The sequence below is a fragment of the Cohnella luojiensis genome (assembly GCF_004564235.1).
GTDB lineage: Bacteria > Bacillota > Bacilli > Paenibacillales > Paenibacillaceae > Cohnella > Cohnella luojiensis.
The window spans coordinates 1-57,671 of the sequence record NZ_SOMN01000023.1; the positions used below are offsets into that span (position 1 = coordinate 1).

At 51.2% G+C, this 57,671-nt stretch carries 47 protein-coding genes, 1 tRNA gene, 1 other RNA gene and 1 pseudogene (1 of these 50 running past the window's edge); 9 read left to right on the forward strand and 41 right to left on the reverse strand.

From position 1 onward, the window contains the following. Positions 1-232 precede the first annotated feature (232 nt). The 11 genes from E2980_RS15360 to E2980_RS15410 all read right to left on the reverse strand — a co-directional run bounded on the left by E2980_RS15360 (position 233) and on the right by E2980_RS15410 (position 15,942). A complete protein-coding gene (locus E2980_RS15360; protein WP_135153068.1) occupies positions 233-4,330 on the reverse strand; it encodes a glycoside hydrolase domain-containing protein in 4,098 nt (1,365 codons plus the stop codon). A gap of 30 nt (positions 4,331-4,360) precedes the next feature. Next, positions 4,361-5,620 carry a Gfo/Idh/MocA family protein gene (locus E2980_RS15365; RefSeq protein WP_135153069.1) on the reverse strand — a complete coding sequence of 420 codons (1,260 nt, stop codon included), beginning with the start codon at positions 5,618-5,620 and terminating at the stop codon, positions 4,361-4,363. A gap of 32 nt (positions 5,621-5,652) precedes the next feature. Beyond that, on the reverse strand, positions 5,653-6,795 hold the full coding sequence (locus E2980_RS15370; RefSeq protein ID WP_135153070.1) for a Gfo/Idh/MocA family protein: 1,143 nt from the start codon (positions 6,793-6,795) through the stop codon (positions 5,653-5,655). A gap of 22 nt (positions 6,796-6,817) precedes the next feature. Further along, entirely contained in the window at positions 6,818-7,702 is an 885-nt protein-coding gene (locus E2980_RS15375) for a carbohydrate ABC transporter permease (protein ID WP_135153071.1), read from the reverse strand. Positions 7,703-7,718: 16 nt separating this feature from the next. Then, entirely contained in the window at positions 7,719-8,618 is a 900-nt protein-coding gene (locus E2980_RS15380; protein WP_135153130.1) for an ABC transporter permease, read from the reverse strand. Positions 8,619-8,710: 92 nt separating this feature from the next. After that, positions 8,711-10,432 (reverse strand): extracellular solute-binding protein, encoded by a 1,722-nt coding sequence (locus E2980_RS15385; protein ID WP_135153072.1) that lies wholly within the window; start codon positions 10,430-10,432, stop codon positions 8,711-8,713. 112 nt (positions 10,433-10,544) lie between these two features. Then, positions 10,545-12,221 carry a response regulator transcription factor gene (locus tag E2980_RS15390; RefSeq protein ID WP_135153073.1) on the reverse strand — a complete coding sequence of 559 codons (1,677 nt, stop codon included), beginning with the start codon at positions 12,219-12,221 and terminating at the stop codon, positions 10,545-10,547. Positions 12,222-12,224: 3 nt separating this feature from the next. Next, the gene (locus E2980_RS15395) at positions 12,225-13,979 is read right to left on the reverse strand and encodes a sensor histidine kinase (protein ID WP_135153074.1); all 1,755 of its coding nucleotides are present in this window, start codon (positions 13,977-13,979) and stop codon (positions 12,225-12,227) included. Between the two features lie 92 nt (positions 13,980-14,071). Continuing rightward, positions 14,072-14,566, reverse strand: a complete 495-nt coding sequence (locus tag E2980_RS15400) for a MarR family winged helix-turn-helix transcriptional regulator (RefSeq protein ID WP_135153075.1) — start codon at positions 14,564-14,566, stop codon at positions 14,072-14,074. A gap of 12 nt (positions 14,567-14,578) precedes the next feature. Next, entirely contained in the window at positions 14,579-15,352 is a 774-nt protein-coding gene (locus E2980_RS15405) for a pirin family protein (RefSeq protein WP_135153076.1), read from the reverse strand. 269 nt (positions 15,353-15,621) lie between these two features. Beyond that, the gene (locus E2980_RS15410) at positions 15,622-15,942 is read right to left on the reverse strand and encodes a winged helix-turn-helix transcriptional regulator (RefSeq protein WP_135153077.1); all 321 of its coding nucleotides are present in this window, start codon (positions 15,940-15,942) and stop codon (positions 15,622-15,624) included. Positions 15,943-16,193: 251 nt separating this feature from the next. Between E2980_RS15410 and zwf the strand changes: the two genes are divergently transcribed. The 3 genes from zwf to E2980_RS15425 are packed head-to-tail and all read left to right on the forward strand — an operon-like array spanning position 16,194 to position 19,583. Further along, complete coding sequence (zwf, locus tag E2980_RS15415; protein ID WP_135153078.1) at positions 16,194-17,684, forward strand: glucose-6-phosphate dehydrogenase; 1,491 nt, start codon at positions 16,194-16,196, stop codon at positions 17,682-17,684. Between the two features lie 25 nt (positions 17,685-17,709). Next, complete coding sequence (gnd, locus tag E2980_RS15420) at positions 17,710-18,627, forward strand: phosphogluconate dehydrogenase (NAD(+)-dependent, decarboxylating) (protein WP_135153079.1); 918 nt, start codon at positions 17,710-17,712, stop codon at positions 18,625-18,627. A gap of 20 nt (positions 18,628-18,647) precedes the next feature. Next, positions 18,648-19,583 (forward strand): NAD(P)/FAD-dependent oxidoreductase, encoded by a 936-nt coding sequence (locus E2980_RS15425; protein ID WP_135153080.1) that lies wholly within the window; start codon positions 18,648-18,650, stop codon positions 19,581-19,583. An 8-nt stretch (positions 19,584-19,591) separates the two neighbouring features. On the opposite strand, the gene E2980_RS15430 is transcribed toward E2980_RS15425, so the two are convergent. After that, entirely contained in the window at positions 19,592-20,266 is a 675-nt protein-coding gene (locus tag E2980_RS15430; protein WP_135153081.1) for a cyclase family protein, read from the reverse strand. Positions 20,267-21,045: 779 nt separating this feature from the next. On the opposite strand from E2980_RS15430, the gene E2980_RS15440 reads away from it, so the two are divergent. Together E2980_RS15440 and E2980_RS24475 are read left to right on the forward strand one after the other, a co-directional pair. After that, entirely contained in the window at positions 21,046-21,552 is a 507-nt protein-coding gene (locus E2980_RS15440; protein WP_135153083.1) for a hypothetical protein, read from the forward strand. Between the two features lie 136 nt (positions 21,553-21,688). Continuing rightward, positions 21,689-23,053, forward strand: a complete 1,365-nt coding sequence (locus tag E2980_RS24475; protein ID WP_135153131.1) for an SEC-C metal-binding domain-containing protein — start codon at positions 21,689-21,691, stop codon at positions 23,051-23,053. A gap of 332 nt (positions 23,054-23,385) precedes the next feature. Here E2980_RS24475 and E2980_RS15450 read toward each other — a convergent pair whose 3' ends face one another. The 19 genes and pseudogenes from E2980_RS15450 to E2980_RS15540 all read right to left on the reverse strand — a co-directional run bounded on the left by E2980_RS15450 (position 23,386) and on the right by E2980_RS15540 (position 44,666). Further along, complete coding sequence (locus tag E2980_RS15450; protein WP_135153084.1) at positions 23,386-23,787, reverse strand: hypothetical protein; 402 nt, start codon at positions 23,785-23,787, stop codon at positions 23,386-23,388. Between the two features lie 27 nt (positions 23,788-23,814). Continuing rightward, positions 23,815-24,255 carry a UPF0158 family protein gene (locus E2980_RS15455; RefSeq protein WP_135153085.1) on the reverse strand — a complete coding sequence of 147 codons (441 nt, stop codon included), beginning with the start codon at positions 24,253-24,255 and terminating at the stop codon, positions 23,815-23,817. A 295-nt stretch (positions 24,256-24,550) separates the two neighbouring features. Continuing rightward, complete coding sequence (locus E2980_RS24280; RefSeq protein WP_167747144.1) at positions 24,551-24,691, reverse strand: hypothetical protein; 141 nt, start codon at positions 24,689-24,691, stop codon at positions 24,551-24,553. A 171-nt stretch (positions 24,692-24,862) separates the two neighbouring features. Continuing rightward, a pseudogene (locus E2980_RS15460) lies at positions 24,863-25,867 on the reverse strand (Abi family protein). Between the two features lie 366 nt (positions 25,868-26,233). Further along, positions 26,234-26,596, reverse strand: a transfer-messenger RNA (tmRNA) gene (gene ssrA / locus E2980_RS15470). 173 nt (positions 26,597-26,769) lie between these two features. Then, positions 26,770-27,258 (reverse strand): SsrA-binding protein SmpB, encoded by a 489-nt coding sequence (gene smpB, locus E2980_RS15475; protein WP_135153088.1) that lies wholly within the window; start codon positions 27,256-27,258, stop codon positions 26,770-26,772. Positions 27,259-27,549: 291 nt separating this feature from the next. Next, complete coding sequence (gene pyrB, locus E2980_RS15480; RefSeq protein ID WP_135153089.1) at positions 27,550-28,482, reverse strand: aspartate carbamoyltransferase; 933 nt, start codon at positions 28,480-28,482, stop codon at positions 27,550-27,552. Between the two features lie 151 nt (positions 28,483-28,633). Continuing rightward, positions 28,634-31,525: a ribonuclease R gene (gene rnr / locus E2980_RS15485; protein ID WP_135153132.1), complete on the reverse strand. Its 2,892-nt coding sequence runs from the start codon at positions 31,523-31,525 to the stop codon at positions 28,634-28,636. 173 nt (positions 31,526-31,698) lie between these two features. Continuing rightward, the gene (locus tag E2980_RS15490) at positions 31,699-33,399 is read right to left on the reverse strand and encodes a glycerol-3-phosphate dehydrogenase/oxidase (RefSeq protein WP_276322283.1); all 1,701 of its coding nucleotides are present in this window, start codon (positions 33,397-33,399) and stop codon (positions 31,699-31,701) included. 159 nt (positions 33,400-33,558) lie between these two features. Continuing rightward, complete coding sequence (glpK, locus tag E2980_RS15495) at positions 33,559-35,052, reverse strand: glycerol kinase GlpK (protein WP_135153090.1); 1,494 nt, start codon at positions 35,050-35,052, stop codon at positions 33,559-33,561. Continuing rightward, complete coding sequence (locus E2980_RS15500; RefSeq protein WP_135153091.1) at positions 35,053-35,622, reverse strand: glycerol-3-phosphate responsive antiterminator; 570 nt, start codon at positions 35,620-35,622, stop codon at positions 35,053-35,055. It lies immediately after the preceding gene. 7 nt (positions 35,623-35,629) lie between these two features. After that, a complete protein-coding gene (locus E2980_RS15505) occupies positions 35,630-36,673 on the reverse strand; it encodes a LacI family DNA-binding transcriptional regulator (protein WP_135153092.1) in 1,044 nt (347 codons plus the stop codon). Between the two features lie 24 nt (positions 36,674-36,697). Continuing rightward, a complete protein-coding gene (locus tag E2980_RS15510; RefSeq protein ID WP_135153093.1) occupies positions 36,698-38,686 on the reverse strand; it encodes a beta-galactosidase in 1,989 nt (662 codons plus the stop codon). 23 nt (positions 38,687-38,709) lie between these two features. Further along, positions 38,710-39,534 (reverse strand): carbohydrate ABC transporter permease, encoded by an 825-nt coding sequence (locus tag E2980_RS15515; protein ID WP_135153094.1) that lies wholly within the window; start codon positions 39,532-39,534, stop codon positions 38,710-38,712. A 1-nt stretch (position 39,535) separates the two neighbouring features. After that, complete coding sequence (locus tag E2980_RS15520) at positions 39,536-40,384, reverse strand: carbohydrate ABC transporter permease (protein WP_135153095.1); 849 nt, start codon at positions 40,382-40,384, stop codon at positions 39,536-39,538. A gap of 81 nt (positions 40,385-40,465) precedes the next feature. After that, entirely contained in the window at positions 40,466-41,788 is a 1,323-nt protein-coding gene (locus E2980_RS15525) for an ABC transporter substrate-binding protein (protein WP_135153096.1), read from the reverse strand. Positions 41,789-42,166: 378 nt separating this feature from the next. Continuing rightward, positions 42,167-42,403 (reverse strand): preprotein translocase subunit SecG, encoded by a 237-nt coding sequence (gene secG / locus E2980_RS15530; protein WP_115994885.1) that lies wholly within the window; start codon positions 42,401-42,403, stop codon positions 42,167-42,169. Between the two features lie 143 nt (positions 42,404-42,546). Further along, positions 42,547-43,731 carry a GNAT family N-acetyltransferase gene (locus E2980_RS15535; protein WP_135153134.1) on the reverse strand — a complete coding sequence of 395 codons (1,185 nt, stop codon included), beginning with the start codon at positions 43,729-43,731 and terminating at the stop codon, positions 42,547-42,549. Between the two features lie 170 nt (positions 43,732-43,901). Beyond that, positions 43,902-44,666, reverse strand: coding sequence for a sugar phosphate isomerase/epimerase family protein (locus E2980_RS15540; protein WP_135153097.1), 765 nt, complete (start codon positions 44,664-44,666; stop codon positions 43,902-43,904). Between the two features lie 226 nt (positions 44,667-44,892). Between E2980_RS15540 and E2980_RS15545 the strand changes: the two genes are divergently transcribed. Next, complete coding sequence (locus E2980_RS15545; RefSeq protein WP_135153098.1) at positions 44,893-45,474, forward strand: dihydrofolate reductase family protein; 582 nt, start codon at positions 44,893-44,895, stop codon at positions 45,472-45,474. A gap of 81 nt (positions 45,475-45,555) precedes the next feature. On the opposite strand, the gene eno is transcribed toward E2980_RS15545, so the two are convergent. From eno to E2980_RS15575, 6 genes are all read right to left on the reverse strand, one after another. Next, positions 45,556-46,848 (reverse strand): phosphopyruvate hydratase, encoded by a 1,293-nt coding sequence (eno, locus tag E2980_RS15550; RefSeq protein WP_135153099.1) that lies wholly within the window; start codon positions 46,846-46,848, stop codon positions 45,556-45,558. Positions 46,849-46,883: 35 nt separating this feature from the next. Next, positions 46,884-48,419 (reverse strand): 2,3-bisphosphoglycerate-independent phosphoglycerate mutase, encoded by a 1,536-nt coding sequence (gene gpmI / locus E2980_RS15555; protein WP_135153100.1) that lies wholly within the window; start codon positions 48,417-48,419, stop codon positions 46,884-46,886. A 1-nt stretch (position 48,420) separates the two neighbouring features. Then, on the reverse strand, positions 48,421-49,176 hold the full coding sequence (gene tpiA, locus E2980_RS15560) for a triose-phosphate isomerase (protein ID WP_135153101.1): 756 nt from the start codon (positions 49,174-49,176) through the stop codon (positions 48,421-48,423). Between the two features lie 12 nt (positions 49,177-49,188). After that, positions 49,189-50,370 carry a phosphoglycerate kinase gene (locus E2980_RS15565; protein ID WP_135153102.1) on the reverse strand — a complete coding sequence of 394 codons (1,182 nt, stop codon included), beginning with the start codon at positions 50,368-50,370 and terminating at the stop codon, positions 49,189-49,191. 161 nt (positions 50,371-50,531) lie between these two features. Continuing rightward, positions 50,532-51,542 carry a type I glyceraldehyde-3-phosphate dehydrogenase gene (gene gap, locus E2980_RS15570; RefSeq protein WP_135153103.1) on the reverse strand — a complete coding sequence of 337 codons (1,011 nt, stop codon included), beginning with the start codon at positions 51,540-51,542 and terminating at the stop codon, positions 50,532-50,534. 119 nt (positions 51,543-51,661) lie between these two features. After that, a complete protein-coding gene (locus E2980_RS15575; protein ID WP_135153104.1) occupies positions 51,662-52,684 on the reverse strand; it encodes a sugar-binding transcriptional regulator in 1,023 nt (340 codons plus the stop codon). Positions 52,685-52,912: 228 nt separating this feature from the next. Between E2980_RS15575 and E2980_RS15580 the strand changes: the two genes are divergently transcribed. The 3 genes from E2980_RS15580 (at position 52,913) to sda (ending at position 54,910) form a co-directional block, all read left to right on the forward strand. After that, a tRNA-Arg gene (locus tag E2980_RS15580) sits at positions 52,913-52,987 on the forward strand. A gap of 827 nt (positions 52,988-53,814) precedes the next feature. After that, positions 53,815-54,399, forward strand: coding sequence for an ATP-dependent Clp endopeptidase proteolytic subunit ClpP (gene clpP, locus E2980_RS15585; protein ID WP_135153105.1), 585 nt, complete (start codon positions 53,815-53,817; stop codon positions 54,397-54,399). A 250-nt stretch (positions 54,400-54,649) separates the two neighbouring features. Beyond that, positions 54,650-54,910: a sporulation histidine kinase inhibitor Sda gene (gene sda, locus E2980_RS15590; protein ID WP_135153106.1), complete on the forward strand. Its 261-nt coding sequence runs from the start codon at positions 54,650-54,652 to the stop codon at positions 54,908-54,910. Positions 54,911-55,074: 164 nt separating this feature from the next. On the opposite strand, the gene E2980_RS15595 is transcribed toward sda, so the two are convergent. The 4 genes from E2980_RS15595 to E2980_RS15610 form a co-directional block, all read right to left on the reverse strand. Continuing rightward, a complete protein-coding gene (locus E2980_RS15595) occupies positions 55,075-55,845 on the reverse strand; it encodes an SIMPL domain-containing protein (RefSeq protein ID WP_135153107.1) in 771 nt (256 codons plus the stop codon). Positions 55,846-55,960: 115 nt separating this feature from the next. Further along, positions 55,961-56,230 carry an HPr family phosphocarrier protein gene (locus E2980_RS15600; RefSeq protein ID WP_027086334.1) on the reverse strand — a complete coding sequence of 90 codons (270 nt, stop codon included), beginning with the start codon at positions 56,228-56,230 and terminating at the stop codon, positions 55,961-55,963. Between the two features lie 102 nt (positions 56,231-56,332). Next, a complete protein-coding gene (whiA, locus tag E2980_RS15605) occupies positions 56,333-57,268 on the reverse strand; it encodes a DNA-binding protein WhiA (protein WP_135153108.1) in 936 nt (311 codons plus the stop codon). Between the two features lie 6 nt (positions 57,269-57,274). Next, positions 57,275-57,671, reverse strand: the final stretch of a protein-coding gene (locus E2980_RS15610; protein WP_135153109.1) for a gluconeogenesis factor YvcK family protein. 590 nt of this gene lie beyond the right edge of the window; only the last 397 of its 987 coding nucleotides appear in the window; its start codon lies beyond the right edge, outside the window; its stop codon occupies positions 57,275-57,277.

The window sequence follows — 57,671 nt, forward strand, 5'->3', positions numbered from 1 at the left end:
TTAAATGGTAATCGCCTACGATTAAGTGGTTACATTCTTTTTTCTTATCTGCCAAGAAGATGAATGTAAAAATTATACACATTTGGATATTGTGATGCTGATGTCAGGTTTTATGCATGTCTAGTGGACCTACGCAAACTACGGCGCCTTAAACCCTCTCCCCGCATGCAATTAGATCGACCTAAGCAACATGCACGGAAAAGGGGAGGATGAATTCTCCTCCCCCTTACGCTTACTTGTCTTTCTTCGCCGGTACGATGATAGTAATGGCTTGCGTTAATGCCTTCGTACCGTCCGACGTTCTCGTCACTTCTAGTACAAGCTTAACTGCCGTTGCTTCTTTTGGCGGTTTCACTTTGCCGTCTAGCCCGATGACCTTCGGATCGTCCGAGCTTGCGATCCTAACCGTGAATCCTGCCGGTATGACAGGCAGCTTCAGATCTTTTTCATCGGCTGCGGGCGACTCAATGGCGGTCAGATTCTCCGCAACATCGGCTGCCGTATCTTCCGCCAATTCGATGACGATCTGCCCAGCGGCACCGATGTCGGCAATCTCGATATCATTAATTTCATAATAATAAGGAGAGCTGTAGAATCTGCCGCTGTAAATCACGATCTGCATTTCGGTAATACCTTCTTGCCCCAGGATCGGAAGTCTTTCATTGAGATAGCCGCCCGCGTTTGCGGAGTTCAGGCCTTCGTATAGGGGCCAGAACACGGTATCTCCATTTTCCACCCAAGTCATGTTGTCGCTTAGAATTTGAATCCATTCGTCCCCTTTTTTGACCTTTAACGCCAGGTAGGCGGGCTTATGGTCAATCGCTCCATCCGGTACGATCAACCCGAAGGTATTAAAGGTTTGAGGCGTATCCCATTTCAAATCGATGGTGTGAGGGAATTGAAATTCCGCGTGCGAGTTGTATACGCCATTCTTAAATACGGTGGAGTAATCCTCGTCGATAAGATATTTGACATCCGTCACGCCTGCCATAGGTTTATCCAAGGTAATAGAGGAAGCTTTGGCGGCAAGATTATCGACCCTCTTAACGGCAATCGAGTACTCCTTGAACGCCCCTTGATCTCCAATGGCTTTCACCGTCAACGTGCTTAAGCCTTCAGGAATCGAAGCGATAACCGTCTTCCCGAGCGGTACCGGTACGCCATTCACCTCAACTGTGCCATAATCGTTCGCGAGCGAAGGCGTAATCGCGATTTTGTCCGTTTCCAAACCTAAACGAATGGAATATTCCTTGACGTCGGGATCGAACGAGATGTCGATGGGATTGCCGCTGTTCTTATCTTCGATGTCTAACCCCGACAACGCAACATCCCTCGTAACATGAACGGCAATCTCCCCATGCTCGGGTAGTTGATAGAGCTCAAGCTCATATACGGCGTACATATTCCACGAGGTATAGTAAGCATCGTTGATCTGCACTCTCAACTTCTGCGCGCCGCTTACTTCAGGGATGTTAGCATAGGTGTATTCCATCACGCCGTCGTCTTTGTTGCTCTTCCAAGTAATTGGCACCCTCTGAGCTATCGTCTCCCAGTTCACTCCGTCGCTGGAAGCCTGAACATCGATATCGGTGATGCCCTGAATGAGACCGGAAGAGGTCGCCATGACGATCGTGTTAAAGGTTTGCGGACTATCCCACGACATGACGATCTCATGCGGGAACGGATGATCGTTATTGTAGCCTTGCAAACTGGCGAACATCGTACCGTAGTTGCCGTCAACCATTTTCATGGGACCGTACGTAATGCCTTGGTCTCCCGAACGGGCAGCGGATGCCGTAACCCCGGCAGCGGTCCTGGCAACATTGGTACCCGCTTCATTCACGTTACCCTTTAGGAAATTCAAGGTGTACAATTTCGTAGTCACGCCGTCGCCAGCGGTTGTCCGTATGCTTATCTTGCTTTTTCCCGTTGGAATGTCGGCAGTGGCCACCATGCCGCTGTCCATAGGGTTGCCGTTAATGGTAATGGTGCCTTCCGCGTCCATAAGAGCAGGAGTAACGGAGATGGTGTTCACGTCTTCGGGAATCATGACCTGATAATCCGTGATTCCGCCGCTGAATTGAAACGAAGGAGCATTGGCGATTTCCAGACTGGCCAGAGATGCATTGTAAATTTGCTGTCCTTCGTACATATGCACCCTGAAACCGTCCAAGCTCAGCTCTTTGTTTTCCAAGTTCACGATCTTGATGGTGTGTTGTTCGCCTTCCGTCAGATTCCATTTGGCGTATATCGTAAAATAATCGTGCTGAACCTTCTCGTACAAATCTACGATCACCGGTTCCGAACCGTCAACGGAAATAGAGACTTTACCCGAGGCTTGGTTCTTCTCTATGATGACGTCGATACCGGAGCCAACGAAGGTATATTCCGCGTAAGCATTGGCGCTCGATGTCGCCTTGGTTGTGCCAAGATAAGCGAACTGCCGGCTCCTTGCAAACCAGTTGCCCGAATAGCGGATATCGCTTTCCGTATTGTCAACCAGATGCGTTAAGGGCATTTCCTGTCCTATATAAGGATTGGTTGTCTGGGGAATATCGCCCGCATTCACGCCGGCGGCCGACTTGACCGCATAATCGTGAAGCGCTTTGATATAGACCGGATCCAAAGTATATTTTCTCGGATCCTCCCGGTTAACGACGCTATCGGCAAGCTGTTGGGCCAACTCGGGATTCGATTGCTTAATGAGGTTAAGCAGCTCGTAATCCTCGATTCCGTCCCTCATGGCTTCATGCCGCAGACTGCTCTTCACCGTTTTATTGGCTTTGTCCGGATACACGATATACGAATCGCCATTCCATGGTCCCGTGTACCAGGCGTTCCATGCCCAGTGCAAATGGCCCGTGACGCCCTCCTGATTTAAATTCCAGTACAGCAGCCTTCCGGTCAGGGTTGGTTGCGTCCAAAAGCGGTTCAGCCACGGGGGTTGATTCACTTCCATCGTATATACCCACATATCCTTGCCGGCGGCCTGCTGAGCTTTATACTGATCCTGCATGGCATGGAAAGTCGGAGTATACGGAACCATGACGTCCAGATAGGGCAACGTTTCTTCTACCATAAGCTTGCCGTCGGGATCCGCATCCATAGTCTTGAATTCCGAACCCGTTTCCGCATTGATTTGTTTTATTTTTCTGGCCGCATACGTCCACCAGTTTTTGTGGTTAACATTATTCGGTTCATCCAGGATATGCTGGTACCAGGTGAATCCGTTGTCGCTCGTCCAACCCTTTTCCTCCAAATGAGCATTCAGAGCGGTCAGGTAATTTTCCAGAAACGCGTCGGTTTGCGGCAAGTAATCGGGCAATGCCGTGCTCCACTCGGCGGTCGGTTTTTCGTTTTCCGGCATTTTGTTTAAAGCATGGATCAAGTGCTGGTTGGCAAAATGGGTGACTCCGTTATCGATATAGGTTTGCACGTATCTGTCGAATAAAGACCAGTCGATCTCCTCCGGAATTCCGGTCACGAAATCCGAAAGCAGCGTCCCTGTCGCGTTCAGGAACAAGTCCGTCCGGACCCAGACCATGTTCGTGCGGTACTCCGTCATGACTCTAGCGAATTCGGCCATCAAATCGAACCATTCCTCGCTATAAGTCTCCACGCCGTAATAATACTGGCCTACGTCGAATGCCGGATTGGGGGGCGAACCTTCCCAGGTAAGACCGTCCCACGTAAAGCCGTTGGTCATGTTCCAATGGTAGTTGACGAAATCGGTCTGCGAGACTTCGGGGATCGTCGCGTCGTATACTTCCACCCGGATGGGAACGGTAAGGTCCCCGAGGCTGGTCTTTACGATAATCGTTCCCTCGTAAGTGCCGGGTACCGCATCGGAAGGTACATAGTTGACAATATAAATAGGCTGCGTTGAATTTGCCGCTACCTCTATGGACTTTTCATTGGACAGAGGATCGGGCACTTCGGACAGCGGATAGAGCTCGAGACCCTCTCTTTCGGGCCAGAATGGGTTCGCTTTGGCCGTATCCTTCTCCTCGTATTCCATAAAATGATAGCTCAGATTACTGCCGGCGATGATATCGCTGCCCGAAGAGACAAGAGCGGAGAATTCGACTCCGGCGATTCCGAATCCCGTATCGTTTCTTAAGGCGATTTGAGCGCTTTCATATTCGTTTTTGGCTGAGACCAGGTTGATGCTGCTTATAGGGTTTTGAGGAAAGGTGCTCGTCCGGTACACGGTTTTTAATGGGGGTTCCACCCACGCATCGATCGTATCGTTGTCTTCCGCGGAGGCGAAAGGCATAGAAGACAGAAGAAAAATGATTGCAAAACCAATGGTCATTAGCTTTTTACTCATTATTATCCCTCACTTTCTTCCTTCGGATTGTTACTTCAAGGACGATGCGTATTCTTTCATATCAATGACGCTTCTCTCTACTCTAGCCTTCTCTGCCGCAAACGCCATCAAGTGGCTTTGCACCGAAGCAGAAGCCGAGGTGAGCCCGTTCCGCTTACCGCCTTCGCGCGCCAGATTGACGAAGTCTCGGATCAAACCGCCGTCACCCCCTCCGTGGCCTTGATGTCCGCCGGCGACTTCCAAGGAGATGATCTCCGGCTTGTCGCTGCCGAAGCGGATAATCTCGATCTCGTTCTTCTCCATCGCCCCGCGAATTTCTCCCGTTGTGCCCATCAGCTTCAGCGTACGGGTGCAATCTTGCGTAAAGGCAGTCATCGTAAAGACGGCGGTAACCTCATTGGCGAATTCCATGTTCACGACCTGGTGGTCGACCACATCGTTGTCGCAATGATAGACGCAGCGTCCATAAGGACCTTCCTGCAGCGCCTTCAAGCGGGCATCGTAGCTTGGGTCGTCGCTGATCGCCCACGCCATCCAGCTATCCTGCTCGGTGAGGTAAACGTTCGGCGCATAATACAAGCATGTATCGGCAACCGGACAGCCATCGGTACAACGCTTCGGCGCTCCTTGCGGCGCATTTTCCGCTTTAAAGTAAGACAAGGCGCCGAACGACGACAACCGGACGCAGTCCGTTCCCGCAAGCCAAAGCAGAATGTCCATGTCATGGCACGACTTCGCCAGGATCATCGGGCTCGATTCGGCGGAGTTGCGCCAATTGCCGCGGACGAAACTATGCGCCTGATGCCAGTACGCGACGTTCTCGTTATGCTGGATCGACATCAGACGTCCGATCGCGCCTTCATCCAAAAGCCGCTTGAGCGTTCCGAAAAAATTCGTATAACGGAGCACATGGCAAATCGAGAAAATAAGGCCTCGGGATTTCGCTTTCTCCCCCATCTCGATGCACTCCCGCGGATCCGGCGACATCGGCTTTTCGAGCAGAACGTGATACCCCGCATCCAACGCTTGCATGGTCGGCTCATAGTGCATTTTGTCCTGCGTGCAGACGAACACGGCATCCGCGAGCTTCGGCTGAGCCAGTAATTCGCGCCAATCGGCAAAGCACAACTCTTCCGCAATGCCATGACGATCCTGGAATTTCTTCCTTCGGTCGGGATTCGGGTCCGCTACGGCTACCAGCTGCATCTCTTCCGGATGATCCAATGCGTAATCCGTATAAATCTGTCCCCGCAATCCCGCGCCGATCAACGCTACTTTCAGTTTGCTCATGGTTATCAACTCCAGGTATCTGTAATTGAAATCTAATCGAGGGAAAGAAAAGCGTTCGTCTCCGCGGATTGCTTCGCTTTCAGGCACATCAATGCGCTTAGCAGCCCGGCATCCAAAGGCGCGACCGAAGCTTCGCGGCCCTGCATCACGCGAATAAAATTCTTCGCGAGCACTTCGTCTCCGCCCCCGTGACCTCCTTCATCCGTATTCAAGTCATATTTCTCTACCCGCGCGGCGTGGTGCATGAAGACTTTCAGCTTATTCGTATACCAATCGAATTCGAGCGTACCTTTGTACCCGAGCAGTCTGGCCCCGCGTGCGGCAGCGCCTCTGCGGGCGAAGAAATTTTGCGAATAAGAGACGTGCATGCCGGTCTCGTATTGGATCAAGGCGCTCCCCGAATCTTCGTTGTCGCCGTCCACCGCAAAGCAGCACATGCTGTTATCGGAAACGGATTCTCCGCGAGCTCGCTTCATCTCATGACCTTCCGGGCAAGTCTGGTTTTCTTCGCACTGTTTGCACGACAACCCTGCCTGACGGTCTCCCTTGAAGATTTGCTTCGATTTCATGGCGCAGATTCGGACAGGACGGATGCCGAGAAGATGATTGATATAATCGAAATCGTGCGTTGCTTTTTGCAGAAACAGGCCGCCGGTCTCTTCCGCGTCCCGATACCAGCTTTGGAAATATCCGATGCCGTAGGGAACGTTGTTCACCGCTTGCACGTGTTCGATCGTGCCGAGCTTGCCCGAATCAACAATCTCTTTCGCGAGCGTCACCAACGAGGAGACGCGCAGGGGAAACGAAACGACGACATCGCTTCCGGAGGCGGCTCCCGCCTCGTTCAAGAGGTGCCAATCGTCCATCGTCGTAGCCACCGGCTTTTCCAGAAACAAAGGAATATTACGCTTCAGCGCTTTTAGAGCCATGGTCGTATGAAGCGAGCAGCGGGTCCCGATGACGACGCCGTCCAGCCGTTCGTTGTCCAGCATTTCATCCGCATCCGAATAGAAAATCGCGCTTTCCGTATCGATGCTTCGGGCGTTCGCTTTGCTTTTGGCTCGCTCCGCGTCCCGATCGGCGATCGCCCGGATGTTGACGCCTTGCTCAGCTTGCAGCAGCAAGCTCGCAATCCAGCTGGACCTCTCGCCGAGTCCGATGATGCCAATATTCATCGTATGTCCCCCTCTATCGTCCCTACTCCTTTACGCTGCCGACGGTGATTCCTTTGACGAAATATTTTTGCAGGAACGGATAAACGACCATAATCGGTAGAGCGCCCAAGAAAATTTGCGCGGTTCGCAGCGTCCTCTCGCTTAAGTTCTGCAATGCCGACATGTTCTCGATGGTAATCGACTTCACGTTAATGGCGGTTACCAACGTGGAAAGGTAGGTTTGCAACGGATACTTCTCTGGCGAGTTCATGTACAAAATACCGTCAAACCATGAATTCCAATGCCCGACCACCGTGAAAAGCCCAATCGTTGCAATGGATGGCAGCGATATCGGAAGATAGATTCGCCACAGCACCGACAGGTGACTTGCGCCGTCAATCGTGGCCGCCTCTTCCATCTCTCTTGGAATTCCTCTGAAGAAGTTAAGCATCATCACGGCGTTCCATACATTAAGAGCGCCGGGTAACACAAGCGCCCAGATCGAATTCATGAGCCCGGTCTCTTTGACGACAATGTACGATGGAATCAGTCCCCCGCCGAAAAACATCGTCAGCGCGAAAAACCACACGTAAACGGTTCTGAACCTGAATTGCTCATTCGTCTTGGACAAGGGATACGCGGTCAGGAACACGAGCAGCATGTTGATCGCCGTTCCGAGCACGACCCTTTCTAGCGAGATAACGAACGACCGGATGAATTCAGCCTTTTTGCTCAGAAAATGATACGCATCCAGCGTAAATCCGACCGGCCATAGACTGACTTCTCCGGCCGATGCGGCCACATTCGAGCTGAGCGATACGGATAACAGATGGATGAAAGGCAATATGCCCAGGAGCGTGATCAACGTCAATACGATAACGTTAGTTACGTTGAACAGCTTCCTGCTTAACGACTGTTTGTAAAACAATGGAGTTCACCAGCCTTTAAAATATTCTATAGTTGCTTAACCTGTAGGCAAGGTAGTAGGATAGGGTCACCAGTACGACCGAGATAACGGATTTAAACAACCCGATGGCAGCCGCCGGAGAATACTGTTGGTCGAACAGTCCAAGCCTGTATACGAAGGTGTCGATGACGTCCCCGCTCTCGTAAACGATCGGATTATACAATATCAATATTTGATCGAATCCGGCATTCAGGATACCGCCCAGACTCAGCGTGCACATCAAAATAATGATAGGCGCCATCCCCGGCAAAGTGATGTGGATCATCTGCTTCCATTTGCCCGCTCCGTCGACTTCCGCGGCCTCATAGAGATGGGCATTGATCCCGACGATCGCGGCCAAGAAGATGATCATGTTGTAGCCCATGCCTTTCCAGACGTCCGATCCGACGAGAATTGATACGAACCATTGGTTGCTGCCCATAAACATGATCCGCTCCAAGCCAAAGCCCGACAGCATGGCATTAATCGGTCCGTTCAGCGAGAAGATTTCAATCATGACGCCTCCAAGCACGGCCCATGAAAGAAAGAACGGTAAAAAAATGCTCGTCTGGATGAGCCGCTTGAACCAATCCTTCGCCACCTCGTTCAGCAATAAAGCCAGTATCAAAGGAACGACCAGCGCGAAGAAAATTTTCAATATCGAAATGAGAAAGGTGTTGTACAAAACCTGATTAAAATCCGGAAGGTTAAATACATATTCGAAGTTTGCTAACCCGATCCACTTGGATTTGAGAAACCCAAGAAACGGTTGATATTTCTGAAAAGCCATCACTATCCCGAACATCGGACCGTATGCGTAGACAAGCGTAACGAGGATGCCGGGTATAAGCATGAGATGAAGAGGCAGTTCCAATCGGATGCTTCTCTTTCTTGCCATTATAATTTTCACGATGCAAAGCCTCCCAAGCCGGACGAGAATAAAGAAAGGGGAGATTTCCGATATCATCTCCCCATCCGTCTATACCCTTGTTACTTCACGGCGTTTTTGTCATACCACTCGTTAACTTCTCTCGTAATATCATCGCCGCCGAGTTTTTTCCAATCTTCCACGTACTTATCGAATTCGGATATCTGTGCGGAACCCATAATGATTTTGGTGAAAGTTTCGTTCGTAAGCTTATTTAAAGAAGCGCCTTTTTCAACCTGCGTCGGAGTCGGAGGTCCGTAATACTCGTTGTAGACGAATTTGCTTTTATCTTCCTTGATTTTTTCCGCCACGGCGATTCCGCCGTCTTTGGCTACGCGGCTGTAGTACATTCCCCATGCGGTGTTGTCTTTCGGATTGGCTTGATATTTCTTCGCGGCGTCGAACCAGGTTTGCGCTTCGCCCGATCCGATGAAGTCCTCCGGCAGCTCCAGCTTTTCTTTATTTGCATCCAAGGCTTCGTTTACCGCGAGGAAAATATCTTTAAATCCGCTATAGTATCTCGGTTGATACCAGGAGTAGTTGTATCCGGTTTTGGGACCTTTGAAATCCGGGGAATTCTTGTCCACGTATTTCGGCTTTTGCAATTCCTGAAAGAAGTTGGCCATTTTGATAGCGGCTTCCGGATGCTCGAAGTCTTTCTTGACGACCATAATCGCGCCTATGCCTCTGGAAATCAACGTTTTGCCCGGATTGCCGTTTAAGGACGGCAGCTCGAGCTGTATCCAATCCGCTTTCGGATCCTTGTCTTTGTTCAAATTCAGCGGCCAGTTCGGATACCACCATTCCCCGAACGAGATTCCGACTTTACCGGCCACGAGGTCTTCGCTTTCTTTGTCTTCATCCTTCAACGCGAATTCTTTTTCCAGAATCCCGCTCTGGTACCACGATTGCAGCCTTGCAAGCGCGGCTTTCGTTTCCGGCTGAATTTCACCGGGAATCAGCTTGCCGTCAGCTCCTTTGAGCCATGCGAACGGATAAGATCCGCTGCTCTGGAAGAACCCTTTGGCATCAAAGCCCCATCCGGCCGCGAAGTTTTTGTTCAGCGCGAGGCCGTACGTATCATTCTTGCCGTTCTTATCCGGGTCGTTCTTGACGAACGCATCCGCGACTTTCTCCAACTCTTCTATGGATGTAGGCGCTTGCAAACCCAGGTTGTCGAGCCAATCCTTCCTGATCCACAATACCTGCACTCCGCCCTCGCCGCTGGACGCCAAGCCGAGAAGCTTGTTGTCGGAAGTCATTGCCTTTAAGGCAAAGCCGCCGTCCGATTCGATAATCTTTCTTAACGTCGGCGACGCATAGTTTTGGTAAGCCTCGGATAGATCTGCGAGGATCCCTTGTTCTTTGAATTTCACGAACGTGTTATAATCGACCATCATCATGTCCGGCAAATCGCCCGAGGCAATGGCCAGATTGAATTTTTGATCGAATTGGTCGGATGGAACGGTCCATTTGTATTTGAGCTCGATGTTAAGCATTTCTTTCAAATCTTTGATATAGCCGTTCGTTTCAGGGGTAACCCCTTGCAAGGCATCCGCTTCTTCCGGCGGACGAAAACCGAGAACTTGGGTCACGGTAACGGGTTCCGGATATTTTCCTAATGGATCATTGCTTACGGGTTCGGCGGATTGCGAACTGCTGGCAGTTGCCGTATTCGCCGGAGAAGATTCTCCTGCTGTTTCCTTATTGTTGCTGCATGCAGCCAGCAGCATGGTCGCCAGCAGGGTCGAGATTAATGCAACACTCGTCGTAACTCTTTTCATAGGTACCTCCCCTTCAATTTCGAGAATGGTGTAACAAAACCTTACACTAATTATGTTATAGGAGTGAGGTAGGCTCTCTCAATAATAAGATCTTTACTTGCTTCTGTTTTGTTTACCTTCTCTCGAGAAGCGCTTCCCGGTATTCCTGCGGAGACGTCCCGGTCATTTTCCGGAAAAATGCCGTGAAATACGATGGCGAATCGAATCCAAGCTTTAAAGCGATCTCATTTACTTTCAGGTTCATGTCCGCCAACATTTGCGAAGCCGCCTTCGCTTTCGTCGCGTTAATGTATTCCGATAGATTGCGGCCGCTTAACTGCTTGTAAAAGCGAGAAAGATACGATGGATTGAAATATACCGCTTCCGCAATGCGCGCCAATGACAGATCCCCTCCCAAATTCTCACCAACGAACTTATGTATCCTTTCGACAACGATGTTTTCCCTTTTCTCGGCTTGCTCTTTATTGCGCCGGCAAACCCACAGGCTAAGTTCGATAAACTGTTCCTCCATCGCTTCCCATTCCGCAGGCAGTCCGATGGCCGGAATGCTTGGAAGACGAATATCCGGCTGCGAATTGTCGGCTGCGTTCGTTCCGTTCACGTGGGAAATATAGGCCGCGAGGAATTTATAATATCTTTCGATGCCCGTCATATAATTAACGCTGATATCCCGTTTGAGATCGCCGATCAATTGTCCGGTCATTTCGGACGCTTCCCGTTCATCTCCCGCACCCAGATACTTATCCAACCTGTCCAGCCGGTTGTTGAAATCATGGGATGATGCGGGCGGCTTCCCGGATTCCCACATCGTCAATCCGTCAGGCATGCCCAGATCGATGACGGCCATCCTTTGACCGAAAATCCGGCTCTGCTGCAGGGCCGTTTTTAACAAAACGAATTCCTTGCCGATGCTATCCCACGCTACCGCTCCTCCGCAAATCGCGAACGAAGCGGAAATGCCGTGCCTTTCTTTGCTGTCGTTTTGAACGGGCTCCAATATCGCTTTTAAGTAGGTAAGCAGGCCGGACCCTTTCGAATCCCCGTCCTCGATCAATTTCGCGGCATCCGCGGCTGGCTGAATAAACCATACGAGCACGGAATGCTCCATAACGGCCGATTCTATCTTGAAGGCCGCAGGCAAATACCCGGCAAACAGATTCTGAATCGCGCCGAATACGTCAAGCTTGCTCGAATAGGATGCCGTTTCCTCCCACATGTCCACCTTGCCGGCGATCATCAGAACCGGTTCCTTCGGATCTAACGGGATCGTCAGTTCGTCGAAGTGTTTATAACGGATGACGGAAGACGCAGGCTCTCCTTGCAGCAACGCCTCGAAAAACTCTTTCTTGAGCAGCGGTTCCGTCGCCTTCCACTGTTGACGGGCTTTCTCCAATAAATCGCGGTTCCGGTTTGCTTCCTCGATTTTAACTACAGCCGCTTTGACGGCATCAAGAATCGGCTCCATTCCGTCGCTCTTCAGGATATAGCTGTCCACGTTTTTTTGAATCGCCGTATACACGTAATCGAACTCGCTATATCCCGTTAAGATAATAAAGCGGCAAGACGGCCAATAATACAGAAAATCCTCGGCCAAATCCAACCCGCTTCTGCCGGGCATGCGAATGTCGCTAATCACCACGTCGATCTTCGTTCTGCCGGCAATGTCCAACGCTTCACTTGCCGAATAGGCTTTACATACGTCAAGCTCCAACTCGCTCATCTCTTGGAATTGGTGCATCAATCCGTTGACAATATTCGGTTCGTCGTCCACGATCAATAGTCTGTACAAGGTTTACGCCCCCGCTCCCGTAAAATGCATGACGATTTCCGCTTTCAGGCCGCCCCAAGAGCTTCGCGAGACAAAGACGCCGCTGCCGTCGCCGAACTTTAGACGGATGCGCCGGGACACGTTGATAAGTCCCGTTTTTTCAAGCGCTTGCGTTTCATCGGCAAGCTTTTCCTGCAGCATTTCAAGCGAAGAATCGCTCAGCGTGTCCCCGTTGTCTTGAACGACGACTCGCAGCGTTTGCCGATCATAAGTCACGGATACGGAAACATTCCCGCGCTGGAGCCCGCTTTCAAAGGCATGCTCGAAAGCATTCTCCACGATAGGTTGAATAATGAACCTGGGAACCATTAACGACTTGCAGGAATCCGGCAATTCTCCCGTTTGTACATGGATCCGGTTCGAGAACCGGATACTCTGAATCTCGCAATAATCCAGCGCATGCCGGTATTCGTTAATAAACTGCACTTCGTCCCTCCCGCTTCGCGTGACGAATTGATAGTAGCTCCCGAGCTTCTGCGACAGGATTGCCGCTTGTTCGACGTCTCCGCTCTTGCAAATCATATAGATGTTAAAAAAGCTGTTATACAAAAAGTGCGGATTAATCTGCGACTGCAGCTGCTTGAATTCCGAATGCTGCAAAGCGATTGTCGATTCGTAATTTTCTTGAATCGATTTCTTCAGCTTCTCGACCATCCGGTCGAAGCTGCGGAACAAATAGCCGAATTCTGTGTCCTTTGTCGGTCGTACCGAGATGTTCAAGTTGTCGGTTTCGAGGATTTTGAAAGCTTGTATCAATTCTTTCAACGGTTTATGAATCATCCATTTAATAGAGAACGAAAACACGAGAACGATCACGACGGATACCAATGAAAGAATGACAAACCACATATTGATGGTTCTGAGCGGCCCCGTTATGTCGTTCTGATTCACGAAAGTATAAAGCGTCAAATCTAAGCTATTGATCGGTGTCGACGTGATTCGGTAGTTATTATTATCGAGAGTAAGAGGAAAACTATCCGAATTCTGCTCTTTGGCCGGATTCAATACGTGATTCATGATATTGGAAATAACCGTATCGTCGCCGTTACGGTTGTTGTCATTGCTGCTGACCGAAATCTTATTATGAAACCGGTCGTCTGCAAGGAACGCACCGGATTCGGCATAATCTTTAACCAATTCGGATAAGGTTTCCTTCAATTTGTTGACCGAGATCTCAATATACGATATAACCCCCCTATCCGACTTGATGAAATATATCCTTCCGTTTTCGAAATATAAAGGTACGTCCGGTTTATCGTTATATTGTCTGACTATCACGTCATGTTCCTGATTGGGAACATTCTCGATTCCAATCCGAGTGGATATCGTTCGGTCGAAAGATTTAATGAACACGCCTGCATTGACGATATAATTGCTTGAGTTCTGGATCGTAACAAGCCGCTCTTTCACTCGATTGACCACTTGAATCTTTTCGTACCCCTCCAACTGCTTGGCTCGAAAACTGAGGTTTTGGAGATCCGGATCGTTGTTGAATTGAAGCTGCAGATTTCGGATGAATGCGATTTGATCGTCTAATTGTCTGGCGTAAAACTGCACATTGGATTTCATGGATTTGGAAATCTCGTCCTTAATAAAAGACGCTTCCATGAGATTCATTCGCAAATTGATAAGATATACGGGAATGATGAGAATGATAAAAACAAAGATAATCTTCTGATAAACATGCAGTTGATGCAGTTTGAACAGTTTAACTATCATTCTCTCCTACTCCCCATGATAGAGTTTTTCTTATTGTACAAGAATACGACTCCCCGTTTCATAAATTCTAAAAATAAAAAAAGCCGAACCCCCTAAGAAAGAGGATCCGACCTATTTTCATTTTCATTGCCTTTGCCTTGACGATCGCTGATTCCGTACCCGATTTTCTTAAGCACCGCAATAAGTTCGAGCTTCTCCTCATCCGTCGCGAAGGACAAATTGTCGGAGATCGTCTGAGCATGCTTAGGGAAGATATTATCGAAGTAGCTTCGTCCTTCTCCGGTCAATGTCACGTTCGTTTTGCGTCGATCGCCCGGAATGGGAAGCCGTTCCACATACCCCTTCTTCTCCAGCTTGTCCACCACATAGGTGATACTCCCGCTTGGAATCGAAAATTTATCGCTGATTTTCTGGATAGGATGCGGACCTTTATTGTATAGAAGCTCGAGAATTTGGAAGGTTTCCGCACTGAGTCCATAGCTGTCGATATCGCGTTCCAAGCTCCCGAACAGAGCGCTCGCCATGTTCCTCATTACACGAATTAGTCTTAGATCAAGCGCCTGACCCTCAGCATCGCGTTCAGTCATTCCTCAACCACCTTATCTTGCTTTCTTATACAAAGGATATTCGACTTCCGATGGAATTTCAATTAGAAAGATCCGAAGCCTCTCTGCTTCGGCGCGGATTCTGATTTCTCCCTCATGTTCGCCTTGAATGATCGCAAAATCTTTATTCTTAAAGGCGACGGGTTCTTGTCCGGATGTCCGTAAGGAACCGCCGTCTCCTCTAATCGCCAATCCGGCAAGCGTCCGGTTCGGCAATAACCGATGGACGTACGCTGCCCCTGGCTCAACCTCGACGTCAAACATCCGCGCATCCGTTACCAAATTAAGAATGGGCGAGCCTTCTCCCAATATCGTCTTTACGTTTACCCCATCCCGATGGGTCTGAGGAAACTGTTCGTGCTTGAACAAGGTATAAGTAGGCGCTCGCTTGACGGCTTCATTCAAGTAAGGCTCTAGCCAGATTTGAAAGCTCTCGAAGCCAGCGTCAACGCTTTCGGCATGCTGAAGTCCCGAGCCCGCTTGCATGAGCTGAATATCGCCTTTCTCCAGAATGCTTTCGGTACCGAGCGTGTCTCGGTGAAGACCCTTGCCTGCAATACCGTAAGACATGATCTCGAAGCCTTGATGGGGATGGAATCCGAGGCCCCCTGCCGCTTCTGCTTGCCCCCAAGCCCAGTAGAAAAGAGGACCAAGCCTAACCGTAACGGCCCCTTGACCCGAGAAACCTAGCGGTTTCTGCGCTTTTATTTTACCGCCGTCAAATTCTTCTCTGGCTTGATGTTCCGGACCTAATATTTGAATGTTCATTTGAACCAGCTCCTTAACTTATAGTGTTTGTTCCGGTTTTAACTGACCACAATCAATGCCAAGCAAGCGCCAACCATAGCATAGGGATCGATCCAAATTCCAATAATAACGATAGCCTCCGATCGATGGACAATACCTGCATGCAATCGACCCATAAACACTAACAATATTTATTCTATGCTTAGGATATTAATTCGTCAAGATACAAAAAAGGCAGGATCACCTCCAAAGAAGGTTCCTGCCTTTAAATGATAATGCAGCCATTTCGACTATACCCACTTGTTCGCCCAATCCTCGAGCCCCTTTAACGCTCTTCCAAGCTCGATGCCTTTCCTTGTCAAGGAATACTCCGTGCGAATGGGACGATCCGTAATGACATTCCGAATGACAATGCCCAGATTTTCCAAGTCCTTCACGCGCTCATTCAATACTCGCTTGCTTAGATCCGGAATATAACCATGAATCTCGCTGAATCGTTTGGGCTCTTCCATGAGGGTATGGATGATGGAGCTGACCCACTTCTTGCTGATGATTTCATGCACATGCTCGACTTTCTCGCATATTTTATCTGAATTTTTCACTGTATCCATTGTCGTCTCCCCCTACACTAGTTACTTATTGTTCCCTTAATCAATGAACGCGATAATATTTCCGAATAAGATAATTAAATATAATTTATCACAGAAAACGCATACATACCAACTTTTTATGATATTCACACTTAGGACACTTTCTTTATTGACGAACCCTCCGTACGGGTGTAACATAGGCGATACTTAGTATTCAGGTTACAATAAGTAACCACCATTTATTTAAAATGAAAGCGCGAGGAGGAATCGCAATGGAGTCCATGACCTTCGTATTGTTTGGCGCAACGGGAGATCTTGCCAAGAGGAAAATATATCCCGCGCTGTACAATTTATATTTGGACGGCAAACTGCCGTCAACTTTCTCCATCATCGGATTGGGCAGACGCGAACTACGGGACGATGCGTTCCAAAGCCAAGTGGAACAATCTCTGAACCAGTTTTCCAGGCGCTCCGTGATTCAAAGCCCTGATCTGAATACCTTTTTATCCGCATTCCGTTACCACCCGCTTAATGTGACCCATCCCGACGATTATCGCAAGCTGCTTCATCTTGTCCAATCCCGCGAGAACGAATTGAATATAAGGGGCAACCGTCTGTTCTATTTGTCGGTCTCTCCGGAGTTTTTCGATGTGATCGCCCTTCAGATTAAAGAAAGCGGGCTCGGCGATACAGAGGGCTGGAAACGCCTCATCATCGAGAAGCCGTTCGGACGCGATTTGCAGTCCGCTCGTTTGCTAAACGCTAAGCTCAACGAGGCATTCGAAGAAAATGAAATCTATCGGATCGACCATTATCTTGGTAAGACAATGGTGCAGAATCTCGAGACGTTAGTGCTCGCCAATCCGGTTATTCAAGCCGTTTGGAACAATCGCCATATTGCCAACGTACAGATTACGGCCAGCGAAACGGTCGGCGTGGAAGAACGGGCCGGTTATTACGACCGTGCCGGCGCCATTCGGGATATGATGCAGAACCACATGCTGCAGGTCCTAATGATGACCGCCATGCATCTGCCAAGCCAAATTACCCCTTCTCATATCAAGGATGAGAAACGGAAAATCATCAAAGCGCTCCAACCGGTCCACAAATCGGAAGCCGCTCTCAGCGTAGTGCGCGGCCAATATGCAAGCGGCTCAGTCAACGGCAATGCCGTTGCAGGTTATTTACAAGAGCCGGGCATTGAAGCTTCATCGAGAAACGATACGTTCGTTGCCGCCAGGCTATGGATCGACGACCCCAAGTGGGAAGGCGTTCCCTTCTATATCCGTACCGGAAAAAGAATGTCAGAGAAGTCGACCCGCATCGTGGTGGAGTTCAAAAACCCGACCAAGGAATTGTATGTAACGCGCAATGCGATCACTTCTCCAAACCTCTTGGTTATCGAGATTAGCCCGAATGAACGGGTGTCGCTCCAATTCAACGGCAAAAATGCCGAGAACGACGGCAATATCGAATCCTTGGAATTGAGCTTCAAAGCGGATCAGAACAAGCAACCGGAAGCTTATGAGCGGCTTATTCACGATGCCCTGGAGGGCGACGCCACCTTCTTCGCTCATTGGAACGAAGTCGAGCTGTCTTGGCAGTGGGTCCAGCCGATCCTAGAAGCATTTGAGGAGAACCTCATTCGCCTTCATGCTTATGAAGCCGGCTCGAACGGCCCTGAGGCATCCGATCAGTTGCTCGAGGAAGACGGTTTCGAGTGGTGGCTGGATCCGAAGATACCGCAGCTTGTACTATTATAACCAACTTCATCAGGAGGGAAGTATCATGCAAATCGGCTTAATCGGATTGGGAAAAATGGGCTTCAACTTGGCGCAAAACTTGCTGGATCATCATCACGAGGTGGTGGCGTTCGATCTGAACGCCGATGCGGTCGAATCGGTCAAATCACTCGGCGCGCAAGGAACGACGAACTTAAAACAGCTCGTTCAATCATTGGAAAAACCGAGGATTCTTTGGCTGATGGTTCCGCACGCCGTAGTTGATTCGCTCATCGCAGAAGTCACTCCAATGCTTTCGAATGGGGATATCATAATTGAAGCCGGCAATTCACACTATAAAGAATCGATTCGTCGGTATGAGCAATTGAAGCCTTTCGGCATCCACTTCCTTGACGTTGGAACTTCCGGCGGTATGGAAGGCGCTCGCCATGGCGCTTGTTACATGGCTGGCGGAGATCCGGAAGCGTGGAGCATCGTGGAGCCCGTCTTCCGGGATACTGCAGTCGAGAACGGGTATTTGTATGCAGGCAAAGCTGGCAGCGGTCATTTCTTGAAAATGGTGCACAACGGCATCGAATACGGGATGATGGCCTCTATAGGCGAAGGGTTCGAGGTGCTGGAGAAAAGCGGATTCGGATTCGACTTCGAGAATGTGGCCCGCGTCTGGAACAATGGCTCGGTTATCCGCTCTTGGCTGATGGAGCTGACCGAGCGGGCCTTCTCCAAGGATGCGAACCTGGACGAGATCAAAGGAACGATGCAATCGTCCGGAGAAGGCAGGTGGACGGTTGAGACGGCTTTCGATCTGCAGACCGCGACACCCGTCATAGCCATGTCGTTGCTGATGCGTTACCGTTCGCTTGAGAACGATACGTTCACCGGCAAAGTGGTCGCCGCCTTGCGCAATGAATTCGGCGGACATGCCGTCGAGAAAAAAGAAACTCCGCAGACTGTGAAAATCTAAAAATAAATGAGGCGATTACCATGAAGAAAGCAGCAGTTATTATCGGAGCAGGCCCAGCCGGATTGACAGCCGCCATCTATCTGGCAAAGGCGAACGTGGAACCCCTTGTGATTAAGGGGCTCGAACCGAGCAAATATTTGCTAACCACGATGGAAGTGGATGCGTATCCCGGTTTCCCGTTAGGAGTTAACGGGCCGACGCTTCTGGACGATATGGGCAAGCAGGCAGAGCAGCTAGGAGCGCGGATCCGAACGGGAACGGTCGACAGCGTGGACTTGTCTATTCGACCTTTCCGGATTCATCTGGAGGGTCATGAGACGATCGAAACCGAATCGCTCATCATCGCGACCGGCGCTTCCTTCAAGCAGTTGGGTATCCCGGGAGAAAAGGATAACTTCGGACGAGGAGTAAGCACCTGCGCGACATGCACCGGATTTTTCGCCACCGACAAAAAGGTAATCGTGGTCGGAGGCGGCGATTCCGCGCTCGAAGAGGCGTTGTACTTGACCCGGTATGCTTCCGAAGTCACGATCGTACACCGCCGGAACGAACTCAGGGCTTCCAAAGGCATGCAAGAACGAGCTCGCCGATCTAAAAAAATCAATTGGATACTAGACGTTACTCCGCTGGAAGTGTTAGACAATGGGATCCATGTCTCGGGCCTTAGGGTAAGAAACAACAGTTCCGGCTTGGAAGAGGTCATCCCTGCCGAACGCGTATTCGTCGCAATCGGAAGCACGCCCAACACTGCTTTTCTCGAGGGGCAGCTTCCCGTTAGCAAGCGAGGGCACCTTCTAGTCAAACCCGGTACGACGGAAACGGATATTCCCGGAGTTTTCGTCTGCGGCGATGTGCAGGACGACAAGTACGGCCAAATCGCCAGCGCAGTCGGTTCGGGCTGCATGGCTGCCGGCGACAGCGAGCGGTATTTGGAATCGATCGAACATAACGGCTAACTAATATATTAACGTTTTTCTGCGAAAACCGTGCTAAAGCTGCTGTCAATGCCTTCGATAAACAAAGGTAAAGCATAGACGATGTCCACTTCGGACAAGTCATGGTTTAAGTTCATATCCTCAATAATCAATATGAATCGGCCATCCATCCGACCTTTCCCGAGAATGATTTGATGAAAAAGGATTCCTTCATCCAACCTTTGCGCGGCTGAGGCGGAAATGAAGTCAATGCCTATGGCCCGCAATGAATCAAATACCATAAAGTACTTAGCTGCCGATGCTGAAAAACCCGGGTTATGGTTGCCGTAGCGAACCGGATCCGAATCGCGGATTTTCCCGAACCTTGTGCGTATAAGCAACAGATCGGAGCCAGCGATCCGGTTCGCAAACGGCTCCAGATCTTCTTTCGTGATCAGTTCATCATCCGTTTTGGGAATGTCGAGGATCGTCATACGGGTAAAGACAAAATAATCAATGGGCAGCTCGCCGAGCTTTTTACCTTGCGGGTTGAAGTGCCACGGGCCATCAATGTGCGTGCCATTATGATTAATGGTCGTTATGATAAATTGATTGAACAGATCGCCCTTTCGTATACTGAATTGTTGCTGGATCTCAACAGGGGGATTGTCTTTAAACACTGGCGTATCCACGCTCAGCGGATAGGACAGGACCAATCGCTTCATATTTCGCGGTCTCCTTTTTCCAATATATTTCCGCCGTTAAATTCTACATACCCCCTCCGACTTCCTACGGGATTAGCACTCCTATTTGCAAGAACAATTAATAATATGACGATAATCTTCTTATGAATTACTTTTTGACAAATTCAATTTGGTATCTAACGGTTCCCGATATCGACGAATAAGACGCTGACCACTTGAGGTCAGCGTCTTTAACGATCTTATAGGTAGAATTGAAAATTAAAGATATCAGAATTGTTCAAAGGGAAAGTTACCATTCAGAGTTATATAGGAAGGGTGGCGGCCCCTATGGTCGTTGTTATATTTATATTGTTCGCATGGTTTTGTATTCAAGTCCTAATAGGTCTGCTTCGCAAGCTCCCGCTTGTTGTCAATTTTCTTTTATTTATGGCTATTGAAGTCGTACTTATTAACAAACTTACCATTAGTTACAATAATTTGAAGTTGTTCAAAATTAACACGAGCTTACCTCTCTTCATAGCTTTAATTCTACATAATGACTTCACCGTTACGTTCGTCCTGCTTGCCTTTGCTAATGTTTTTCTCACAACCCCGAAAACCAGTGTTTGCATAGGAATCTCCATCTACACGTTCCTATTTCAGATACTAATCGGCTTTGCACTTCGTTGGAATCACGTGCTTATCGATAAAGATTGGAATTTCTTCAAAGAGTCCATGATGATCATAATACTGATGGTTTATACATTGCTTTTGGGGAGGATCTTTCAGCGAATGGCTTCGAAGGAAGGATGGATCCGATAATGGAAAATATCGTTTACGACAATCAATTCAACGGCAATGAATGGTTTGTTATCGGACTAATGCTTGTAGGCTTCGGAGCGAGCTGGTTATTGCCGCGAACATTTTCTCCTCTGCAGATGATATTTAATATGTTGATTGGCATTACATTCGGGCTTATTTTTGACCATACTATCGGCGTACCGCCGTTAGACCTTTACGATTTTGGAGACCAATCGAATTATGAAATGTTTGATTTATTCTCATATCTGATGTATGCACCGTACGGATACTTGTTTATATATGGGATTGAACGACTTCGAATTTACGGGATATTGACAATCGGATATATTCTTTTATGGACGAGCGGCGCTATTTTGATCGAATGGTTGGGCTTAAAGGTCGGTTTATTCCACTATAAAGACGGTTACCGATTATTGTACTCGATCCCTATCTACTTAATATTGCAAAGTTTTCATCTACTTATGTATTGCATGGTATTTTCACTGGATCGATGGCAGAGACAGTGAATTAGGGAACGCGACTTTAATTCGCTATCAATCCGTTACATCGCACCCCATACGAAACCGGCTACTTGATCAAATAGACAATAATCGATTTTTAGAGGATAATTTATTTATACATAAATAGCGGAGGCACAGCATAATGCAGAGACTAGGCAGAAACGACCCTTGCCATTGCGGCAGCGGCTTGAAATACAAAAAATGCTGTCTCAACAAGGACGAAAAGGGCAATGTCACTCGGCTTACTCCCCCTAATCCGAAGACACCTGCAGACATCATTAACACCGAACTTACTTGGGCAAATGAGCTCCACAAGATTATTGCCATGTACTTCTTCAGCCAAACCATCGGCCTGTACGAAACCGAAGAAATCGACAATGTTATCCTCATGTGGAATGACTATGCCAACGAAGTGGTTCCAATCACGAAAAAGATCGGGGTGTACCCTGCAGCACTGGAGTATGTCCTCTGTCAAATTTACGGTTATGAAAATACCCAAAGCTCTCTAGCCGAAAAATATGAAGTGTCGGTCGGTACGCTGTCGCAGCGGGCTAATCAAATCCTCTCTTTTCTCGATGAGCATCTGCCTCAGTTGCCGGGTTCGCCGGATCCGACCGTTTCGGTCGCTTCGCATTCGAAATCTCGGTTCGTGATGGAGCAGGAGATGCAACGCCTCCACGCATTGCTCGGCGAGCAAAATTTCGAGACCATCGAAGATGCCAATGTATTTCTTCAACAACAGTTGAATCAGAAGCCTGCCGGACGCAAAAGCGTAACCAAGCTAGAGCAAGCAGCCGAGATTCTTAGTGTTGCATGGGACGAGCCGAATCCCCAGCAACGGACCAAGCTGGCGCAGGATGCGCTACTCCTCGACCCCAATAGCGTCGATGCATACAACATATTAGCCGAATGTGCGTCTTCTACCCCCAAGGACATGGCCTATTATTACAAGCAGGGAATGCTCGTTGGGGAAAAGCATCTCGGCGAGGCGTTCTTCGCTGAAAACAAAGGATACTTCTGGGGCTATCTGCCGACGCGTCCTTATATGAGAGCGAAAAAAGGTTATGCCGAAGCATGTGCCGAGCTTGGGAATATGCCTGAGGCCATAAAGCATTACCGTGAGCTGCTTGAGCTTAATCCGAATGATAATCAGGGGGTTCGCGATCTTCTACTATCTGCCTATATCGAGACTTTGGAGTGGAGTAATGCGGCGACTCTTATTAAACGATTTGATGGCGAAGGAAGTGCAACCTTCAATTACAGTCGAATCCTAGTCGAATACGGGATGAACGGGCAATCGTCGAAGCTCGCGACGCTGATCAAGAAAGCCACCGCGCATAATCCTTATGTGCCCGCTTACTTGCATGGCAAAAAACGGCTTCCGCGTGAAATGCCCGAATTCATGGGTTATGGTGACGACCGGGAAGCAATCGTATACGCCCATTTAAACCGCCATCTATGGATGGTTCGTCCTGAGCTCCTGCGTCTTTTTCCTGCTGGACGGTAACTTCTTTATAGAGTTGAATACCGGGAATGTAGCGGTTGTAGAGAATTAAGTCGATGCGCTGCCACGCATACAAAAAGCCGACCTCATGCGGTCGGCTTTCGTGATGGTGGAGGCGAGGGGAGCCTACCCCTGAAGATAACGTGATATGTGCTTCTACGGTGTAGTACAGATTTGATGTCATTCAAAGCGCGCGTTATTCTTCTAGCTAATTCCTCCTTGTTAGGCCTAAGTCCCTTGCCCGTAATTAAACTCCAAACTCAGGATAAGGGATTAATTCCGTACTTAAACTTGGTCATTCGACTGCCGCCTTTCCTTTACAGATTGAATAAGAACTATAATTTCGTCAGTTCATCCTGGGCTAATAACGGTGCTTTGGGCTTCTTTACAATGAAATGAGTGGAGTAATTCCGTTCGACGTCGGTGTCCCCGGACTTCGAGAACCGCAGCTGACACTTAGGTCCCTTCCCCCACTTTAAATAGACCGTGTAGGATTCTTTTAAGTCCATTTCTCTTGCCGTCTCCCGAAGCTTGGCCATAATAAAGCTGAATTGAGCCAAATTTCCGTGAAGAACTCTTTCCAGATAGGGAACTCTGCCAAAGCGCCATTCCTCCACTAACTTGGATGAAATCTTCCCCATTTTCACAAACAAATCCAGCGGACTTGCATAGCCTTTCTCATGGATTAGTTGGTGTACGGCGCTTCTCACTTTGATGTGCAGTTCTTGTCTATTCACTTAACTGACTCCTTTATAAGGGGTGAATCAAGGTTGTTTGCTCTTGTAGCGTTCGGCCAACTCATCGTAATTAAGCTTAACGCCCTCCATCCACAGTTTAATTTCTTCCTCCGCATAATGGCGCTCAAATCTATTCCATTCCTCCCAAATATCCAATTGAGTAAGCGTATCCTTGAATCTTCGAAAAGGCTTATGTCCTTCAAGCGCGTCGAAAAGCTTCATCTTCGGATCCGAATCGGTTTGTTTGGCGAACTTCATCATGACATAATAAGCTTCATTAGAATCGATCTTTGGAACATCCACATATCGATCCTCATTCTCTTCATCCTCCCAGTCAATACTCGGTTCGCCGGTATAAATTTCATCCATATCCAAAATGACTTCACCGGTCTGCAAGTCCAGAAAATAAGGATGTTCAAAGTCGTTGTCCAAGTAAGCATCAATAAGCTCGTCCATGAGTTGCGGCATCTAAAATCACTTTCCTTCTCTTAAAAGATTGACTGACTACGGCTTCTCTATTTTAATTCCCACTATTATATTAATAAACCTGCCTCGGTTGAGACAAGCCTGTACTACACCTTATTCGGGTTACTTGGGGACATAGTTGCATATACAAGCAAAACTCCGATTTCTTTCAGTCGGATTTATTCATGATGAAAAAGCATGGAGGCTTTCTTTTTTGCTCCCCATACGAATCCGACTACTTCGTGTCGTTTCTTGTGTCGCGATTCTATAGTCGGCTCAGGGGTATCCCATTCTTCATTTAAACTGCTGACGAAGAGGATTCGCGGATGACGGTCTTAGCGGTAGAATGAGATGCCGTGCTCGTCCGCTGCGCTCCCTGCGCGCGGAACGAACCCCATTGTCCTCCTTCGGACTGGATCGACTCCCCGTTTCTTTCCACACAAAAACCCGACCTCTTGCGGTCGGGTTTCTCGTGGTGGAGGCGAGAGGGGAGTCGAACCCCTGTCCGAAGACAACGCCACATGTGCTTCTACGGGTGTAGTGACAGATTTGATGTCACCCTTAGAGACTCCCTGTCTTCTCACTAAGTTTTCTTTCGAGGAATTCCTAATTAAACAGTAAGGATATCGGTTGGTACAGACCGTAAGTGTTTTTCCCAATCTTCTATGAAACCAATTCTGTTTAAATCGCAGACATCTCTATAGCGATCGATCAAGGAACTTAACTCAATAATCCAAGGATTCCAGACGGAATATTCTTTAACGAGATATTTTAAAGTGAATATAATACTGTAAAGAGAATTCGGTTCGATTTTCAACTTTTGAGCGTTAAAAGTAAGGGCTACTTGCTGAGATAGTTTGGTGTTATAAACTCTAGAAAAATGAGCACACCGATTACGAAGAACGCACATGGAATGTAACCAACTATCCAAGAGCTTGGCTGTTTTCAGTCCATATTCTTTCGAGATAATCCTCTTATCTTCTGGTTTTAAGTTTGTGTAAAGAATAGACAAGCTGGAAAATGAGAGTACTTCGACTGCTAACCATATTGGATACCTACTGCCATATTTCGTTTTATAATGAGCAACGAATAATTCCTTGCTACGTTCTAATTCTTCACTCATCTTCGTCACAAAACTATTGTAATCTGTATTTTTTCGAAAGGAAAAATTAGAAGGATCTTTATATCACTCAGAACCATATTTATGAGCAAGATGATATGAAATCTGTGACCGCATACTAACTTCAACATATTCAAAGATATCCAATAGTAGCGACCTTAAGCGCATATCAAAGTCATATAATTCCACTACATGCTCAAAGACAGTTCCATCAATATATTTTTCTTCATTAATTTTATATGGTAGTAAGTACCCTGTTAATCGATAGTAGTTAATGCGTTTGAGAATATCGGTGGCTCTATTCTCGTTCCCAACCTTTAACCCGCGAGATCTAAGAATATCTATCATTTCTTTATATGTTGCAGGGGGTTTTAGTTCAGACTCATAACTTTTGTCCATACCCAATATCCCCCAAAAAATAAAATGGCCCGCCCAGTTTCGCATTGTTAAGAGGCGCGGGCGGGATCTGTTATCTTTATTATATACCTCCGTCATTCTATCGTCAATTCAAATCACAATAGCATAAAGAAAGTACCCATGCGATACACAAGGATTGGTGGAGGTAGGGAGTATCCAACTTTTTTCTGGGGCCAACCCCTTTAGCTCCCCATACGAAACTCGACTACTTCGTGTCGGATTCTTGTGTCGCGATTCTCTATTCGGCTCAGGGGTATCCCATTCATAATTAAAGTTGCTGACGAGGAGGATTCGCGGATGACGGTCTTAGCGGTAGAATGAGATGCCGTGCTCGTCCGCTACGCTCTCTGCGCGCGGAACGAACCCCAATGTCCTCCTTCGGACTGGGACGACTCCCCGTTTCTTTCCACACAAAAACCCGACCTCTTGCGGTCGGGTTTCTCGTGGTGGAGGCGAGGGGAGTCGAACCCCTGTCCGAAGACAACGCCACATGTGCTTCTACGGGTGTAGTGACAGATTTGATGTCACCCTAGAGACTCCCTGTCACCGGATTCCCTTCGGGTCAGCCTGATTGTCTTCCTCTAGTCAGCCCCAGGCGGAGACTAGCTAGCGTATCCCACTAAAGTTGGCCCCTATCCCGCCACATGGGCGATGGAGAGTAGAAGCTTAACAGTCAGTTTCTTAGGCTGCTGCTAAAGTTGGTTGTTGTTTGCCGTTTAATAGGCTTTCCGCGTTAGTGAAGCAGACGCAGCCCTACTACCCGCTACCCACGCTCGTTCTATCCCCGTCGAATCCATAAACGCCCCCGAAATGCTGGTCGCCACCGCATCCGCGGTTGGACTTCCAGGAGCTCTCCCTGAGGAGAGCGAAGATACAGCATCGTTACAAAATCTATTATAACACGTGCGGCTTACAGATACTAAAGTTGTTACTGGCAATACTGCCACTTCGTTCCCAGCCATCAACAATGCCAAATCATGTTAATTATAGCTGCTGACCTTCTGCTTTTCCCTCAGGATCCGCTGAATATCCCGTTGGGAATCCCGCTTGGCATCGGACTCGCGCTTATCGTACTGCTTCTTCCCTTTACCCATCCCGATCAAGCACTTGGCGTATCCGTTCTTGATGTAGACGCGAAGAGGAACCAAAGTATAGCCGTCCCGCTTAACCAAACCGAGCATCCTATGAATCTGCTTCTTATGCAGCAAAAGTTTGCGAGCCCGAGTCGGATCGACCGGATTGTGTCGGTTTCCTTGCTCGAACGGACTGATGTGCATGTTGTGCAGGAACATCTCGCCGTTACGAATCGTGGCGAACGCATCGCCTAAAGTCGCGCGGCCAGTCCTTAGAGACTTGATCTCCGTACCCGATAGTACCATGCCGGCTTCGATGGCTTCCTCGATGAAGTAATCATGGGAAGCTTTCTTATTCTGAGCCAACGGCTTGTCGAACTGGTCTTTCTTTCCCATTTTCCTTCACCTCTCTACCTATCCATTCCATTCATGGCGCCGGCCAGATAACGCTTGCCGGACATTCATTATAGCACGCGCCCACCTGCGCCATCAACCGAACGGACTCCAATAACGTAAAGCCGAAGTTAGCCCGATCTCGTTACTATCTCGGCTCGATTCGATTACGACAAGCGGAGTTAGCAAAGTTTCTTTACTATCTCGGCTCCATTCGACTTCGACGGGCGGAGTTAGCAAAGTTTCTTTACTATCTTGGCTCGATTCGACTGCGGCGGGCGGAGTTAGCAAACTTTATCCCCTAGACTCGGTGATACACTTGTCGATCAGAGCCATCCGGATGTACAAGCCGTTAACGGCTTGGCGGAAGTACGCTGCGCGAGGATCGGAATCGACATCCTCGGTGATCTCTCCCGCACGCGGCAACGGATGAAGAACGATCGCGTCCTTGCGCATCCGATCCAGCAGCTCTGCGTCGACGATGAACTGGCCGGAAGCCTTCTCGTATTCCTCGACCGACGGGAAACGCTCCTTCTGAATCCGGGTCTGGTACAGTACGTCGATCGAGCCGGCAACGGAATCGAGGTCGTTCGTCTCCGCGTACCGGATGCCCTTCTCGTCCATGTACTTCTTCACGTTGTCCGGAATCCGTACGTTGTTCGGGGAGATATAGTGAACCATAACGTCCTGGTAATTGGCCAAAATATAGCTAAGAGAGTGGACGGTCCGCCCATACGCGAGATCCCCGACCATCGCGATATGCAAGCCGTCGATCTTGCCGAACTCCTTGCGAATCGTGTAAGCATCGAGCAAAGCTTGCGTCGGATGTTCACCCGCCCCGTCGCCCGCGTTGATGACCGGGATATCCGCCACCCTCGCCGCGCGCTTGGCCGCGCCGATCTCGGTATGCCGCATCACGATGACATCGCTATAGCCGCTGATGATCCGGATCGTGTCCTCCAGCGTCTCGCCTTTGATCGCCGATGAGAATTGCGACGCATTTTCCGTCCCGATGACGCCCCCGCCAAGGCGGTGCATCGCCGATTCGAACGACAGCCGCGTCCGCGTGCTTGCCTCGAAGAACAGAGAAGTCATGATTCTACCCTCATGCCGTCTGTCCCCGCCGCGCGCGACGATTTCTTCCATCTCCCGCGCCGCATCGAACAATTGCTCTAATTCTTCCCTAGCGAATTGCTTTGCTCCTAGCACATGATATAACTGTTTCATATCTGCCAGCCTCCCCGACATCTCCGTACACACTAAGTACTATCCTATAAGATACGGCGAAGTTTGTAAATTGGAATCGACATCTCCGCGCAAGCCGCTTTATCGGAAGAAGAACCTCCCGGAAACGTGCTCCGGAAGGTCCTTTATCGGCTTACTCTTTAGGTTTTCTGCTTCTGGGAGCTTTCTCTCCGCTTTGCTTCGGAACGGAGGCATCCGCGCGGGTGAACGGCTTAGGAGCGCGTTTCGCACGATCTCCACCGCCGCCTTTACGAGAGCCGGAGGAAAAGTCCCGATCCGTGCCATCATCCGCGTCCTTCGGATAATTGCCCGAACGCGGAAGGCCCCACATATCGAGCTTGCCGCGTCTAGCCGGAGCCGCGCCGCCATTAGTCGAACCAACGGCATTTCCGCCTGATCTCGATCCCAGCGACGCCGCTGGAGTTACGCTAGGCACCGCGGTTACGTTAGGCACCGCTGTACCTGCAGAGCCGCTCGAGCCCGCGGCTGCGCCATCCCCGCCACCTCTGTTCCTACGCTTCGGAGCACGGTCCCCAGCTTCCGTCACCGGGATGCCTGCCGGTTCGATGGTAATGCGCGGCTCGGAATTCTCTTTGTTCCCCGACTTCTTCTTCCGTTTGCCGCTTCCAGGTGCGCCAACAATTGTAGGCGCGACGCTGCTATTCGCGCTACGGTCGTCCGAACGCCCGCCTTTAGCGTTGCGGCCATCGCCGCCACCTTTGCCCGGCCTGCCGCCGCGATCGGAACCGCCGCGTCCGCCGGCGCCATTACCGCCGCCGCTACCGCCTACGCCGGCGAACTTGCCCGCCGCATTGCGCTTCTTGCGCTTGCGGTCGAATCCGCCCGGCCCGCGCGCGTCGACGAAGCTTACGCGGCTTCCGCTGCGCGACTTCATGTCCACCATCTCGAAATCGATCGTGTGGTCGCTCATGTTAACCCGGCCAACGCGAATTTTCACTTCGTCGCCGATCCGGTAGATCTTCGACGTACGCTCGCCGATCAAAGCCATATGCAATTCGTGGAAGTGATAGTAATCGTCCGTCATATCGCTTAGACGAATAAGTCCTTCCACCGTATTTTCCAATTCGATGAACATCCCGAAGCTCGTCACGCCGCTAATAATCCCGGTGAATTCTTCTCCGATCTTGTCGAGCATGAACTCGGCTTTCTTAAGCTTCTCGGTATCCCGCTCGGCATCGACCGCTACCCGCTCGCGCTCGGAAGATTGTGAAGCGATATCGGGCATACGCGCATTCAACGAATCGAACCGATTATTCGGCAACGTACCTCCGTTCTCAAGAACCTCGCGCATAACGCGATGGATAGCAAGATCCGGATAACGGCGAATCGGGGAAGTAAAGTGAGAGTAATATTCCGCGGCGAGGCCGAAATGCCCCAAGCTCTCGGCATCGTACTTCGCCTGCTTCATCGACCGAAGCATCATCGTGCTCAGCACGGTTTCTTCCTTCGTTCCTTGGATCTCTTCCAATAAAGTCTGCAACGCGCGCGGATGAACCGTATTGCCCTTGCCGCGTACCGCGTAACCGAAGTTGCCCGCGAACTGCATGAACGTCATCAGCTTCTCGTTGGAAGGCTCCTCATGGATCCGATAGATGAACGGCACCTTAAGCCAGTGAAAGTGCTCCGCCACCGTCTCGTTCGCCGCGAGCATGAATTCTTCGATAATCTGCTCGGCGATCGAGCGCTCTCTCTTGATGATATCGACCGGTTTACCCTGCTCGTCCACGATGACCTTCGATTCCTGGAATTCGAAATCGATCGCGCCGCGGCGCATCCGCATCGAACGCAAACCCATGGCGAGCTCTTGCATCAGCTTGAACGTATCCACCAGATCGGAGTAACGCTCGGCTACTTCCGGATCCTCTTCGTTCAATATTTTGCGAACGTTGGTGTAGGTCATTCTTTCCTTCGTGCGGATCACGCTCGTGAAAATATCATGGCGAACCTGCTTCATCGTGCCCGGCTCGAATTCCATCTCGCACGACATCGTCAGCCGATCAACTTGCGGATTCAAGGAACAAATTCCGTTAGATAGACGGTGCGGCAGCATCGGAATGACGCGATCGACCAGATACACGCTGCAGCCCCGATTATAAGCTTCTTCGTCCAGCTTGGACTTATCGCGCACGTAGTAGCTCACGTCGGCGATATGCACGCCCAATACGAGGTTTCCGTTAGGCAAACGCTCTACGTTCACCGCATCGTCCAGATCCTTGGCGTCCTCGCCGTCGATCGTCACGATGACCTTGTCCCGAAGATCGCGGCGGCCTTGCTGCAAGATCTCTTCCTCAGTGATCGTGTCGGGTGCCGCATCCGCTTCCGCCAGCACGTCTCCAGGGAAGCTCTCCGGCAATCCATGCTTGCGAATGATGCTCAAGATATCGACGCCCGGGTCATCCTTGTGCCCGAGAATCTCGATGATCTCGCCTTCGGCGGCCGCGCGCCCTTCCGGATAAGTAATGATATTCACGACGACCTTCTGTCCGGTCACCGCGCCCTGGAAGCCTTCTCCCCGGATGAAAATATCTTTGTTAATCCGTTTATCATCCGGCACCACGAAGCCATAGCTTTCATGGTTATGGAACAACCCGACGACTTGCGTCACTGCACGTTTGATAATGCGAACGATCTCGCCTTCCAGCTTGCCGTTCTCGTTCTTCGCGGACACCCGCGCAAGCACGATATCTCCGTTCATCGTGCCCTTCAGATCGTTGGCATGAATGTAGAGATCGGGGTGCTCCTTATCGTCCGGGATTAGGAAGGCAAAACCCTTCGGATGGGTCTGAATCCGTCCCCTTAGCAAATTCATCCGTTCCGGCACGCCATAGCGATCCGTACGGGTCAACAGAATCTTGCCGTCTTGCTCCATTTCGGTGAGCATGCGAAGAAAGGCCTTGAATTCAGCCGCGTCTTCGATGCCGAAATGTTTCTCCAATTCCTTGTAAGTCAACGGTTTATAAGCGGTTTCCCGCATGAAATCGAGCAACTCCTGCTCCGTGCACATCGGCATCCGTATCACCTCGTCTTACGTATAGTATACACCAATTCCTTTATCGGCAACCGGATAAGCGCCTTCATAAGCATTCAAGCAAAAACCGCCCGGGCAACCTCTCGCCCAGACGGTCCTTTTCCATATTGTACCTCATTCCGCTGCCATTCGACTAGCCGGGCTTGAAATCAGACGACCGGAGTCACGGCTTCCTCGATCAGCCGCGCCATCTCCGTCCCTAATATTTCCCTCTGTTCTTCGTTCCATCCGCATAACTCGGCCATGGCGGAATGGACGGAATCTCTATATTTTCCAACGAACGCCCGGTCGAAGAACAGCCTCCCCGTCCGACGAATCCAGAAGTCCTCCGGCTTTACGGCGCTCTCTTCCGCGATCGCGTAGATAAGCTCTGCGGCGAGATCCAAGGGCAAATCGTGCCGTTTGGCGAATTCCCCGGAGTTGGCCGCCGATAGAAAGAGCTTATTGACATTCGAGCCGTACTGACGCGCAAGCCGCTCAGATTGTTCCCTTCCGAGTCCGTAAGCCACCCCTTCTCCGATTCGTTCCTTAACGAACTTTTCGAACTGGTCAGAACCCCCGACGTCTCCTCCCGAGATCGCCAACCGCTTGGAGATGCTTGAGCGGGTGAGCTTCCGCCCTTCCGCTTCCATTAATTGTCCGATACGGTTCACGACCGACTCCGCCATTTTCCGATAGCCGGTCAGTTTACCGCCGGCGATCGAGATGAGCCCCGATGGCGACACGAAAATTTCGTCCCGACGCGAAATCTCGGAAGGATCCTTGCCCTCCTGTTGAATCAGCGGCCGCAAGCCCGCCCAACTGGATTCCACGTCCGATTCGGTCAGATGCAAGCTTGGGAACAGGTTATTCGCCGCTTTCAGCAAATAAGCACGATCCTCTTCCGTCATTCGGGGGCGGGCGACGTCCGCGGCATAATCGGTATCCGTCGTGCCGACGTACGTCTTGCCCGCGCGCGGAATGGCGAACACCATCCGCCCGTCCGGCGTATCGAAGTAGATGGCCTGGCTCAGCGGGAACCTGCTCTGGTCGAACACGAGATGAACCCCTTTGGTCAAGCGCAGCGTCTTGCCTTGCTTGGAGCGATCGATCTCCCTAAGGGAGTCCACCCAAGGTCCGGTGGCGTTGACGATCTTGGACGCCCGGATCTCGTAGCTTTCTCCGCTGATCCGATCGCGAACGACCGCGCCGACCATTTTTCCGTCTTCATAGAGGAAAGATTCCACCGCGGCGTAGTTGGCCGATTGGACGCCCCGTTCCACCGCTCTCTTCATGACTTCTATAGTGAGGCGCGCATCGTCGGTACGGTATTCCACGTAATACCCGCCCCCCAGAAGACCTTCCCGCTTTAGCAGAGGTTCCTTTATTAGCGTATCCTTGGCATTGAACATTTTGCGCCGTTCGCTTCTCTTGACTCCCGCCAGAAAATCGTAGACCCGAAGTCCGACCGACGTCATGAACGGCCCGAACGTCCCGCCCTTGTATAGCGGGAGCAACATCCATTCCGGCGTAGTGACATGAGGCCCGTTCTCATACACGATCGCCCTTTCCTTGCCCACCTCGGCGACGACGCCGAACTCGAATTGCTTGAGGTACCTCAAGCCGCCGTGCACGAGCTTCGTTGAACGGCTTGACGTGCCCGCGGCGTAATCCTGCATCTCCACGAGTACCGTCTTCAACCCTCGCGTTGTCGCATCGAGCGCGATGCCCGCCCCCGTAATGCCTCCTCCTATAACCAGCAAATCCGCATGGCCAGCGGCCATTGCGGCTAACCGGCTTCGGCGATTCTGCGCGGAGAATCCTCCTTCGACATCCGCATTCGTAGTCGTTCCCATCGTATTGTTCGTCATCTGTAATCCTCCTATTGCTGTTTATTATTCCATCATTTCATCCGCGGAAAACAAAAAACCACGCCAACGACTTTCCGTTCCCCAATGGGGGTTCGCGAAAGTCTTGTCGTGGTTTCTCCAGGTCTCCAACCGATATTAACTTATATGTTCACTATAGCACTATTCGTTCTTGAACGCCATAGCCGCGCGGACGGCCCGCAACCAGCCTCCGTGAAGCTTCTCCCGTCTCTTATCGTCCATTGCCGGTTCGAAGACTCGCTCGATTTTCTTTAACCGGCGTATTTCTTCTTTCCCGCTCCAGACGCCGACCGCTAAACCCGCCAAGTAAGCCGCCCCTAGCGCCGTCGATTCGTGCACCGCCGGTCTCTCGACCGGGACGCCCAGCATATCGCTCTGGAATTGCATCAGGAAAGCGTTCATGACCGCTCCGCCATCGACGGATAATGCCTTCAACCGCATGCCGGCGTCGATCTCCATAGCGGACAGGACGTCTTTCGTCTGGTAAGCGAGAGACTCCAGCGTGGCCCGGACCAGATGCGCCTTGTTCGTGCCCCGCGTCAGGCCAAACACGGAACCTCGTACCTCGCTATCCCAATGCGGCGTTCCAAGCCCTACGAACGCGGGTACGACGTAAACGCCTTCGCTCGAATCCACGGAGTCGGCCAGCGCTTCGGATTCGCTAGCCGACTTGATCAGCCCCAGCCCGTCCCTCAGCCATTGAATAGCCGATCCTCCCACGAATACGCTGCCTTCCAGCGCGTATTCCGTCACGTCGCCGATCTGCCAAGCGATCGTCGTCAGCAGGCCATGGGAGGAGGTTTTGGCTTCCTCGCCGGTGTTCATGAGCATGAAGCAGCCGGTCCCGTAAGTATTCTTCGCATCTCCCGGCCGGTGACAACCCTGCCCGAACAGCGCCGCTTGTTGATCTCCTACGATCGATGCGATCGGAATTTCTTCTCCGAGAAGCTCCGCATCCGTCACTCCGTATATCTCCGAGGTCGAACGGACTTCGGGGAGCATCGCCTCCGGAATCCCGAGAATATCCAGCAACTCCAGGTCCCAGCGGCGTTCGTGAATGTTGTAGAGCAGCGTTCGGGAGGCGTTGGAGGGATCCGTCACATGGACGCGGCCGCCGGTCAGCTTCCAGACGAGCCAGCTGTCGATCGTTCCGAACAACAACTCTCCGTTAACCGCCTTCTGCAGCGCGCCTTCCGTTTCCCGCAGCATCCAAGCCACCTTCGTCCCGGAGAAATACGGATCGAGCAGCAGCCCCGTTTTATCGCGAAACAACGCTTCATGCCCCGCTCGCTTCAACTCTTCGCAGAGGCCCGCCGTCTGCCGCGATTGCCAGACGATGGCGGGCCGAATCGGCTTGCCGGTCGCGCGGTTCCAGACGACCGCCGTCTCCCGTTGGTTCGTGATGCCGATCGCCGACACCCGGCCTTGCTCCAATCCCGAACTTCGCAACGTCTCCCTGGCGACTTTTAACGTCGACCGCCAGATCGCTTCCGCGTCTACCTCCACCCAACCCGGATGCGGATAATTCAGGGAGAGATCCTCGCGGGAAATATGAGAGATATCGCCCGCGCGGTTAACGAGCAATGCCCGGGTGCTCGTCGTTCCCTGGTCTAACGCCATAATATAAGTTTCCAATCAGGTTCCTCCTCTCCCGAAGGAAGGTTTCCATAACTCCTGCCTTGAAGTCGTAATGGCTGCCGCACCCGCGGCAAACGCGTCTTCCATCTCCCGCGACGAACGAATCAGGCCGCCCGCGATGACGGGCACTCCGGTTCGCTCGCGCACTTCGGCGATCAGATGCGGCATAACGCCAGGCAGCATCTCGACGAAATCCGGTTTCGTCTTTACCGCCAGCTCCACGCTCTTATCCAAGGCGTCCGAGTCGATGACGAACATTCGCTGAATCGAGATGAGCCCGTTCTGCTTCGTCTTCTGAATGACGGATACGCGAGTGGAGATCAGGCCCGCCGGACGAATCTGCTGGCAGAGGAACTCCGCGGCGTATTCGTCGTTCTTCAGCCCGTCGATCAGATCGGCGTGCAGCAATATTTTCTTTCCGTTCCGCTCCGCGAACTCTACGATCGGACGCAGCGCGCCGATTCGGCCTCCGAGCAGAACGAGATATTCGTAGGAGGAAGCGAGCAGCTTCTCCAGCTCTTTCATCTGCTTGATCGCGGGCAATACCCGCTGGTTGCCGAATGGCATGCGTATATCACTTCCCTAGAGTCTGAATGGCGCGCTTGGGGCGGGGCGGAGAACAGCTCTTGCGCACTGTCAAGACCGTCGGCAGAACAATTTTCTTGGCGATCTCGCGTTTGGCCCCGAACCGGTCCGACAGCAACTCGACGGCCGTTTCTCCCATATATTCCATATGGACCTTCATCGTCGTGAGCGCAGGCTGCAGGAAAGCAGAAATCGCGATATCGTTGAACCCGATAACCGATACGTCTCCCGGCACCTTCAGCTTTGCCTCGTGCAAAGCCCTTAACACGCCCGCCGCCATCGAATCGTTTTCCACGAAAAATGCAGTCGGCATTGCGTCATCGCTTGACACCAGCCGCTTCATCAACTCATAGCCGTCTTCCGAGAACAAATTCTCGCCAGTATAAATATAAGAAGGATTAAACAAGTTCTTCCGGGAAAGCCACTCGATGAAGACGAGTTCCCGATCATCTTGCACCTGTCTTTCGTTCACGCAGTTATGGCTGCCTATATAACCGATTTCCGTGTGTCCCAATTCCGTCAGATAGGCTAGAATCTCCCCTACCGCCTTGCGGAAATCGAGCACGACCGAATCGTATCGGCTATCGTCCGGAGAAGAGTCGACGAATACCAAATTATCCATATCCGCAGGAAACCGGACGATATCTTCCTTGTCGAACCGGCCGATGGCGATCATCCCGTCCAGCGGTTCGCCGTTCCACTCCAATGGGCGGGAGTCGTGCAGGAACAGCTTCGCCCATTCGATTTTCCGATGGAAGCACTCTCTCTCCACGCCGAGCCGTACGGCCATGTAATAGGGGTCCAGCATTTCTTCGCGCTCCGAATACCAGCTGACGAGCCCGATTCGATATCTATCCTTGACGACGGAATGGTTGCGTTCCCTCGGCGTCTTGTAATTCATGTCTTGGGCAATCTCCAGAATCCGTTTGCGAGTGTCGTCTCCTACCGATAGGGACGGGTCGTAGTTGAGCACCCTCGATACGGTCGCGATCGACACGCCAGCGCGCAGGGCAATCTCTTTAATAGTCGCCATCTTCTTTGTTTCCTTCCCTCGCGCTTAACCTCTGCCTGCCGCCTCCGCTTTCATAATGAAGCTTGCATAGGGCGGCAGTCGTGTTCCCCGGAAGCTTTTCTCTTCAGGAGTATGGTTAAGAACGAACCAATATTCCGATCCGCGGGCATACACTTCGACGCCCGGTTCACTTTCAATATGACAGATCTCCCTAGCGTTGACAATGGTTTGCGCCAACGCATCCAGTACGTCTTCCGCCAGTCCCCCGCCCACGTAGTAGACGTCGCCTTGACCGTAGGAATTGCGCGTGACGGCCGCTTCCGAGAAGAAGGGATCCTCATAGCGATAGAGAACATCCGCGGTCGTCGGCAGGAGCAGATCGCGCCATACCTCGCATGAAGAGCGAGCCGGCCATTCGGCAGCGGGCGGAGAAGCTTGCGAAGCGCCGGCTTCCCGGACGATCGGAACCGATCTGCCGATCGATAACGCTTCGGAGGCTTCTACCCTCACGCCGCAAAGCGTCGCAACCGTTCCCGGGAAAGGGCGCCCGAAATAAACGTTGTTGTTCTTATCCCTCAAGCCCGTCCGGAACGAGAACACGACGGTTCCGCCGGCTGCGGCGAATGCTTCCAACCGTCCGGCCAACCGTTCGTCCACAATCTGCAACGCCGGAATCAACAGCACCTTATAACCCGCCTCGGAGAAATCCCGGTTCGCGGGAATGACGTCGATCGCGCAATTCAAGCGAAAGAAAGGATCGTATAAGCGAAGCAGCTCGTTCGTGAAATCGAACGCCTCGCTCTGCCGTTGGGAACGCCACGACCAGACGTTGTCGTAATCGTATAAGACCGCGACCTCGGCCTTGATCTCTGTTTGCAACAAATCCGCGTAAGGGGCGATTTCCGTGAATACGGATTGCGCTTCCTTGTATTTACGCCCTTGCTGGTTATCGTGATCGACGATGCCCAGGCAGAATTGCTCCGCCCCGCGGTTCATCGACCGCCAGCAAAAGTAGAGCATGTCCGAACAACCGTGCGCGAACGCTTGGAACGACCACATCTTCGCTTGATTTGGACGCGGAAGATATCCGATGACGTCATGGCCTTGCGCGCCCATCAACTCTTCGACGATCCAGAAATTTTTGCCTTTCAGCCCGCGGTTGAAATCGTGACCCAAGGCAATAGCCGCAGGTGTAATCGGCTCGGCGAGCCCTCCCCATACCGGATAATTGTCGTAGGAGACGAAGTCGAGCGCTTCCGCCTGCTCCGCGTGGTCGAACCATTTGCCGAAGAAGCCCCCCGACACGTTCGTCGTTACCGTCTGGTGCTCGCCTTTGCTAGCGCGGACGATTGCAGCCATCTCTTCGGCATAGCCGTTCACGGACCGCGAACGGAATCGCGCCCAGTCCAATTGCAACGACGGATTGTGCGTCGTGATCGTCTTCTTCGGAATCGGTATTTCATCGAACCCGTTATAGGTCTGTCCCCAGAAAATCGTTCCGTAAGTCTCGTTCAACGCGTCGATGTCGATATATTTGTCTTGAAGGAATTTTTGAAACGCCGAGTGGCATTGACCGCAATAACACATGTCGCTGCCTTCGTGACCGAGTTCGTTGTCGATCTGCCAGGATATGATGGATGGCTCCGAGCGGTAATGCTCCACCAGCTTACGGGTGATGCGCCCGCTATATTCGCGGTATTCCGCCGAGTTGAAGCAATATTGGCGGCGACCGCCGAATACCCGGACGCTCCCGTTCTCATCCTCGGAGAGGATGGTTGGATGCTTCTTCGCCAGCCATGCGGGAAAAGTGGCGGTCGGCGTGCCGAACATGACCGCAAGGCCTTTCTCCTTCGCCCGGCGAACGATTTCGTTGAAGAAGGAGAAATCGAATTCTCCTTCCCGCGGTTCCATCCGATGCCAAGCGAACTCGCCGATGCGCACTATGTTCGCGCCGAGCCGCGCAATGCCTTCCAAATCCTCTTCCACCAGCTCTTCGGGCCAATAATCCGGATAGTAATCTACGCCTAAATACATGATGTGTCTCTCCCTCTAACCGGTTATTCTTTAACGGAGCTGCCCAGCATGCCGGATATGAAATGCTTCTGCAACAGCAGGAAAAACAAGATGATAGGTCCGGTCGCCAGCGTGACGCCGGCCATAACCTGCCCGTAATCTATTCGCGATAGCCCGAACAAGCTCGATAATGCGACGGGTAACGTGTACATTTCTTTGGTCTGTGCCGCAATGAGCGGCCACAGGAAGCTATTCCACTGAAACATGAACAGGAAGATCGCAGTGGCCGCGAGCGCCGGCTTCACCGAAGGCAGAATGATGCGCGTAAACAAGCCCGCCTCGCTTACGCCGTCGATTCGGCCCGCTTCCATCATCGCGTCCGGAACGGCCAGCATATTTTGCCGCATAAGGAAGATCGCGAACGGATAAGCCAGGTTGGGCACGATCAGCGCTTGATACGTGTTCAGCCAACCCCATGCCGCCATCATTTTGAACAAGGGAATAACGAGCGCATGGTACGGAACCATCATCGATAACAAGAATACGGCAAACAGGACGTTACGGCCTTTGAACCGGAACTTGGCGAAAGCGTACCCCGCCATCGTGCAGATCGTCAGGCTGAGCGCCGTGTAGACGATGACGACGAAGAGCGAATTGCCCATGACCCGCCAGATACCGATCGTGTCGTTCAGGTTCGAGAGGTTCTCGATGAACTTGCCGCCCGGCAATAGCACCGGAGGTTTGGAGAACACTTTCCCGCTTTCATTGGTGGAGGCGATTGCCGCCCAGTAAAAAGGAAACAGCGATACGATGGCACCGATTAACAAGCCTACGAATAGAAACAGCGAGGTTATCCGATTGGTTTTCATTTTACTCATCCCCCGTCAGCTTGAATTGCACGAACGATAGGATGGCGATCAACAACACGATGACGTAAGCCAACGTAGAGGCATATCCGAAATCGTAGTAACGGAAGCCGGTCTGATACAGATACATCCCGATGGATAACGTCGCGTCGCTCGGACCGCCTTTGGTCAACGTATACGGCTCGTCGAAAAGCTGGAGTGTTCCGATCGTCGACAGGATTGCCGTGAACAGGATGACCGGCTTAAGCTGCGGCACGGTCACGGTGAAAAACTGCCTCAGCTTGCTCGCGCCGTCCAAGCTTGCCGCCTCGTAGAGCGATTCCGGAATGTTCTGCATGGCCGCCAAGTAGATGACCATATTATAGCCGGCCCATCGCCAGGTTATGGCAAGAATGAGCGCCGCCTTTGCCCATAGAGGGTGAGATAGCCAAGGAACGCCGTTCAAACCGATCGCTTGCAGCGCTTGATTGATTAAGCCGTCGCCCATGAGCATGATCGAGAAAATAATCGAATACGCGACGAGCGAGGTGACCGCCGGCATGAAGAACGAAACACGGAACAAACCTTTGAAACTTTTGGCTGTATTTAAGAAAGTCGCCAGCACGATGCTGATCGTCAGCATGAGCGGCACTTGGATAATCAATATCACGAAAGTATTCTTAAGAGCCGTCCAGAAAATCTCGTCTTGAAACAACCGCCGGTAATTGTCGAGCCCCGCGAACTCGAACTCTCCGCCTACGCTCGTCTGAAAGCTCAGCAAGAAGGAGTAGAGAATGGGATAAACCATGAATACGGCAAATAAGACGATTGCCGGCGTTAAAAATAAATAAGGCACGTAAGACTTTGTTCTCATGACTTGCCCTCCCTGGTGAAATAGAAAAAGAGCGAGAGATTCGGGCCTGCGCCCGAATCTCCCGAACCTCTTCGTAAGTCTTTAACCGTTGTTTACCGCACGTTTCGTCCGATCCGCCAATCTTTCCGCCGCCTCTTTCAGCGCTTTGGCCGGATCTTTGTCCATGAATACGTGCGCTTGCGCTTTGACCGCCTCGTCCATCGCCATCGCGTAGTCCTTCGTGTAGTACGGCGTCGGAATGTTAGCCATCTCGTCGCCGAACAGCTTCCAGATCTTCTGTCCGCCGAAGAATTCGTTGTCGGCTTGGAATGCCGGTTCGCTGTATGTGCTTTGCAGCGAAGGGAACAGTCCGAACTTCTCCATCGCTACCGCTTGTACCGCGCTCGTCGTGGAGAAGTACTCCATGAAGCCGTACGCCGCGTCTACGCGCTCGGAATCCGCGTTGAGCATCCAACTGCTTCCGCCTAGATTAGCCGCTCGGTTGCCGCCTTTCTCGAACGCAGGCAACAGGAACACTCCCCATTTGCCTTTCGTGTCCTTCGCTTGGTCAATGATCGTGCCGTAATACCATGCGCCGAACGGAATCGTAGCGACGGAACCGTCGACGGTAGCCGATACGATGCCGTCCCAGCCGTTAACGTCCTTCACGAGGTCCGCGTCGCCAAATTTCTTAAGCGTGGCCATCGCTTGAACGACTTTAGGGTTGTTAAAATCGATGTTGCCGTCTTTGTCGAAGTAATACACGCCGAGCTCGTTCATCATCATGCGGAAGTTGGCGTCGTCCTTGAACTTATCCGCGGGAAGCGCGTAAGCGCCCGTCTTGCTCTTGATCGTCTGGCCGGCGGCTAGGAAATCGTCCCAAGTCTCGATTTTCGTCGCGTCTACTCCGGCTTTCTCGAAGATGTCCTTGCGGTAGAACATGCCCGTCGGGCCCGCATCGAACGGGAAGGCGTAGAACTTGCCGTCTTTGCTCGTCAATTCTTTCTTGAAGGCAGGGAATTGGTCGGCTTTGGCGTCGAAGCCTTTGTCGGACAAATTCTGGAACCCTTTCGGGAACGCTTCGAGGTAACCTTGGATGCGATCGTCTTCGACGAGCACGATATCCGGAAGTCCGGATCCGCCGGCCGCAAGACCGGTGGATAATTTATCGTATACGTCCAAGCGGCCGATATCTTCGACTTTGATGCTCACGTTCGGGTGATCCTTCTGGTACATCGTCATCGCTTCATTCAGCGCGCCGACGTTCACGTTCCACGCCCATGCGGTCAATTCGACTTTCTCTACGTTATTGTCGCCAGTTCCCGGAGTAGCCGCAGGCTGATTATTGTTGTTCGCACCCCCACAAGCGGTTGCAATCAACGAAATTCCGAGCATTACAGTAGATAGCTTCATCCATTTCGACATTTTAAAGCTCCCCTTTTAATAAAATTTTACCTTTTTTCTCTTTGTGCCTTTGAACAAGTGCCATTCAACTTGAAAGCGTTTGCTGACAATCATTATCTTACTCATTTTTTTACTAAAAATCAATCGTTATTTTACTAAAAATTTTTCCAATTACGGTTTTCAAATTTTATTACTGCCTATTCCTTGCCTTAAAAGGGAGCTCGAGTCCATCTGAATACATCCATATGTTTCCCCAAAAATCGAAAACAACATGTTTTTATGCCCGAATCGCGCAAAAAAAGACCGCTAAGGAAACATTCTTCCCTGGCGGTCTTCAACGGTCTCTATGGACTTATAAAAAAAGACAGGAAGCTCGCGCTTCCTGCCCGTTCTCGATTATTAGTTCTTAACGAAATAAGCGACTACCAAAGAAAGGATAAAGAAACCAACCGCTAAACCGATCGTCAGGCGTTGCAGGAAAAGGTCGATTCCACGAGCCTTCTGCTTGCCGAACAAGTGCTCAGCTCCACCGGAGATAGCGCCCGACAAACCTGCGCTCTTACCGCGTTGAAGCAGAACGACCGCAATCAGTCCCAGCGAGAATATAACCAGAATTATTTTAAGAACGACGTCCATCGCTTACACCTCCCAAATCCTAACTCACCCGGCATGCCATCTTGGACGGCTTTCCGAAAACAGTATTCTTATATTAACATACCGCCCGGCAAGTTGACAACCTTAACTATTTTCTGTTTTCTGCGAGACAATGGGACTTCCGATCAGAAAAAGTCCATCAAATGCGTCGTCCGTTCCGGAATCCTCCGTTCCAACTGCGCCGCATCCTCCGTGGAACCGCCGCTGATCCGTCCGACTTCCCGTAACAAGGACGGCTTCCGATTGCCGATCAGCATCGCCGTCAGCGTTTGAATGTCGCATTTCAATCCACCGCTGCTCTCGGCCGCAATCCCTTCCAATCTCTCCAATCTACCCTCGCCACTCGCGCTCAACATCAGCCTAAACGCCCCATTGTTCCACGGCGCATGCGCGTCCGACAGAGTCAGCACGACAGCTTCCTCCCGCTCCCCCGGCATCCATGGGTACTGCTTAACGAATGCTTCCGCGTCCACGATGCGAGACATGAAATACGGGATGACTTCCTGCTTGATCCGAGGATCGGCTAACAGGAACGGAAGCGGATCGTCGATGGCCGTGATCGTCGTTACTTCCGCAACCATAGAGTCGTGGTTGCCGACGAACGTCCATAACCCTACGCGGGATGTTTCGCTTGTGCTCGCCCAATCCTGAATCGTCAGCATGTTGCCCTCGACTTGATAGAACACGTATCCCTCGGCAACATCGTGCTCGTTATAATAAACAGCCACTTGGCCGCCCTTCGTCAGGATTCGGTTCTCCCACCAGTCCTTCTCCCGAACTAGCGTCCCGCTATAGCGCGAGGCGTAAGCCGAATAAATACCGTTCAACACCTCGATATCCGGTTTCGCCATGCGTTTCACCTGTCCGGGAGTTTGCGTGCGGGGCGGAAGCTGGCGCGTCTCGATCGTGTACTTCTTGCGCTCGACCGTCATCTCATAACCGTATCTGCGGTAAAAAGAAAAGGAAAAAGGGTGCAGCATACTGACGGTTTGCCCATTGTTCTTCATCGTCTCAAGGGCGCGAACGAGCAACTGATTTACGCAGCCCTGCCTTCTTGCTTCCGGCCAAGTCGCGACTCCGGCAATCCCGCCCATCGCGAACGATTTGCCTTGAATCCAAGTTTCCAATGGCAGCAGCAATAACGCCGACAGCAGACGGCCATTTTCATCGAATGCGCCCCAATCTTGCTCAGGTCGGAACGTAAGACGCTTGGACTCCTTCTGCTCCGGCGTTAAACGATATTGAAAGGCGAATTGTGATAATGCCGTTCGTTCCTCGAAATCATCTTCTCGCAGCTGTCTGATTTCCATGCCCGCACCGTCCTCTTCCCTTTTTTCCGCAAGCATAAACAGCTGTCGCCGTCCTTGGGATGGCGACACAGGTTTATGTCGGAGACGATTCAGAAATGGATAGCGAAATTTAATACATTCTGAATCGTGTAAAAAAGCCCGGCTTCCGCCGAGCTTCCGCGTTTATTCCATTATAACCAGCCGCGTTCCTTAAACCAAGCGTAATTCAGCTTCGCGCTCTCGAGCGAGGATACGTCATAATGCTCTTGCTCGATGATGACGTATTCTACGCCGGATGCTTCGCAAGCGGCCAACGCTGAATCCCAATCCACCGTACCTTTGCCGATCTCGGTATCGTTGCCGTCCGCTTTGAAGTCCTTCGCGTGAACGACGGGAAGGCGACCCGCGTACTTTTTCACGTATTCGGCAGGGTCTTGACCCGCTACCTTCACCCATCCCAGATCGAATTCCGCGAACAACAGGTCTGACGGAATGCGGTCGAAAATATGATCAATGATGAGTTTGCCTTCGACGGGCTTGAACTCGAACGCATGGTTGTGGTAACCGAACTCTAGGCCGGATTCCTTAACGATCTTCGCCGCTTGCTCCAAGTCGTCCGCCATTTTGTTCACTCCGGCTAACGTAGGGTTATCGCCTAACGGATAATAAGGAACGATAAAACGTTTCAAACCAAGCTCCAATCCGTACTCGACTTGCTTCTTCAGATTATCCCAGATGGCAGGATCGCCGACGGTCAAGTTCACGTGCGCGGAAGGAGCGTTCAGGCCCGCGTCATCCAACGCTTTGCGAACTTCCTTGGCGGAATGGCCATAGTAACCTGCCAACTCCACGTTGCGGTAACCGATTTCGCCGATCTCCTTAATCGTTGTCAGGAAATTCTTCTCGCTGCGATCTCGAACGGAATATAACTGAATGCCCACTTGCGGTTTGCTCATTTTATTCCCACCCATCATTATGATTAGTTTCAAGTCTTCTCCACCCTATTATAGGCTTATGAATGCGTAATCACGATAAGGGTTTTTGTCCTCTTTGTATGCATTTTGGAGATTGCGGATTTCTATTTAATAAAATGGAACAACTGGAACGGTTCACAAATATGCAATATGTGGTAGAATAAATACGAACCAGTGTTCTTACCATTCGCGAAGAAGGGGGATCATGATGGGCAAAGTTATCCTGGACATCACGATGTCTTTGGACGGATTTATAGCGGGGCCGAATATCAGTTCTAAATTGCCTTTGGGAGAAGGCGGGCTTCGTCTCCATGACTGGATATTCGGGGCCAAGACCGACAAGGACGACATGATCCTGCAAGAGCTAACGGAGACTTCAGGCGCGGTTATCCTTGGCAGGCGCACGTACGACGATGCGATAGAGGATGCCTGGGGAGGGGTCTCTCCCTTCCATGTGCCCGCCTTCGTCGTTTCCGGGGAAGAACCGGAAGAGGCCATAGGGGACTCATCGTTTATCTTCGTTACGGACGGGATCGAGAGCACGATCCGGCAGGCCCAAGCCGTCGCGGGCGACAAGAACGTCTGGGTGATGGGCGGCGCTAATCTCGCGCAGCAATACATAGAAGCCGGACTTCTCGACGAGATGCAGATTCACGTAGCGCCCGTTCTATTATGCAAGGGGACTCCATTGTTCAAGTATATCGGCATCGACCTTATCGAACTCGAAAGCACCCGGGTGTTAGAGACCCCGGGCGCGATACATCTTAGATATCGCATCGTTAAACCTTAGCAACGTAAAAAAAGGACGGACCGTGCCTAAGCACAAGGGTCCGTCCTTCTTGTTGTTGTCGATTTCATGAGCGAGTGCGAATTACTTGAAGTTTTTAAGATTGTAGAACGCTTTTTTGCCGCCGTAGATTGCAGTAGCGCCCAAGTTGTCTTCGATGCGAAGCAATTGGTTGTATTTCGCGACGCGGTCGGAACGGGAAGGTGCGCCCGTTTTGATCTGACCCGCATTCGTGGCAACCGCGATGTCGGCGATCGTGCTGTCTTCGGATTCGCCGGAACGGTGGGAGATAATCGCCGTGTATCCAGCGCGTTTCGCCATCTCGATAGCGTCGAAAGTTTCCGTCAACGTACCTATTTGGTTAACTTTAACGAGGATGGAATTTCCTACGCCTTTCTCGATACCGTCAGCCAGACGCTCCGTGTTCGTTACGAACAGATCGTCCCCGACGAGTTGTACTTTGCCGCCCAATTTCTCGGTAAGCAATTTCCAACCTTCCCAATCGTCTTCGGAGCAACCGTCTTCGATCGTGATAATCGGATATTTGTCAACCCAACTAGCTAGCAGATCTACGAACTCGGCAGGCGTATAGGATTTGCCTTCGCCTTCAAGGTGGTATTTGCCGTCTTTGAAGAATTCAGTGGAAGCAACGTCCATACCGAGGAATACGTCAACGCCCGGTTTGAAGCCCGCTTTCTCGATCGCTTCGATAACCGTCGTGATCGCTTCTTCGTTGGAACCGAAGTTAGGAGCGAATCCGCCTTCGTCGCCTACGGCGGTGTTAAGGCCTTTTGCTTTCAATACGCTCTTGAGGGAGTGAAAAATTTCGGCGCCGGTACGAAGAGCTTCCGCGAATGTAGGAGCGCCAACCGGCAAGACCATGAACTCTTGTACGTCAACGTTGTTGTCCGCATGCGCGCCGCCGTTGATGATGTTAAGCATTGGAACCGGCAACGTCTTCGCGTTGAATCCGCCAAGGTATGTGTACAACGGAATGTCCAAAGCTTCCGCAGCAGCGCGAGCCGTTGCAATGGATACCGCTAGGATTGCGTTAGCTCCAAGCTTCGCTTTGTTAGGAGTACCGTCGATCTCGATAAGCTTCTGATCGATAACGACTTGCTCAATGGCATCGTATCCGATGATTTCAGGAGCGATGATCATATTTACGTTCTCAACGGCTTGCAGAACGCCTTTACCAAGGTAACGGCTCTTGTCGCCATCGCGAAGCTCTACCGCTTCGTGCGCGCCAGTAGATGCGCCGGATGGAACGATTGCGCGGCCCAGTGCTCCGGATTCCAAACGTACTTCAACCTCAACCGTCGGATTTCCGCGGGAGTCCAATACTTCGCGTGCATAAACATCAGAAATGATTGTCATGAGTAACACTCCTTTAATGGGGTTTAATTTTTAATTTAAATAATCAAAGATTTGCCGGTCATCTGCACGGGCTGAGGAAGCTGCATCAATGTAAGGATCGTCGGCGCTACATCCGCCAGGATTCCTCCTTCGCGAAGCGTATGCCCCGCTTCGGTCACGATGCAAGGAACAGGGTTAGTCGTGTGAGCCGTGAACGGACGCTCGTTATCGTCGGTGACCATGTCAGCGTTGCCGTGGTCGGCGATGATGACGCAAACTCCGCCTTTGGCCGTAACCGCATCGACCACTCTTCCGAGGCATTCGTCCGTCGCTTCCACCGCTTTGATCGTCGGCGCAAGCATACCGGAGTGACCCACCATGTCCGCGTTAGCGAAGTTCAGGACGATCGCGTCATGGTTCTCCGCATTGATCTCCTTTACCAGCGCTTCCGTGACTTCGTAAATACTCATCTCCGGCTTCAAGTCGTAAGTAGCGACCTTAGGCGAATTGATGAGGATCCGCGTTTCGCCTTCCAGGACATGATCCCGTCCGCCGCTGAAGAAGAACGTCACGTGCGGGTACTTCTCCGTCTCGGCAATCCGGAGTTGCTTTTTCCCATGCTGCACAAGAACCTCGCCTAGGGTATTATCCAATTCCTTAGGCTTATACGCAACGAAACCGCCAACCGTTTCCGCGAATAGCGTCATGCAGACGAAATACAGGTTCTTAGGAAAGCTCGGCCCGCGATCGAACCCGCGGAAGTCTTCGTTCGTGAACACATTCGATAGTTGAATGGCGCGATCGGGACGGAAGTTGAAGAAAATAACCGAATCCTCCGACTCCACGAGACCAACCGGCTTACCGTCCGCTCCTACGATTACTGTCGGCATCACGAACTCGTCGTATACCGACCTCTCGTAAGACTCCTTCACCGCTTCGATCGGATTGACCGAAGTCGGTCCATCTCCGTAGACCATTGCGCGATAGGATTTCTCCGTCCGTTCCCAGCGCTTATCGCGATCCATTGCATAGTAACGGCCTTGGATCGTCGCGATCCTGCCTATGCCGAGCTCTTCGATCTTGCTTTGCAATTGGGTTAAGTAGCCGACCGCGCTATCCGGGGATACATCCCGTCCATCGAGAAAAGCATGGATGTAAACTTGGTCCAGTCCTTCCTTCTTGGCCAGTTCCAACAAAGCGAATAGATGAGCGATATGGCTGTGTACGCCGCCGTCGGATACCAGGCCGTACAGATGAAGCTTCTTGTTGTTCGCCTTCGCGTGCTGAACCGCGCCGAGGAGCGTGGAGTTCTCGTAGAATTCTTGGTCGCGAATCGACTTGGAGATTCTCGTGAGATCCTGATACACGATCCGGCCCGCGCCGATGTTCAGATGCCCGACCTCGGAATTGCCCATCTGGCCTTCCGGCAATCCCACCGCTTCCCCGCTCGCCGTTAAGGTCGTATGGGGAAAGGTTTTCCAGAGCAAGTCGAAGTTCGGTTTGTTGGCTTGCGCAACCGCGTTTCCGTGGGTGCTTTCGCGCATTCCGAAGCCGTCTAGAATAATGAGAGCTACCGGTCTTGGTGCTGCCATCTTACTTCGCCCCTTCTACTAACGCCACGTAAGAAGCCGGCTCCAAGCTAGCTCCGCCGACTAAAGCGCCATCGATATCGGATTGGCCCATGTACTCGGCTACCGTATTCGGCTTAACGCTTCCGCCGTATTGGATGCGGATCTTGCCGGCGACTTCAGCGCCGAATAGTCCGGCAACGACGCCGCGGATGTAGCTAGTCACTTCATTCGCGTCTTCGGATGTCGAGGATTTCCCCGTTCCGATAGCCCAGATCGGTTCGTATGCGATAACGGATGTTGCGACTTGCTCGGCAGTCAATCCTGCAAGGGCGCCTTCCGTCTGCACGCGAACGACTTCTTTCGTCTGGCCGGCTTCGCGCTCTTCGAGCTTCTCGCCTACGCAGATAATCGGAGTCAGGCCGTGGCGGAATGCAGCATGGGCTTTCTTGTTGACGATCTCGTCCGTTTCGGCAAAATATTGACGGCGTTCCGAATGACCGATGATGACGTAGTGAACGCCAAGGTCCTTCAAGAACAATCCGCTGATTTCACCTGTGTATGCGCCATTGTCTTCGAAGTGAAGGTTCTGAGCGCCAACCTTGATCGTAGTACCTTTTACTGCTTCAACCAAAGCGGGAAGCGCCGTGAACGGAGCGCAGATAACGCTCTCCACGCCAGCAACCTCTGCTTTGCCCTTAACCTCGGCCACGAAAGCCGCAGCTTCGCCTGCCGTTTTGAACATTTTCCAGTTACCCGCGATAATCGGTGTTCTGCTCATCTTCGTTCACCTCTATTTGTCGTTTAGCGCCACGACGCCAGGAAGGACTTTGCCTTCCATGAATTCCAGCGACGCTCCGCCGCCCGTGGAAATATGGTTCATCTTGTCCGCTAGCTTGAACTTCTCCGCCGCAGCCGCGGAATCTCCTCCGCCAATAACGGTGTAAGCATCCGTCGTTGCGCAAGCTTGAGCAACGGCAAGAGTACCGTGTGAGAATGGCTCGATTTCGAATACGCCCATCGGTCCGTTCCAGACGACCAGCTTGGAGCTCTTGATGACATCCGCGTAGATCTCGCGAGTTTTCGGTCCGATGTCGATGCCTTCCCAATCCGCCGGGATAGAGTCGGTATCTACGATTCGGGTGTTAGCGGAAGCGCTGAATTTGTCCGCTACCACGATATCGACCGGGATGTAGAAGTTTTTGCCGAGCTGCTTCGCCTTCTCGATGAATCCGAGGGATTGCTCCAGCTTGGAGTTGTCGAGGAGGGATTTGCCGATTTCCTTGCCTTGCGCTTTGAGGAACGTATAGGAAAGTCCCCCGCCGATAATGATATTGTCCGCGATTTCGATCATTTTATTGATGACGTCGATTTTGTCTTTCACCTTGGAGCCGCCCACGATAGCCGTGAAAGGACGTTCAGGGTTGTGCAACGCTTTGCCGAGTACATCCAGCTCTTTCTCCATCAACAGGCCGGAAACGGCCGGAATGTGATGAGCGATGCCTTCCGTAGAAGCGTGCGCACGGTGCGCCGCGCCGAAAGCGTCGTTTACGAACAAATCCGCCAATGCGGCAAAAGCTTTTGCCAATTCGGAGTCGTTGCTTTCCTCGCCCGGGTGAAACCGCACGTTCTCGAGCAGCAGTACATCGCCGTTTTTCAGCGCGCCTACCTTCGCTTGAACGCTTGTGCCAACGACTTCATCGGCTTTGTTTACTTGCTTGCCTAGAAGGTCGGACAAACGCGCCGCAACCGGCGTCAAGCGCAACTCTTCCACGACTTCGCCTTTAGGACGACCTAAGTGGCTGGCGAGGATGACTTTTGCGCCTTTTTCGATCAAAAATTTGATTGTCGGCAACGTTTCGCGGATACGCGTATCATCCGTGATCGCTCCGTTCTCGAGCGGCACGTTGAAATCTACCCGGACAAATACCTTTTTCCCTGCAACATCGACGTCTCTTACGCTTTTCTTGTTCAAGAGTCAAACCTCCTCGGGTGGCTGTAAATCCCCGGGCGCAAAGCTAGGCTCCATTGATGAGAACCAGCCTCGAGTCCGTCACGCATAATTAACTCATTGCAAAAGCGTGTCCCGGTTCGCTGGGCAACCCGGGACGTTAGCTTTATTTTCATAAAATTGTCTTACAGACCTTTGCTTGCAATGAATACAGCCAAGTCAACAACGCGGTTGGAGTAGCCCCACTCGTTGTCGTACCAAGAGATAACTTTAACCATGTTGCCTTCGACAACCATAGTGGACAACGCATCGATCGTGGAAGAAGCAGGATCGCCGTTGTAGTCGCTGGAAACAAGCGGCTCTTCGGAGTAGTTCAAGATGCCTTTCAGAGGACCGTCCGCAGCGGCTTTCAGAGCCGCGTTCACTTCTTCAACCGTAACGTTTACTTTTAATTCCGCAACGAGATCCGTTACGGAAACGTTAGGAGTCGGAACGCGCATAGCCATACCGTTCAATTTGCCTTTCAGTTCAGGCAATACGAGGGAAACGGCTTTCGCAGCGCCAGTGGAAGAAGGAATGATGTTCTCAGCAGCCGCGCGAGCGCGACGCAAGTCTTTATGCGGAACATCCAGCACGCTTTGATCGTTCGTGTAGGAATGGATCGTAGTCATCATGCCTTTAACGATTCCGAATTGATCGTTAATGACTTTAGCGAAAGGCGCTAAGCAGTTCGTCGTACAAGAAGCGTTGGAGATGATGGTATGTTGAGCCGGATCATATTTGTTTTCGTTAACGCCGATAACGATCGTGATGTCTTCATTGGTAGCAGGCGCGGAGATAATAACTTTCTTGGCGCCGCCTTTCAAGTGAAGCTCGGCTTTTTCTTTGGATGTGAAAATACCCGTGGATTCAACCACGATCTCTGCGCCTACGGAAGACCAAGGCAAGTTGCCGGGATCGCGCTCTGCGAATACTTTAACCGTTTTGCCGTTTACGATAAGCGCGCCTTCGCCCACTTCAACCGTTCCGTCCAATTTGCCGTGAGTCGTGTCATATTTCAGAAGGTGTGCAAGCGTGTTAACGTCCGTCAGGTCGTTGATCGCTACGATTTCTACGTTCGGGTTTTTCAGAGAAGCGCGGAATACGTTACGTCCAATACGTCCAAATCCGTTAATACCCACTTTTACTACTGCCATGATTTGTTCCTCCTTAGAATGACTAGCTTTTTTTGATCTATATGTCAGGCGCCTTTAGCGCCGAGACCACTATAGTGTAGGATTACCCTTTTGTTACGCTTGTAACTTGTCTGTTTCGATTAAACATGTCTCAGGGCTTCGATCGCGGCCGCTTCGTCCGTAACCAGAACGTCATCATGGCCGAATCTCATGACGGAAGCGATAGCTTCGCCTTTGCTGCTTCCGCCGGCGATGCCGATAACTACGCCCGCTGCTTCGATATCCTCCAGACGTAATCCCGCCGTCGCCATCCGATGTACGACTTTGCCCGATCGGTCGAAGTAATAGCCGAAAGCCTCGGCCAACGCGCCGTCTTTCACCAGCTCTTCCTTCGTCTCGTCCTTAAGCTTCCGGCGCCGAGCCATCGTGATGGCATCTCCGATTCCATGAACGACGATTCGCGCGCTTCTGATCATGTCCACCACTTCGCGAACGTTAGGCTCCTGCATGATCGTCTGGTACGCTTCCTCGCTCAGATGATCGGGCACGTGAAGCATGCGATATCGCGCTCCCGTACGCTTGGCAAGTTCTGACGCTATCGTGTTCGCCTGGTAGTCCACGCTCTCTCCCAAGCCGCCCCGCGCGGGCACGAACCAATTGTCTTTCATTTGAGACGGGGTCGCGAACTGCGATGCCATGCGCGCCATCGTTGAACCGCCCATGACGGCTACGACGTCGCCCGATGATAGGCTGTCCCTCAGCACTCGGCTTCCCGCCCTGCCAAGCTCCATCTTAATATGGTCGGATGCGTCTGAGTCGCCGGGTACGATAATGACTCTCTTCAATCCGAATGCGGTTCGAACCGCCTCTTCCAGATCCGATAAGCCGAATATCTCCTTGACGATCGGCTCCATCTCTTCAACCAGCTGCTTGCCGCTCGCGCTTAGCGTCATTCCCGCCGGGGCGGTATCCAATAACCCTTGCGTACGCAATACTTCCAGCTCCGAACGAAGGATCCGCTCCGTCATGTCCACGCTGGCGGCTAGCGTTCGACGCCCGATCGTTCCCGCTAAGTAGATCCGGTGCAAGATATCGTACCTTTTCTCCATGACCTGCATGAGATCGGGAAGCAGCTTCTTCTGAATGTCTACGATTTTTCGCATTCTGTCCGCGTATCCTCCTGGGAACGGATGGTCATCGTCGGCAACGATGCGAATCTTTAGTTGGACGTAAAATGTCCCGCCGTTACACTTTAAGTCCCACCTCTATATTATCGAAAATTCCGGATTGGCGCAAGTCTTAACATCCACGTAAATAACAAATTTACCAAGGCGCAGTTGCTTGCTTTTTACGTCGCAATCGCCTATAATAATTCTTGCTGTCATTCATGAGCGCCCGTGGTCCAACGGATATGACGCAGCCCTCCGAAGGCTGAGATTGAGGTTCGATTCCTCACGGGCGCGCCAATACCTTTTTCCGCCAAACAATAGCATCCAACATAACCGACCGTTCCATACGGTCGGTTTTTTTGATTTTATTTGCCTCTTTCCGGCATTTGACTACTCCTCTTCCATTTACATGATCCAACCCGCTCACGGCGGGTTTGCTAACTCCGTCCTCCATGTGGGAATCGTACCGAATTAGCAAAGAAAGTTTGCTAACTCCGTCCTACATGCGGGATCTGCGCCGAATTAGCAAAGAAAGTTTGCTAACACCATCCTCCATTTGGGATCTGCGCCGAATTAACAAAGATAGTTCGCTAACACCGTCATCCATTTGGGATCTGCGCCGAATTAACAAAGATAGTTCGCTAACACCGTCATCCATTTGGGATCTGCGCCGAATTAACAAAGTAAGTTTGCTAACCGGTTTAAGCCACTTCCAGCGAAACAAGCGTTCCTGGCGCGGGTATCCGGTTGGTCTGAGCCACTTTCGGCGAAATAAGCGTTCCTAGCGCGGGTATTTGGTCAGTCAAAGCAACTCGCCCTTCCTCTCCACATAGTCTGCCGCGTGACTTTGCGGTTATTTATTATTCTGAGAGTATATAGAGGAAAGGGGTGGCTCCGGAGAGTTTACGTCCGCCTTTAAAATCGAGTTGCACCCGCATATTTCATTCCCAGCAACTCGATTTTAACCAGCAACGTAGGAGGTACCCCATTCCGGCATATGCGGCCACCAGAATAAGAATCTAATCCTCCAAGTCACCGCGCCTGACGGCCCTTTGACTTTCTTTGACTTTTACCACCGGATTCGCTATGATAAAAAAACCAAAACATGAGGAGGGACGTCAAACATGAGTTTCGTACCTATGGTTGTCGAGCAAACAAATCGAGGAGAACGGGCCTATGACATTTATTCCCGTTTACTCAAGGATAGAATCGTATTTCTAGGCACTCAGGTTAATGACGTGGTTGCCAACTCCATCATCGCCCAGCTGCTGTTCTTGGCGGCCGAAGATCCGGAAAAAGACATCCACCTGTACATTAACAGCCCCGGCGGCTCCATTACGTCAGGGATGGCCATTTTCGATACGATGCAGTTTATCAAACCCGATGTCTCTACGATCTGCGTCGGCATGGCCGCATCGATGGGTGCTTTCCTGCTAGCCGCAGGCGCAAAAGGCAAACGTTTCGCCCTTCCGAATAGCGAAGTCATGATCCACCAGCCGCTAGGCGGTGCCGAGGGCCAAGCCAGCGACATCGAAATTCGGGCACGCCGAATTCTTAAGCTGCGCGACAAGCTGAACGGCATACTATCGGAACGCACGGGCCAACCGCTCGAGCGCATCGAGAAAGATACCGATCGCGATAATTTCATGGAAGCGGAAGTAGCTCGTGAATATGGACTAATCGACAAAGTCATCGATAAGGTCGTATAACGTTAACTCCCTTTAGAATTACGCATTCGAATAAAAACGCGTATCGACGTGAAATCAGCGTCGGTACGCGTTTTTAACTGCTTAAAAGCAACATTATTTATCACACAACAACACTCGTGTCAACAAAAATTCAAAACTTTGAATGCCCTCTCTGCTAGTCGGACAATCCATGATATGCTGTCTGAAGAGGTAATACCATTTACCTCCAATTCTAGTCATCACCTAGGAACTTTGGAAGTGAGGGATCTTTATGCCTGAACGGTCCTACCCGTATCTTGTAAACAAACAGTCCGATGCCAAAATGCCAATCCGAAAAACAAACGAAAGCCACATTGATATGGTGGCCGCTCGTCGGTTAAGCGATAAAGCGTTGCTGCTTCGCCCGCTGAAGGATGAGCATCTGTTGGAAGTCTACAGGGAAGCCAAGAAAATGAACTTATCCGACGAATTCATCGAGTTGCTGGAAGAAGCACTCTCCATTCGCCAATTAAGTCAATACAAAGAAGCTTAATTACAACCAATGCTAATCCCTAACCTTCAGACCGCCTCCTCCTTCGGATGGCGGTTTATTTATTTAATAAAAAGAGCAAGAACAAGGGATCACTTCCCCTACTCTCGCTCTCAATCTCACTCGCCTCGCCTACGCTAAGCGATCCACCTTCATCTACCTACACGTTACTGCATTTCGTACTGCACGGTAACATTGGTGCTGATCTCGATCTGTCCCGACTGCACCGATGATGAGGCTTCTCCGTCCGCTGTCGCAAACTTCATGTTGGCTTGCTCTCTTGCAAACAAGATCGGATTATCGGAAACGTCTCCCTGAACGATGTTAATTACGCCTTTCAGCTGACGCTTGGCAGACGTAGCGAGCACGCCGGCTTTCGCCGCGGCGTTGTCCATTGCTTTTTTGAGCGCGTCCAACTCATACTGTTCCTTCTTCTCCGTAGAAAATCGAACGCCATCTATACGGTTAGCACCGGATGCGGATAACGCATCGAACAGCTTGCCGATCTCCGTAAGCTTACGGTAAGTCACCTGGATGGAATGGACCGCGACGTAGCCCTTCAGTACCTGTCCATCCTCCTCCGTATAGTTATACTCCGGCTGCACGTTGAATCCGGTTGTCTTCACGTCTTTCTTGTCGATCCCGAACTTCTCGTACAAGGTCTTCTCGACCGCGGCAAACTTGTCCGCGTTCGCCTGTTGGGCTTCCACGGCCTTCGAGCCCCGAGTCTCGACCGCCAAATTCAAATACGCGACATCCGGCTCCACCATAACCGACCCCGTCGCCCCTACCGTTACCGTGTAAGGCGGAGTCGCGCTTGCGACCGTCTGAACTGTTTCCGCTGCCACCACACCGCTCTCCCCTCGTCCAAACCCAAACCATCCGATGATGACTGCCGCCATCAATACCGCCAACAATTGCACAGTGCGTTTGTTCATGATCTATACCCCTTTCGGTTGTTTGACTTTAATGACGGAACTACCATCCCTAATGTTTCAATTATTGCCTATAAAATGCAAAAAGCTCCCCTAGGGAGCTCCATGCGAAAGTAACTTATTGGTTTTCAAGCTCTTCTTTGCTTACAAGCTGGACTAAAGCGGTTACAGCTTGCTCTGCATCGGAACCTTCCGCGCTGATCGCGACTTCCGTTCCGGAGCTGATCGCCAAGCTCATAATACCCATGATGCTTTTCGCGTTAACTTTCTTGTCATCCTTCTCCACGAAGACATCGGAGGAGAATTTATTGGCTTCTTGCACGAATAGTGCCGCCGGTCTGGCGTGAAGACCCGTTTTAAGCCGAACAACAACCGGCTGTCTCGTCATGGACCGGATACCCCCTATCTTTGTTCGTCCCGCTGCCCGGGACCCCCGTGCTACAGTTTCTAGACTATTATAACATTGTTATGAACAAAAGCGCTATACGGTTTATGCGCCGCCATTCCGGATTTTTTCAGCTAATTCGTCAAGTTTCCTGAGACGATGATTAACGCCGGACTTGCTGACCTGTCCCTTAAGCAAATCCCCGACTTCCTTCAGGTTAATATCAGGATGCTGAAGCCGGACTTCCGCCACCTCGCGCAGCTTCTCGGGCAGGTTGTTCAGACCGACCTCTTTCACGAGCAGCTTGATATTGTCGATTTGCCTAACCGCCGCCCCGATCGTTTTGTTCAGGTTGGCCGTCTCGCAATTGACGATCCGGTTCACGGAATTCCGCATATCCCGCATAATGCGAACATCTTCGAATTTGAACAAAGCTTGATGGGCGCCGATGATGCTAAGAAACTCGATTATTTTTTCGCCCTCTTTAATGTACAGGATAAAGCCCTTCTTGCGCTCGATAAACCGTGCGTTAAGATGAAACTTGTTCGCAAGGTCTACCAAGGCTTGGCAATGCTCCTCATACATAGAAGAGATCTCCAAGTGATAGGATGATCCCTCCGGATTATTAACCGATCCCCCCGCCAGGAATGCACCGCGCAGGTAAGCTTTCTTGCAGCAAGGCTTGCGAACCAAGTTCTTGTCGATGCTGGGGTGGAAAAGAAATCCTTCCGAGACGATCGACAGGTCGTTCAGAATCGCTTCCGCGCCTGCCGGCACCCTCACGACGTAAACGTTGTTTTTCTTCAGGCGCATTTTTTTGCGGACGAGCAATTCGGTCACTACCGTAAAATGTCGTTTGAGAAGGGTGTACATTCGGCGTGAGATTGCGGCATTCTCGGTAGCGATATCCAGCACGACGCGTTTATTGGTGAGCGAGATCGTTCCGTTCATCCGGATGAGCGCCGATAGCTCTGCCTTTTCGCAGCAGCTTTCGGTTTCGAGCATGGTTAATTCCTTTTTCGTTAGCGCCGCAAATGACATGCCAAATCACCCCTTTCTCAACATCCATTGTTCGACCAAATGGTAAATATGATCGCTTAGCTTGGCGGCGTCATGACGTAGATACGTCCGGAACAACACCAGCGTATCCGCGATGACCTTATAACCCCGGCGCGTTACTTCCTCCAGATCCAGATGTACCGCCGTGGAGCCCTGTTCCGCGTACAAGTTCTGAACTTGCGGGGGAATCTCCCCGTCGTTAACGATAACGTAATCGAACAGATGATGGCCGATATGAGCATGAACGGCTGCAAGGTGGTCGCTCACGGAATAATTGTCCGTCTCGCCCGGTTGCGTCATGACGTTGCATACGAATAGCTTCACCGCATCCGATTGGATGATGGCTTCCGCTAGCTTGGGCACGATCAGGTTCGGTATAATGCTC

Coding starts and splice junctions, on each gene's coding strand:
- E2980_RS15360 (WP_135153068.1), bottom strand. CDS start 4,330: ATGAGTAAAAAGCTAATGACCATTGGTTTTGCAATCATTTTTCTTCTG.
- E2980_RS15365 (WP_135153069.1), bottom strand. CDS start 5,620: ATGAGCAAACTGAAAGTAGCGTTGATCGGCGCGGGATTGCGGGGACAG.
- E2980_RS15370 (WP_135153070.1), bottom strand. CDS start 6,795: ATGAATATTGGCATCATCGGACTCGGCGAGAGGTCCAGCTGGATTGCG.
- E2980_RS15380 (WP_135153130.1), bottom strand. CDS start 8,618: ATGGCAAGAAAGAGAAGCATCCGATTGGAACTGCCTCTTCATCTCATG.
- E2980_RS15385 (WP_135153072.1), bottom strand. CDS start 10,432: ATGAAAAGAGTTACGACGAGTGTTGCATTAATCTCGACCCTGCTGGCG.
- E2980_RS15395 (WP_135153074.1), bottom strand. CDS start 13,979: ATGATAGTTAAACTGTTCAAACTGCATCAACTGCATGTTTATCAGAAG.
- E2980_RS15400 (WP_135153075.1), bottom strand. CDS start 14,566: ATGACTGAACGCGATGCTGAGGGTCAGGCGCTTGATCTAAGACTAATT.
- E2980_RS15405 (WP_135153076.1), bottom strand. CDS start 15,352: ATGAACATTCAAATATTAGGTCCGGAACATCAAGCCAGAGAAGAATTT.
- E2980_RS15410 (WP_135153077.1), bottom strand. CDS start 15,942: ATGGATACAGTGAAAAATTCAGATAAAATATGCGAGAAAGTCGAGCAT.
- zwf (WP_135153078.1), top strand. CDS start 16,194: ATGGAGTCCATGACCTTCGTATTGTTTGGCGCAACGGGAGATCTTGCC.
- gnd (WP_135153079.1), top strand. CDS start 17,710: ATGCAAATCGGCTTAATCGGATTGGGAAAAATGGGCTTCAACTTGGCG.
- E2980_RS15425 (WP_135153080.1), top strand. CDS start 18,648: ATGAAGAAAGCAGCAGTTATTATCGGAGCAGGCCCAGCCGGATTGACA.
- E2980_RS15430 (WP_135153081.1), bottom strand. CDS start 20,266: ATGAAGCGATTGGTCCTGTCCTATCCGCTGAGCGTGGATACGCCAGTG.
- E2980_RS15440 (WP_135153083.1), top strand. CDS start 21,046: ATGGAAAATATCGTTTACGACAATCAATTCAACGGCAATGAATGGTTT.
- E2980_RS24475 (WP_135153131.1), top strand. CDS start 21,689: ATGCAGAGACTAGGCAGAAACGACCCTTGCCATTGCGGCAGCGGCTTG.
- E2980_RS15455 (WP_135153085.1), bottom strand. CDS start 24,255: ATGCCGCAACTCATGGACGAGCTTATTGATGCTTACTTGGACAACGAC.
- smpB (WP_135153088.1), bottom strand. CDS start 27,258: ATGGGAAAGAAAGACCAGTTCGACAAGCCGTTGGCTCAGAATAAGAAA.
- pyrB (WP_135153089.1), bottom strand. CDS start 28,482: ATGAAACAGTTATATCATGTGCTAGGAGCAAAGCAATTCGCTAGGGAA.
- rnr (WP_135153132.1), bottom strand. CDS start 31,525: ATGTGCACGGAGCAGGAGTTGCTCGATTTCATGCGGGAAACCGCTTAT.
- E2980_RS15490 (WP_276322283.1), bottom strand. CDS start 33,399: ATGACGAACAATACGATGGGAACGACTACGAATGCGGATGTCGAAGGA.
- E2980_RS15500 (WP_135153091.1), bottom strand. CDS start 35,622: ATGCCATTCGGCAACCAGCGGGTATTGCCCGCGATCAAGCAGATGAAA.
- E2980_RS15505 (WP_135153092.1), bottom strand. CDS start 36,673: ATGGCGACTATTAAAGAGATTGCCCTGCGCGCTGGCGTGTCGATCGCG.
- E2980_RS15510 (WP_135153093.1), bottom strand. CDS start 38,686: ATGTATTTAGGCGTAGATTACTATCCGGATTATTGGCCCGAAGAGCTG.
- E2980_RS15515 (WP_135153094.1), bottom strand. CDS start 39,534: ATGAAAACCAATCGGATAACCTCGCTGTTTCTATTCGTAGGCTTGTTA.
- E2980_RS15520 (WP_135153095.1), bottom strand. CDS start 40,384: ATGAGAACAAAGTCTTACGTGCCTTATTTATTTTTAACGCCGGCAATC.
- E2980_RS15525 (WP_135153096.1), bottom strand. CDS start 41,788: ATGTCGAAATGGATGAAGCTATCTACTGTAATGCTCGGAATTTCGTTG.
- secG (WP_115994885.1), bottom strand. CDS start 42,403: ATGGACGTCGTTCTTAAAATAATTCTGGTTATATTCTCGCTGGGACTG.
- E2980_RS15535 (WP_135153134.1), bottom strand. CDS start 43,731: ATGGAAATCAGACAGCTGCGAGAAGATGATTTCGAGGAACGAACGGCA.
- E2980_RS15540 (WP_135153097.1), bottom strand. CDS start 44,666: ATGAGCAAACCGCAAGTGGGCATTCAGTTATATTCCGTTCGAGATCGC.
- E2980_RS15545 (WP_135153098.1), top strand. CDS start 44,893: ATGGGCAAAGTTATCCTGGACATCACGATGTCTTTGGACGGATTTATA.
- eno (WP_135153099.1), bottom strand. CDS start 46,848: ATGACAATCATTTCTGATGTTTATGCACGCGAAGTATTGGACTCCCGC.
- gpmI (WP_135153100.1), bottom strand. CDS start 48,419: ATGGCAGCACCAAGACCGGTAGCTCTCATTATTCTAGACGGCTTCGGA.
- tpiA (WP_135153101.1), bottom strand. CDS start 49,176: ATGAGCAGAACACCGATTATCGCGGGTAACTGGAAAATGTTCAAAACG.
- gap (WP_135153103.1), bottom strand. CDS start 51,542: ATGGCAGTAGTAAAAGTGGGTATTAACGGATTTGGACGTATTGGACGT.
- E2980_RS15575 (WP_135153104.1), bottom strand. CDS start 52,684: ATGCGAAAAATCGTAGACATTCAGAAGAAGCTGCTTCCCGATCTCATG.
- clpP (WP_135153105.1), top strand. CDS start 53,815: ATGAGTTTCGTACCTATGGTTGTCGAGCAAACAAATCGAGGAGAACGG.
- sda (WP_135153106.1), top strand. CDS start 54,650: ATGCCTGAACGGTCCTACCCGTATCTTGTAAACAAACAGTCCGATGCC.
- E2980_RS15595 (WP_135153107.1), bottom strand. CDS start 55,845: ATGAACAAACGCACTGTGCAATTGTTGGCGGTATTGATGGCGGCAGTC.
- E2980_RS15600 (WP_027086334.1), bottom strand. CDS start 56,230: ATGACGAGACAGCCGGTTGTTGTTCGGCTTAAAACGGGTCTTCACGCC.
- whiA (WP_135153108.1), bottom strand. CDS start 57,268: ATGTCATTTGCGGCGCTAACGAAAAAGGAATTAACCATGCTCGAAACC.